52 protein-coding genes, 3 tRNA genes and 1 pseudogene (1 of these 56 only partly in view) are annotated in these 56,288 nt (G+C 61.5%); 30 read left to right on the plus strand and 26 right to left on the minus strand.

All coding sequences use genetic code 11. From position 1 onward, the window contains the following. The 3 genes in view from ispE to IEX16_RS07955 are tightly spaced (at most 25 nt apart) and all read right to left on the minus strand, a layout consistent with a single transcriptional unit that may run on beyond the window. Nucleotides 1–51, minus strand: the beginning of a protein-coding gene (gene ispE / locus IEX16_RS07945; protein WP_188707880.1) for a 4-(cytidine 5'-diphospho)-2-C-methyl-D-erythritol kinase. It extends 801 nt beyond the left edge of the window; only the first 51 of its 852 coding nucleotides appear in the window; it begins with the start codon at nt 49–51; its stop codon lies beyond the left edge, outside the window. 8 nt (nt 52–59) lie between these two features. Beyond that, on the minus strand, nt 60–569 hold the full coding sequence (locus IEX16_RS07950) for an outer membrane lipoprotein LolB (protein ID WP_188707808.1): 510 nt from the start codon (nt 567–569) through the stop codon (nt 60–62). A gap of 25 nt (nt 570–594) precedes the next feature. Then, nucleotides 595–2,382: a tetratricopeptide repeat protein gene (locus IEX16_RS07955; protein ID WP_188707809.1), complete on the minus strand. Its 1,788-nt coding sequence runs from the start codon at nt 2,380–2,382 to the stop codon at nt 595–597. Between the two features lie 61 nt (nt 2,383–2,443). On the opposite strand from IEX16_RS07955, the gene mutM reads away from it, so the two are divergent. From mutM to mutY, 3 genes are all read left to right on the plus strand, one after another. Next, nucleotides 2,444–3,259: a bifunctional DNA-formamidopyrimidine glycosylase/DNA-(apurinic or apyrimidinic site) lyase gene (gene mutM / locus IEX16_RS07960; RefSeq protein ID WP_188707810.1), complete on the plus strand. Its 816-nt coding sequence runs from the start codon at nt 2,444–2,446 to the stop codon at nt 3,257–3,259. A 74-nt stretch (nt 3,260–3,333) separates the two neighbouring features. Beyond that, entirely contained in the window at nt 3,334–5,304 is a 1,971-nt protein-coding gene (locus IEX16_RS07965) for a dynamin family protein (RefSeq protein WP_188707811.1), read from the plus strand. An 11-nt stretch (nt 5,305–5,315) separates the two neighbouring features. Further along, nucleotides 5,316–6,455, plus strand: a complete 1,140-nt coding sequence (gene mutY, locus IEX16_RS07970) for an A/G-specific adenine glycosylase (RefSeq protein ID WP_188707812.1) — start codon at nt 5,316–5,318, stop codon at nt 6,453–6,455. Nucleotides 6,456–6,529: 74 nt separating this feature from the next. Here mutY and rapZ read toward each other — a convergent pair whose 3' ends face one another. The 3 genes from rapZ to IEX16_RS07985 are packed head-to-tail and all read right to left on the minus strand — an operon-like array spanning nt 6,530 to nt 9,965. Further along, the gene (gene rapZ, locus IEX16_RS07975) at nt 6,530–7,453 is read right to left on the minus strand and encodes an RNase adapter RapZ (protein WP_229676245.1); all 924 of its coding nucleotides are present in this window, start codon (nt 7,451–7,453) and stop codon (nt 6,530–6,532) included. Then, nucleotides 7,450–9,093, minus strand: coding sequence for a DNA repair protein RecN (gene recN, locus IEX16_RS07980; RefSeq protein ID WP_188707813.1), 1,644 nt, complete (start codon nt 9,091–9,093; stop codon nt 7,450–7,452). Before recN ends, rapZ begins: the two co-directional genes overlap by 4 nt. Further along, entirely contained in the window at nt 9,090–9,965 is an 876-nt protein-coding gene (locus IEX16_RS07985; RefSeq protein ID WP_188707814.1) for an NAD kinase, read from the minus strand. Before IEX16_RS07985 ends, recN begins: the two co-directional genes overlap by 4 nt. A 48-nt stretch (nt 9,966–10,013) precedes the next feature. On the opposite strand from IEX16_RS07985, the gene hrcA reads away from it, so the two are divergent. From hrcA to greB, 6 genes are all read left to right on the plus strand, one after another. Then, nucleotides 10,014–11,033: a heat-inducible transcriptional repressor HrcA gene (gene hrcA, locus IEX16_RS07990; protein ID WP_188707815.1), complete on the plus strand. Its 1,020-nt coding sequence runs from the start codon at nt 10,014–10,016 to the stop codon at nt 11,031–11,033. Between the two features lie 29 nt (nt 11,034–11,062). Beyond that, a tRNA-Ile gene (locus IEX16_RS07995) sits at nt 11,063–11,139 on the plus strand. A 132-nt stretch (nt 11,140–11,271) separates the two neighbouring features. Then, nucleotides 11,272–11,481 (plus strand): hypothetical protein, encoded by a 210-nt coding sequence (locus tag IEX16_RS08000; RefSeq protein ID WP_188707816.1) that lies wholly within the window; start codon nt 11,272–11,274, stop codon nt 11,479–11,481. An 87-nt stretch (nt 11,482–11,568) separates the two neighbouring features. Further along, a complete protein-coding gene (locus IEX16_RS08005; RefSeq protein ID WP_188707817.1) occupies nt 11,569–11,790 on the plus strand; it encodes a hypothetical protein in 222 nt (73 codons plus the stop codon). Between the two features lie 34 nt (nt 11,791–11,824). Further along, a tRNA-Arg gene (locus IEX16_RS08010) sits at nt 11,825–11,901 on the plus strand. Between the two features lie 92 nt (nt 11,902–11,993). Beyond that, nucleotides 11,994–12,554: a transcription elongation factor GreB gene (gene greB, locus IEX16_RS08015; RefSeq protein WP_188707818.1), complete on the plus strand. Its 561-nt coding sequence runs from the start codon at nt 11,994–11,996 to the stop codon at nt 12,552–12,554. Between the two features lie 7 nt (nt 12,555–12,561). Here the strand turns inward: greB and IEX16_RS08020 are convergent, their stop codons facing one another. The 4 genes from IEX16_RS08020 to IEX16_RS08035 all read right to left on the minus strand — a co-directional run bounded on the left by IEX16_RS08020 (nt 12,562) and on the right by IEX16_RS08035 (nt 16,751). Further along, on the minus strand, nt 12,562–14,802 hold the full coding sequence (locus tag IEX16_RS08020) for a RelA/SpoT family protein (RefSeq protein ID WP_188707819.1): 2,241 nt from the start codon (nt 14,800–14,802) through the stop codon (nt 12,562–12,564). A 110-nt stretch (nt 14,803–14,912) separates the two neighbouring features. After that, nucleotides 14,913–15,116, minus strand: a complete 204-nt coding sequence (rpoZ, locus tag IEX16_RS08025; RefSeq protein WP_077592946.1) for a DNA-directed RNA polymerase subunit omega — start codon at nt 15,114–15,116, stop codon at nt 14,913–14,915. A gap of 51 nt (nt 15,117–15,167) precedes the next feature. Beyond that, entirely contained in the window at nt 15,168–15,788 is a 621-nt protein-coding gene (gmk, locus tag IEX16_RS08030) for a guanylate kinase (RefSeq protein ID WP_188707820.1), read from the minus strand. Nucleotides 15,789–15,833: 45 nt separating this feature from the next. Continuing rightward, nucleotides 15,834–16,751: a YicC/YloC family endoribonuclease gene (locus tag IEX16_RS08035; RefSeq protein ID WP_229676246.1), complete on the minus strand. Its 918-nt coding sequence runs from the start codon at nt 16,749–16,751 to the stop codon at nt 15,834–15,836. Nucleotides 16,752–16,817: 66 nt separating this feature from the next. On the opposite strand from IEX16_RS08035, the gene IEX16_RS08040 reads away from it, so the two are divergent. From IEX16_RS08040 to IEX16_RS08070, 7 genes are all read left to right on the plus strand, one after another. Continuing rightward, entirely contained in the window at nt 16,818–17,825 is a 1,008-nt protein-coding gene (locus IEX16_RS08040) for a serine/threonine protein kinase (protein ID WP_188707821.1), read from the plus strand. Then, complete coding sequence (locus tag IEX16_RS08045) at nt 17,822–18,724, plus strand: PP2C family protein-serine/threonine phosphatase (RefSeq protein WP_188707822.1); 903 nt, start codon at nt 17,822–17,824, stop codon at nt 18,722–18,724. Before IEX16_RS08040 ends, IEX16_RS08045 begins: the two co-directional genes overlap by 4 nt. A 105-nt stretch (nt 18,725–18,829) precedes the next feature. Beyond that, nucleotides 18,830–19,558, plus strand: a complete 729-nt coding sequence (gene rph / locus IEX16_RS08050) for a ribonuclease PH (RefSeq protein WP_188707823.1) — start codon at nt 18,830–18,832, stop codon at nt 19,556–19,558. Between the two features lie 46 nt (nt 19,559–19,604). Continuing rightward, on the plus strand, nt 19,605–20,204 hold the full coding sequence (gene rdgB / locus IEX16_RS08055) for an RdgB/HAM1 family non-canonical purine NTP pyrophosphatase (protein ID WP_188707824.1): 600 nt from the start codon (nt 19,605–19,607) through the stop codon (nt 20,202–20,204). Between the two features lie 16 nt (nt 20,205–20,220). Continuing rightward, complete coding sequence (hemW, locus tag IEX16_RS08060) at nt 20,221–21,537, plus strand: radical SAM family heme chaperone HemW (RefSeq protein ID WP_188707825.1); 1,317 nt, start codon at nt 20,221–20,223, stop codon at nt 21,535–21,537. Between the two features lie 311 nt (nt 21,538–21,848). Beyond that, the gene (locus tag IEX16_RS08065; protein WP_188707826.1) at nt 21,849–22,691 is read left to right on the plus strand and encodes an outer membrane beta-barrel protein; all 843 of its coding nucleotides are present in this window, start codon (nt 21,849–21,851) and stop codon (nt 22,689–22,691) included. A gap of 328 nt (nt 22,692–23,019) precedes the next feature. Then, nucleotides 23,020–23,838, plus strand: a complete 819-nt coding sequence (locus tag IEX16_RS08070; RefSeq protein ID WP_188707827.1) for a hypothetical protein — start codon at nt 23,020–23,022, stop codon at nt 23,836–23,838. Nucleotides 23,839–23,917: 79 nt separating this feature from the next. Here the strand turns inward: IEX16_RS08070 and IEX16_RS08075 are convergent, their stop codons facing one another. The 9 genes from IEX16_RS08075 to IEX16_RS08115 all read right to left on the minus strand — a co-directional run bounded on the left by IEX16_RS08075 (nt 23,918) and on the right by IEX16_RS08115 (nt 29,805). Further along, nucleotides 23,918–24,394: a tetratricopeptide repeat protein gene (locus IEX16_RS08075; RefSeq protein ID WP_188707828.1), complete on the minus strand. Its 477-nt coding sequence runs from the start codon at nt 24,392–24,394 to the stop codon at nt 23,918–23,920. Between the two features lie 151 nt (nt 24,395–24,545). Next, nucleotides 24,546–24,633, minus strand: a tRNA-Ser gene (locus IEX16_RS08080). Between the two features lie 48 nt (nt 24,634–24,681). Beyond that, nucleotides 24,682–25,338 carry an urease accessory protein UreG gene (gene ureG / locus IEX16_RS08085; RefSeq protein ID WP_188707829.1) on the minus strand — a complete coding sequence of 219 codons (657 nt, stop codon included), beginning with the start codon at nt 25,336–25,338 and terminating at the stop codon, nt 24,682–24,684. A gap of 142 nt (nt 25,339–25,480) precedes the next feature. Then, nucleotides 25,481–26,179 carry an urease accessory protein UreF gene (locus IEX16_RS08090; protein ID WP_188707830.1) on the minus strand — a complete coding sequence of 233 codons (699 nt, stop codon included), beginning with the start codon at nt 26,177–26,179 and terminating at the stop codon, nt 25,481–25,483. Then, nucleotides 26,176–26,814 carry an urease accessory protein UreE gene (gene ureE, locus IEX16_RS08095; RefSeq protein WP_188707831.1) on the minus strand — a complete coding sequence of 213 codons (639 nt, stop codon included), beginning with the start codon at nt 26,812–26,814 and terminating at the stop codon, nt 26,176–26,178. The genes IEX16_RS08090 and ureE overlap by 4 nt, the downstream gene beginning before the upstream one ends. 15 nt (nt 26,815–26,829) lie before the next feature. Further along, entirely contained in the window at nt 26,830–28,548 is a 1,719-nt protein-coding gene (ureC, locus tag IEX16_RS08100) for an urease subunit alpha (protein WP_188707832.1), read from the minus strand. Further along, nucleotides 28,548–28,853, minus strand: coding sequence for an urease subunit beta (locus tag IEX16_RS08105; RefSeq protein ID WP_188707833.1), 306 nt, complete (start codon nt 28,851–28,853; stop codon nt 28,548–28,550). The genes ureC and IEX16_RS08105 overlap by 1 nt, the downstream gene beginning before the upstream one ends. A 15-nt stretch (nt 28,854–28,868) precedes the next feature. After that, nucleotides 28,869–29,483 carry a HupE/UreJ family protein gene (locus IEX16_RS08110; protein WP_188707834.1) on the minus strand — a complete coding sequence of 205 codons (615 nt, stop codon included), beginning with the start codon at nt 29,481–29,483 and terminating at the stop codon, nt 28,869–28,871. Nucleotides 29,484–29,502: 19 nt separating this feature from the next. Beyond that, entirely contained in the window at nt 29,503–29,805 is a 303-nt protein-coding gene (locus IEX16_RS08115; protein ID WP_188707835.1) for an urease subunit gamma, read from the minus strand. A gap of 161 nt (nt 29,806–29,966) precedes the next feature. On the opposite strand from IEX16_RS08115, the gene IEX16_RS08120 reads away from it, so the two are divergent. Both IEX16_RS08120 and IEX16_RS08125 read left to right on the plus strand, forming a co-directional pair. Further along, nucleotides 29,967–33,464, plus strand: coding sequence for a hybrid sensor histidine kinase/response regulator (locus IEX16_RS08120; RefSeq protein WP_188707836.1), 3,498 nt, complete (start codon nt 29,967–29,969; stop codon nt 33,462–33,464). Continuing rightward, on the plus strand, nt 33,461–34,432 hold the full coding sequence (locus IEX16_RS08125) for a response regulator transcription factor (RefSeq protein ID WP_188707837.1): 972 nt from the start codon (nt 33,461–33,463) through the stop codon (nt 34,430–34,432). Before IEX16_RS08120 ends, IEX16_RS08125 begins: the two co-directional genes overlap by 4 nt. Nucleotides 34,433–34,578: 146 nt before the next feature. Here the strand turns inward: IEX16_RS08125 and IEX16_RS08130 are convergent, their stop codons facing one another. Further along, nucleotides 34,579–34,944, minus strand: a complete 366-nt coding sequence (locus tag IEX16_RS08130; protein ID WP_188707838.1) for an HPF/RaiA family ribosome-associated protein — start codon at nt 34,942–34,944, stop codon at nt 34,579–34,581. A 438-nt stretch (nt 34,945–35,382) separates the two neighbouring features. Here IEX16_RS08130 and IEX16_RS08135 point away from each other — a divergent pair, with 438 nt between their 5' ends. Both IEX16_RS08135 and infA read left to right on the plus strand, forming a co-directional pair. Then, nucleotides 35,383–35,622 (plus strand): hypothetical protein, encoded by a 240-nt coding sequence (locus tag IEX16_RS08135; protein ID WP_188707839.1) that lies wholly within the window; start codon nt 35,383–35,385, stop codon nt 35,620–35,622. 52 nt (nt 35,623–35,674) lie between these two features. Continuing rightward, nucleotides 35,675–35,929, plus strand: coding sequence for a translation initiation factor IF-1 (infA, locus tag IEX16_RS08140; protein WP_188707840.1), 255 nt, complete (start codon nt 35,675–35,677; stop codon nt 35,927–35,929). A gap of 48 nt (nt 35,930–35,977) precedes the next feature. Here the strand turns inward: infA and IEX16_RS08145 are convergent, their stop codons facing one another. Continuing rightward, entirely contained in the window at nt 35,978–36,592 is a 615-nt protein-coding gene (locus IEX16_RS08145) for a DUF502 domain-containing protein (RefSeq protein ID WP_188707841.1), read from the minus strand. A 320-nt stretch (nt 36,593–36,912) separates the two neighbouring features. Between IEX16_RS08145 and IEX16_RS08150 the strand changes: the two genes are divergently transcribed. Beyond that, a complete protein-coding gene (locus IEX16_RS08150; protein ID WP_188707842.1) occupies nt 36,913–37,068 on the plus strand; it encodes a hypothetical protein in 156 nt (51 codons plus the stop codon). An 18-nt stretch (nt 37,069–37,086) separates the two neighbouring features. On the opposite strand, the gene IEX16_RS08155 is transcribed toward IEX16_RS08150, so the two are convergent. Continuing rightward, entirely contained in the window at nt 37,087–37,287 is a 201-nt protein-coding gene (locus IEX16_RS08155; RefSeq protein ID WP_188707843.1) for a hypothetical protein, read from the minus strand. Nucleotides 37,288–37,367: 80 nt separating this feature from the next. Then, nucleotides 37,368–37,562, minus strand: coding sequence for a hypothetical protein (locus IEX16_RS08160; RefSeq protein WP_188707844.1), 195 nt, complete (start codon nt 37,560–37,562; stop codon nt 37,368–37,370). A 707-nt stretch (nt 37,563–38,269) separates the two neighbouring features. On the opposite strand from IEX16_RS08160, the gene IEX16_RS08165 reads away from it, so the two are divergent. Both IEX16_RS08165 and IEX16_RS19965 read left to right on the plus strand, forming a co-directional pair. Beyond that, complete coding sequence (locus tag IEX16_RS08165) at nt 38,270–38,743, plus strand: CreA family protein (protein WP_188707845.1); 474 nt, start codon at nt 38,270–38,272, stop codon at nt 38,741–38,743. A 250-nt stretch (nt 38,744–38,993) separates the two neighbouring features. Continuing rightward, nucleotides 38,994–44,150 (plus strand): PAS domain S-box protein, encoded by a 5,157-nt coding sequence (locus tag IEX16_RS19965; RefSeq protein ID WP_229676247.1) that lies wholly within the window; start codon nt 38,994–38,996, stop codon nt 44,148–44,150. A 107-nt stretch (nt 44,151–44,257) separates the two neighbouring features. Here the strand turns inward: IEX16_RS19965 and IEX16_RS08195 are convergent. The 3 genes and pseudogenes from IEX16_RS08195 to IEX16_RS08205 form a co-directional block, all read right to left on the minus strand. After that, nucleotides 44,258–44,695 (minus strand): annotated as a pseudogene (locus IEX16_RS08195) (VOC family protein). Nucleotides 44,696–45,136: 441 nt separating this feature from the next. Beyond that, the gene (locus tag IEX16_RS08200; RefSeq protein WP_229676248.1) at nt 45,137–45,658 is read right to left on the minus strand and encodes an RcnB family protein; all 522 of its coding nucleotides are present in this window, start codon (nt 45,656–45,658) and stop codon (nt 45,137–45,139) included. Between the two features lie 248 nt (nt 45,659–45,906). Further along, a complete protein-coding gene (locus tag IEX16_RS08205) occupies nt 45,907–46,338 on the minus strand; it encodes an EF-hand domain-containing protein (protein ID WP_188707846.1) in 432 nt (143 codons plus the stop codon). A gap of 329 nt (nt 46,339–46,667) precedes the next feature. Here IEX16_RS08205 and IEX16_RS08210 point away from each other — a divergent pair, with 329 nt between their 5' ends. The 7 genes from IEX16_RS08210 to urtD all read left to right on the plus strand — a co-directional run bounded on the left by IEX16_RS08210 (nt 46,668) and on the right by urtD (nt 56,201). Next, nucleotides 46,668–47,804: an AI-2E family transporter gene (locus IEX16_RS08210; protein WP_188707847.1), complete on the plus strand. Its 1,137-nt coding sequence runs from the start codon at nt 46,668–46,670 to the stop codon at nt 47,802–47,804. Between the two features lie 248 nt (nt 47,805–48,052). Next, on the plus strand, nt 48,053–49,381 hold the full coding sequence (locus tag IEX16_RS08215) for a phosphoribosylglycinamide synthetase C domain-containing protein (protein ID WP_188707848.1): 1,329 nt from the start codon (nt 48,053–48,055) through the stop codon (nt 49,379–49,381). A 108-nt stretch (nt 49,382–49,489) separates the two neighbouring features. After that, nucleotides 49,490–50,965 (plus strand): iron-containing redox enzyme family protein, encoded by a 1,476-nt coding sequence (locus IEX16_RS08220; protein ID WP_188707849.1) that lies wholly within the window; start codon nt 49,490–49,492, stop codon nt 50,963–50,965. A gap of 183 nt (nt 50,966–51,148) precedes the next feature. Then, nucleotides 51,149–52,426, plus strand: coding sequence for an urea ABC transporter substrate-binding protein (gene urtA, locus IEX16_RS08225; protein WP_188707850.1), 1,278 nt, complete (start codon nt 51,149–51,151; stop codon nt 52,424–52,426). Between the two features lie 202 nt (nt 52,427–52,628). After that, entirely contained in the window at nt 52,629–54,203 is a 1,575-nt protein-coding gene (gene urtB, locus IEX16_RS08230) for an urea ABC transporter permease subunit UrtB (protein ID WP_188707851.1), read from the plus strand. A 1-nt stretch (nt 54,204) separates the two neighbouring features. Next, nucleotides 54,205–55,323 (plus strand): urea ABC transporter permease subunit UrtC, encoded by a 1,119-nt coding sequence (gene urtC / locus IEX16_RS08235; protein ID WP_188707852.1) that lies wholly within the window; start codon nt 54,205–54,207, stop codon nt 55,321–55,323. Further along, nucleotides 55,320–56,201 (plus strand): urea ABC transporter ATP-binding protein UrtD, encoded by an 882-nt coding sequence (gene urtD / locus IEX16_RS08240; protein WP_188707853.1) that lies wholly within the window; start codon nt 55,320–55,322, stop codon nt 56,199–56,201. The genes urtC and urtD overlap by 4 nt, the downstream gene beginning before the upstream one ends. Nucleotides 56,202–56,288: the final 87 nt, after the last annotated feature.

Below are 56,288 nucleotides of genomic sequence, written 5' to 3' on the forward strand. Positions count from 1 at the left end.
CAGAAACAGGTTGAGCTTGGCCGGCGCCGCGACGTCGTAGATCGCCTTCAGGGCGGAGCTCATTGCGCCAGCACGATGCGCAGGTCGGTGCGCGGTTGTGGCGTGGTCCGGCTGGCCGAAATGCGGCCCTCGGCCTGTTGTGACAGGTCGGCGCTCCAGCCGGCCAGCGCGATGTTTTTGCCAGCCAGCCAGTCAAACAGGGCCGCCAGGGGAAGTGCCGCGCCGGTGACTTTTTCAATCAGTGCGTCGACCGAATCAAACCGCTGGACCTGGCCGCCGGAGTCGAGCACAGCTTCCCCCGGCGACCAGCGCAGGACGGCCAGGCTGGTGCCCAGCGGACTGTTCAGCACCAGTTCACCTTGCGCCGGGGTGCCGCGCAACTCAAAACCGGCGAAAAACGCCTGTACAGGATCACTCTGCACCTGCAGGCTGATGCGCCCTGACCAGACCGAATTTTTAGCTTCATTTTGGCCTTCAGCCCTTGGCTGATGGGCGCAGCCAGCTATAAAAATAGTAGCAAACAGCAGGGAGGAAGCGAGGGCCTGGCGCAGGCACGGCAAAGTGGGCAAATCAGGAACTCCAGCCAACGATGGCTTACAGCTTGACCCGAAGGCGTTTCAGCGTTTCGAGCAGGGTTTCGTTCTCCGGGTTGAGCAGCATGCCTTCTTTCCAGACGGCGATCGCCTTGTCGCGTTGGCCCAGGCTCCACATGACCTCGCCATAATGCGCAGCGATTTCAGCATCGGGCTTGGCCTTGTAAGCGACTTCAAAAATCCTGACGGCTTCAGCCTTGTTGCCTAGGCGGAATTCGACCCAGCCCAAGCTGTCCTGGATGAAGGGGTCGGCCGGCGCAAATTCCAGCGCTTTCTGGATCAACTGCCGGGCCTCGGGCAGGCGCACATTGCGCTCGGCCAGCGAGTAACCAAGCGCGTTGTAGGCGTGGTGGTAATCGGGCTTGAGCTGGACCAATTGACGCAGCAGCCGTTCCATTTCAGCCAGGGAGCCAAGTTTTTCGGCCATCATGGCCTGGTCGTAAAGCAGCTCGGGTTCGGTCGGGAACTTCATGACCGCCTGCGCCAGCAAGTCGTACGCGCTTTTGTATTCCTTCTGATCGCGAAGCAGGGAGATTTCTGCCATCAGTTTGATGCGCGCATCCTCGGGCTTGCGCTCAGGCAAAGCCCGGATCAACTGGCGGGCTTCCGCCAGCTTGCCCTGCCTGGCCAGCAGTGAGGCGCGCCGGCTCTGGGCCTGCACCAGCTCCTGCGAGTTGGAAATTTTCGCCAGCCAGCTTTCGGCGCCGGCAAAATCCTTGCGCTTTTCGGCTAACTGGGCCAGCGAGAGGTAAGCCTGGGACAGGCCACGCGTGGCCTGCTCGTTTTGTTCGCCCTGCTGGGCCAACTCGACGTAACGCAGAAGTGAGGTCTGCGACGCTGCGAGCTGGTTGTCCTGCAACTGCAGGGAGCCCAGCACCAGCCAACCTTCCGGATACTCGGGTTTTTCACGGGTAACCACCTGCAACTGCGCGCTGGCCTCGGCATACCGCTGTGTATCAAGCAAGTTGCGTGCATAGGCCATGCGGATGTCTGGCAAAGCTCGGGCATTGCCTTCGAGGTATTTTTTGACCAAGGTTTCGGCGCGCGGGAGTTTGGGGTCCATCAACTCCAGTGCCAGCAGGGCAGGACCTTCGGCGGTCGCTTCCGCTATCTGCGCGCGTTCGCTGGCGTCCAGCGCGCCCATTGGCTCACCGGCCGCCAGCCGCATGCGGCCGACGGCGGTCCAGGCTGCGGCGCTGGTGGCCGGTGCGGCCAAGGGGTCGGTCAGCGCCTGCTCAAGCACACCTGCAGCCAGTTTTTTATCAGCCGCCCTGGCATACAGCCGCGGTAGTGTGGCGATGACCTGCGACTGCTCCATCAGGGGAGTCAGCTTCAGTTCAGTACGCAGGGGTTCCACGGTTTCGGTGATGCGGTTCAGCGCGATCAGAATTTGCAGCACATAACGGTTGGCCTCGCGCGAAGCCGGCAGCGCCTGGCGCCAGGCTTGCGCCGCCTGCAGGGCGGCATCTCCGGAGCGCGATTGCAGTGCAATGTCGGCAGCGCGCTGGTAGAGCTGAGGGTCTTTGGTCTTGCGTGCGGCGTCCAGGATCAGCGCAAAACCCGCCGACGGTTCGCCAGCCCGGGTGTTGATCTCACCGATCAGCAACTGGTAGAACAACTCGCCGTCCAGACTGGAGGGTGCTGGCGGCGCCAGAGCTGCCGCGGGGGCTTCCGGGCGGGCAGCTTCCGGCAGTGCTGGCGGCACCGTCTGGGCGGGTTGGGCCACGGCTGGCGGCAGGGCCAAGCAAAGCGCAGAAAGCGCGGTCAGGGCGCAGATCAGTTGTTTCATCGAACCATGATAATTCAAGCTCCTTGCCCCTGCCGGGCATGTCAATGATTGCTGTAAGCCCATGCCTGAACTGCCCGAAGTCGAAGTTACCCGTCTAAGCTTTGCTGACCGCATCGCCGGCGCAAAAATCATCAGCCTGCAGATGGGCAAGCCGCTGCGCTGGCCACTGGGCTGTGATCCCTCGAAGCTGGTCGGGCACACCGTGCTGCAGGTGCGCCGGCGCGGCAAATACCTGCTGCTCGACACCAGCGGTGGCCTGCTCCTGATTCACCTGGGCATGTCCGGCAGCCTGGGGTTTGCTCTGGACCTGCCCCCACCGGGCAAACATGATCACTTTGAGATGCGAACCACCGCTGGCAGCCTGCGACTGCATGATCCGCGCCGTTTCGGCGCTGTCGTCTATGCATCTTCCGAGGACGATACCGGTGCGCGCAAGCTGCTCGGACGGCTCGGCGTGGAGCCGCTGGGCGAGGACTTTGATGCGTTGGCTTTCCACGCGGCCCTGCAGTTGCGTCAAACCGCGATCAAGCAGGTGCTGCTGGGCGGCGAAATCGTAGTCGGAGTGGGCAATATCTATGCCTCCGAAGCCTTGTTCATGGCGGGGATTCGGCCGACGGTGCGGGCCGCGCGGCTCAGCAAACCACGCGCCGCCCGGCTGCATGCAGCGATCCGAGAGGTGCTGGCGCAAGCCGTGGCCAAAGGCGGCAGCACCTTGAAGGATTTTTCAAACGCGCAAGGCGACAGCGGTTATTTTCAGCTTGAAGCCCGGGTTTATGACCGTACAGGCCTGCCGTGCAAGGTCTGCTTGGCGCCCATACGCAGCATGCGGCAGGGTCAGCGCTCTACTTTTTTCTGTGTCAACTGTCAGAAACCCTGAAAACCACACACAGTCGCTGATGGCCGATTCGGGTGAGCGATGCTATATTGTTTGACCTATGTCCACAGCCCACCATGTCCTTTAACGAACAATTCGACCAGCACGGCGCATGGCGGCGCGAATTTGCGCTGAGACTCAAGCTGTTGTCCGAATGGCTGAAAGACCACGACCTGATCAATGCCGCCGTGGAGGAGCGCCTGCTCCGGCTGGAAACGCAGGTGCGCTCCGACAAGGTCATGGTGGCTTTTGTCGCCGAGTTTTCGCGCGGCAAGTCCGAGTTGATCAATGCGATCTTTTTTGCCGGTTACGGTCGTCGCATCATGCCGGCCAGTGCCGGCCGAACCACCATGTGCCCGACCGAGCTGGGCTACGACGCGGACATCCCGCCCTGCCTGCGGCTGCTGCCTATCGAAACCCGGCTCAAGCCCCAGGCGCTGATGGAGTGGCGCGCGGTTCCCGAAAAATGGACGCGCGTGGACCTCGATGTGAACGACCCCGTGCAGCTTGCGCAGGCACTGGAGAAAGTTGCCGAGGTTCGCCACGTGACCCGTGACGAGGCCCGCGCGCTGGGCTTCTGGCATGACGACGCTCCCGAGGACAATCCGCGGATCGATGCGCAAGGCATGGTCGAGGTGCCCAAGTGGCGCCATGCATTGATCAACATTGCCCATCCGCTGCTCAAGCAGGGCCTGGTCATTCTCGATACCCCTGGCCTCAATGCGATAGGCGCGGAGCCGGAACTGACGGTCAGCCTGATTCCGCAGGCGCACGCTGTGGTGTTTATTCTCGCGGCCGACACCGGTGTCACGAAGTCAGACCTGGCGATCTGGCGCGAACACCTCGTCACTGACAGCGACGACAACGACGCCCGCCTGGTGGTGCTCAATAAAATTGACACCTTGTGGGATGCGCTGAGCACACCCGCGCAGATTCAGGCTCAGATAGACCGGCAGCGGGCCACCTCGGCCGAAATCCTCGGTTTGCCGGTGTCTCAGGTGATTCCCGTCTCCGCGCAGAAAGGACTCGTGGCGAAAGTCACCGCCGACGACAAGTTGCTGCAGGCAAGCTGCCTGCCGGAGCTGGAGTTGGCGCTGGCGCAAGGTGTGATGGGGCAGCGGCAAAAAATTCTGCGTTCCGCAGTCACCGGTGGTATCACAGAGCTTCGTGCCGAGGCAGGCCGCGTCATCCATATTCGCCGGCGCGATCTGGCCGAGCAGATGATCGAGTTGCGTGGCCTGCGCGGCAAAAATACACAGGTCATCAAACACATGCGCTCGCGCATCGAGCAAGAGCAGCTCGAATTCAATACCAGCGGCGCCAAGATCCATGCGGTGCGCTCGATTCACCTGAAGTTGCTTCGGGAAGTGTTTACCCTGCTGGGTACGCCCACGCTGAAATCCGAGCTGGCACAACTGACCGAAGTGCTCAAGCAGCCTGGCATCAAGCTGGGCGTCAAAAAGGCCTATGGGCAGACCTTTGGACGGCTGCACGAGAGCTTGAAAAATGCCCAGCGCACCAGTGCCGAGATCCAGAGCATGCTGGCTGGCACGTTCAAGCAGCTCAATGCCGAGTTCGGGTTTTCACTGCAAGCACCCAAAGAGCCCGAGATGTCCCAATTCATCGTTGATCTGGAGCAGATCGAACGCAGCCATTTGCAGTACCTGGGCGTTGCCAACATCCTCAAGCTGGCTCAGCCGGAGTTTTCCGAACGCCTGGTGCGTGCGCTGGCAACGCGCTTGCGGGTGGTGTACGAAACCGCGCTTGGCGAGGTCGAACTCTGGAACAAGTCGGCGGCTTCGCAGCTTGATGCCCAGTTGAAAGAGCGCCGTAAAAATTTCGGCCGCCGCATTGAGGCGATAGAGCGCATCCAACAGGCGGCCACTGGCCTTGATGAACGCATCGACGAAATTGAGCGTCACGAGCGCGAGGTCAACGAACTGGACGGCAAGCTCAATGATTTGACGGCGCAACTGACCAGCGCACCCGTCAGTCGGCAGAACCCTTCGCTGCACACCGAAGCTGCACCCTTGACCCAAGCCGCCTGAATGAACGTGCGATGGCGCTGACCCGCACGCGCCGCCTCGGCTCGTCCTCGCTTTCTTCCCGGAAAACCTCATTTGCCGACAGGTCTGAACCAGCGGGCGTAACTGCTGCGCTCACGCCTGCTTTTTCGACCCAGCTCGTGCGCTGGCAAAAAAGTCATGGCCGCCACAGCCTGCCCTGGCAGAACACGCGTGACCCCTACCGCGTCTGGTTGTCCGAGATCATGCTGCAGCAAACCCAGGTGGCGACGGTGCTGGACTACTACACGCGCTTTCTGCAGTGCTTTCCCGCAGTGGCCGACCTGGCCGCAGCAAAGTCGGACGAGGTGTTGGGCCTGTGGAGCGGCCTCGGTTATTACAGCCGGGCCCGCAACCTTCACCGCTGCGCGCAGGACGTGGTGCGGCTGCATGGCGGGCAGTTTCCGCAGACGGCGGAGCTACTGCAAACCCTGCCGGGCATCGGGCCTTCAACGGCCGCAGCGATTGCCTCCTTTTGTTTTTCCGAACGTGTGGCCATCCTCGACGGCAACGTCAAACGCGTGCTGACGCGGTTGACCGCTTTTTCCGGCGACCTCGCATCGAGCGCGCAGGAGCGCGCCTTGTTAGGCATCGCGACCGAACTGCTGCCGCGTCGCAAACTGCTGGAGGACATGCCGCGCTACACCCAGGGCATCATGGACCTGGGGGCATCCATCTGCACCAGCCGCCAGCCATCCTGCCTGTTGTGTCCTGTGCAGGGCCTTTGTCTGGGGTTGGCCGGCGGCGCGCCGGAGACTTATCCGGTCAAGACCCGCAAGCTCAAGCGCAGTGCCATGTCACTGAGCCTGCTGTGGGCCGAACGTAGCGACGGCGCGGTCTGGCTGGAGCGCCGACCCACAACCGGCATCTGGGGCGGGCTGTACTGTTTTCCGGTGTTCGCCAGTGAGGATGAACTGTTGGGCGCTTTGCCGGCAGCGCAGCAGAACAATCTGCAGGCTACTCCACCCTTTGTGCATGTGTTGACACACAAGGATTTGCGTTTGTCGCCGATGCGGCTGGCGCTGCCGGCCAGGCAGGCCGACACCCTGCGTCTCCCCGGCGACGGCGCCTGGTTGGCGCGGGACGCCTGGACGGCGCTGGGCCTGCCGGCGCCGATTCGCAAGCTGCTGGGGTAAACGCTGCGATTTATCAGAAAAATCGGCTTTCAGCCCATGTCCAGTATTCACGGATAGCTATCAAATCAGGAGCATCAGGACTTGCTTTGCGTCAAACTGGCGGCTGAGGAGGATGCCGCATCGAGCTCCCGGTGGCGCTTGAGCGTGACCCAGTTCGTACTGAAGGCTTTTGCCAACCGCTCGACCAGGTAAACCGAGCGATGCTGGCCGCCGGTGCAGCCGATGGCCACCGTTACATAGCTGCGGTGGTCGCGCACCAAGGCCTGCAACCAGTGTCCGATGAACTGCTGGATGTGTTTAAACATGTCGTCTACCTCGGCATGCGCCTGCAGATAGGCCACGACCTCGCTATCCTTGCCGGTCAGGTGACGCAGGCCGGCTTCATAGTGCGGATTGGGCAACATGCGCACATCGAACACGTAGTCGGCATCGACCGGCACGCCGCGCTTGAAGGCAAAGGACTGGAACACCAGGGTCAACTGGGCCGCCGGCGACGAGATCAGCGCTTTCACGTAGCCCTGCAACTGCGATGAACGGATCATGCTGGTGTCGATGACATGTGCGTGTTCGCGCAGTTCGCCCAGCAGTTCGCGTTCCTCGTTGATAGCGTCCACCAGCGCGCGCTGCTGGTCTGACGCATCGCGGCGCGACAGCGGGTGCATACGCCGGGTCTCCGAAAAACGTCGCACCAGCGTGTCGGTGCTGGCGTCAAGAAACACCGATTGCACCGCCACACCTTGCTCGCGCATCTGCCGGAGTTGCTGCGGCACCAGCGGCAGCGAGACGGCGCTGCGTACGTCCATGGCAATGGCCACCTTGCTCGCGCCGTGCTGTTTTTCAAGTGCGACGAAAGACAGCAGCAGTTCTGGTGGAAGGTTGTCCACGCAGTAGTAACCGGCGTCTTCAAGCGCGTGCAGCGCGACCGACTTGCCCGAGCCCGACATGCCGGTGATCAGCACCATATCGAGCATCGTGGAAGCAAAGTCGGCTGTGTTCATTGGCCCAGCATTTCCTTGGCGTGGGCCAGCGTGGTGCCCGAGAGTTTTTCACCGCTCAGCATGCGCGCGACCTCGGCGACGCGCTGTTCGCCATGGACCGCTTCCACCGTGCTGGCGGTCTGGCCCTTGTCAGTGCGTTTGGCCACCATCAGGTGTTGGTCGGCGCAGGCCGCAACTTGCGGCAGGTGGGTGACGGCCATGACCTGGCGATCCTTGCCGAGTTGCTTCATCAGGCGGCCCACGGTTTCCGCGACGGCGCCACCGACGCCGGAATCGACCTCGTCAAAAATCAGGGTTTGCGCCTGGCCGAGCTGGCTGGTGGTTACGGCGATTGCCAGCGCGATGCGCGAGAGCTCGCCACCGGACGCCACCTTGCCAACCGCACGCGGTGTGCTGCCGCTGTGACCGGCGACGAGAAATTCCGCCTGCTCCAGCCCATACTGAGCCGGTTGCTCGAGTTTGGCCATCGCCACCTCGAACTTGCCGCCCTGCATGCCCAGGCCTTGCATGGCCTGGGTGATGGCCTTGGCCAGCAGCGGCGCCGCCTTGGTACGCGCTTTCGAGACGCTGCGCGCTTCTTCCATATAGGCGGTCTTGGCCAGTTGCTCGACTTTTTCGAGGCTGGCCAGGTCGGCCGCCGCTTCGAGTTTTTGCAGCTCCGTGCGCCAGGACGCCAGCAGCTCGGGCAGCTCGGCTGGCGTGCGTTTGTAACGCCGAGCCAAACTGACCCAGAGCGCCAGCCGCTCGTCAAGTTCGACCAGGCGCTGCGGCTCCAGCTCGGCATGGCGGGCATAGCCGTGCAGCGAATGCACGGCATCTTCGACCTGTGCCAGTGCACTGCCCAAAACCTCAGTCAGCCCTTTGAATTCAGGCTCAATGCGCTCCTGATTTTGTAGCGCGGTGAGGGCGCGACCGAGTAGCGCCGCGGCATTGTCGTCGGCCTCCTGCAGTGCATCGACCGCGATCCGCACCGCATCCCGCAGCGACTGCACGTTGGACAGTCGGCTGTGCTGGGTGTTGAGTTCGTCCCATTCCTGGTCGCCGGGCGCCAGCTTGTCGAGTTCGCTGATCTGCCAGGCCAGCCGTTCGCGCTCGCGCTGCAGGCTGTCCTGCGCGTCGCGCGCATCGAGCAGCGCCTTGTGCGCGCTGCGCCAGCCCTGCCAGGCCAACAGCAGCGCCTGGGTGGACAGCCCGGCATAGGCGTCGAGCAGGCCGCGCACCGCTTCGGGCCGGGTCAGGCTTTGCCAGGCGTGCTGGCCGTGGATATCGACCAGCAGGTCGGCAATCTCGCGCAACTGCGTGGCCGTGGCCGGACTGCCGTTGATCCAGGCGCGGCTTTTGCCCTGGGCGTCCACCGTGCGGCGCAGCAGCAACTCGTCGTCACTGGAAAAGCCAGCTTCATCGAGCCAGCCGGCCAGAGATGCGGGTGCCTCAAAAGTGGCGCTGATCTCACAGCGCTGGGCGCCCTCGCGCACCACGCCAACGTCGGCGCGTGCACCGAGCGCCAGTTGCAGCGCATCGATCAATATCGATTTGCCAGCGCCAGTTTCGCCGGTCAGCACGGTGAAGCCGCTCTCCAGGTCCAGCGTCAGTTCGCGGACGATCACAAAGTCGCGCAGGGAAATGTTCTTCAGGCTCATGCCACGCCCTCGTTCCAGTGAAGTTTTTTGCGCAGGGTATCGAAATAACTCCAGCCCTTGGGGTGCAGAAAACACATCTGGAACTCCGAACGCCGCACCGTGATGCGGTCGCCGTGCAGCAGGCTGGCCAGTGATTGCATGTCGAAATTGGCGCTGGCGTCCCGCCCCGCGACGATTTCAACGGTGATTTCACCTGCATCGGACAGCACAATGGGCCGGTTCGACAGCGTGTGCGGCGCAATCGGCACCAGCACCCAGCCGGAAATCGAGGGATGGATCAGCGGGCCACCGGCCGAAAGCGCATAGGCGGTGGAGCCTGTCGGCGACGCGATGATCAGGCCGTCGGCACGCTGGTTGGCGACAAAACGGCCATCGACCTCGACACGCAGCTCCACCATGCCCGCGGTAGCACCGCGGTTGACCACCACATCGTTCATGGCGGTGGCATCAAACACGCAGCGGCCGTCGCGCACCACCTTGGCCTGCATCATCCAGCGCCGGTCTTCCTCAAATTCTCCGCGCAGCATGGGTTCAAGCGCGGTCTGGAAATCGTCGAAGGCGATGTCGGTGATGAAGCCCAGCCGGCCCTGGTTGATGCCGACCAGGGGCACGCCGAACTGCGCCAGTTGCCGGCCTATGCCCAGCATGGTGCCGTCGCCGCCGACCACCAGAGCCAGGTCGCAATGGGCGCCCACACCGGCCACGTCGAGCACGGGGTACTGTGTCAGGCCGGTATTGCTGGCCGTCTCTGCTTCCAGGGTGACTTCGCAGCCCTGGGTGTGCAGGAAGTTTGCAATTTCCTCCAGTGCGAAGCGTGAACCCTGGGCGTGGTACTTCCCGATCAGGGCGACGTGACGGAATTGCGACTTCATCGCCAAATTACATCACAACATCCATGACAAGCTTCGTAGAATGCCTTCATGCTTGATGAACGTGCCCGACACTTGCTCAAAGCGCTGGTTGAGCGCTATATTGCCGACGGCCAGCCGGTGGGGTCACGCACGCTGTCCAAGGCCTCCGGCATGGACCTGTCGCCGGCGACGATACGCAACGTCATGAGTGACTTGGAGGAACTTGGTCTGATTGTCAGTCCGCACACCTCGGCCGGCCGCATTCCCACAGCACGGGGCTACCGCCTGTTTGTCGACACCATGCTGACCATGCAGCGCGACCAGTTTCCAGCTGCCGGTGCGCTGGCGCCGCCCCGGCTGGCACCGGACCAGCCGCAAAAGGTGTTCAGCAACGCCGCGAATATCCTGTCCAGCCTGTCGCAATTTGTCGGCGTGGTGATGGCGCCGCGTCGCACCTCGGTGTTCCGACACATCGAATTTTTGCGCCTGTCCGAGAAGCGGTTTTTGGTCATCATCGTTTCGCCCGACGGCGATGTGCAGAATCGCGTGATCTTCACCGAGACCGACTACACCCAGACGCAGCTGATCGAAGCTTCCAACTTTCTCAATTCGCATTACGCCGGCATGGCCATCGAGGAAGTCGGTGAGCGGCTGCAGCGCGAGGTGGAAGTCCTGCGCGGCGAGATCGCCAGCCTGATGCAGGCGGCGGTAAAGGTCAGCTCCGAGGCCATCGAGTCGCGCGACGAGGTGGTGATTTCCGGAGAGCGCAACCTGCTGGCTGTCAGCGACTTCTCCGGCGACATGGGCAACCTGCGCAAACTGTTTGACCTGTTTGAGCAGAAAGCCCAGCTGATGCGCCTGCTTGACGTCTCTAGCCGCGCCGAGGGCGTGCGCATCTATATCGGCGGCGAGAGCCAGGTCGTGCCTTACCACGAGCTGTCGGTGGTGACCGCGCCCTACGAGGTCGACGGCAAAGTCGTTGGCACCCTGGGCGTGATCGGTCCCATGCGTATGCCCTACGAAAAAATGATTCAGATCGTTGACATCACCGCCAAGATGGTCAGCAGCGCGCTGAGCCACAGCAAGTAGCGAGACCTTACAATCCTCCTTGGCGACGTGGGGCGTTAGCTCAGTTGGTTAGAGCAGAGGACTCATAATCCTTTGGTCCACAGTTCAAGTCTGTGACGCCCTACCACCCACTTTTCTCCAGGTATGCGCCTCAGCGTCCGGTCCGGGCCCTGGGGCGTTGTTGTTTTGGTGGTGACTGGGAAGCTGAAATTCCCAGAAAAAGAGGCGAAAAAATGGCGCTTTAGTTAGGAATGTTGCTATGAATCAACCCGTTGCCCATGCCGAACTCATCGCTACATACAAGAGGGCGGAGGCAGATGCTGCTCACAAGGCCGGATTGATCAAGGCTGTTGCCACCAAGGGGCCCAAGGCGATCCAGGCGGCAGTCGAAACAGCAGCAAAGGCAGCAAAACGCAGGGATTCTTATGCGAGAAGGCTTGCCAAATCAGGGGTGAACTTCAAGGACTGAAGGTGCTCAGCGTCTGCAAGGAAAACTGGAAGTCCGCCAAGCGGCGCGGGGAGGGCGCGGATAATTGGGGTTTGGAAAGAAAACCTCATGGACCTGGAAGAACCAGAACCGATTGAAGAATACGTCCCCGGCGCCGCGAGTGGCCGGCACTACATGTCCAGGCTGTGCCACTTGCCTGACGGTCCCTGGTCCATAGACGTCATTCACGTTGAGTCGCTGCCGCCTTTGCACGGCAGCGACAGGACCTGGCCCACGCGTGAGGAGGCGATTCAGGCGGCGGACAAGCTGGTGGCAGACCTGGGTCACTGACCGGCGTACCAAATACGCTATAATTCGAGGCTTAGCGGCTGTAGCTCAGTTGGATAGAGTACTTGGCTACGAACCAAGGGGTCGTGGGTTCAATTCCTGCCAGCCGCACCAGACGTCAAGCCCTGGAACCGCAAGGTTCCAGGGCTTTTTCGTTACGATGTCTTCTCCGGACACGTTCCCCCAAGCCCCAGTCCCAAGCTCTCATGAGCAAAGCCTTTACCAAAGAAACCGACGACGACGACGAGGACCTGTCCTTGCCGCCCCTGCCTGCGGGCGGAAAAAACTACATCACGCCCGAGGGTTACGCCCGGCTCAAGGATGAGCTGCTGGACCTGATTGACAACGAGCGGCCAAAGATTGTTGAAGTGGTGCACTGGGCGGCCAGCAACGGTGACCGGTCGGAAAATGGCGATTACCACTATGGCAAGAAACGCCTGCGCGAAATCGACAGGCGCATCCGGTTTTTGACCAAACGCCTGGAGATTGCCGAAATTTCAGACCCTGCCGTGCACCATGGCAACGACCAGGTGTTTTTTGGTGCCACGGTCACCTATGCCGATGCCAGCGGCGCCCTGCAGACGGTGACCATTCTCGGCATTGATGAGGCGGACAGTGCCCTGAGGCAGGTGAGCTGGATTTCGCCGATTGCACGAGCATTGCTCAAGGCACGGGTTGGCGATGAAGTGAAGCTCGCGACGCCTGCAGGCATCCGGGACATCGAGGTGCTGGAGGTACAGTACCCGGCGCCGCCCACTGTTCTATGAAGACTCTTCAAAGGCCGGGTTTGGCGCGCTGGACGCGCAAGACCGACGGCGTGCGTTTGACGCTGCGCATGACCGACGCCAGATGCACCCGATCACGCACCGCCACGCCAAAACGCAGATCGGTCGCGTCCTGCGCCGCCTCCTGGGCCATGTCCACATGGGTGATGTCGGCTTCGGCGCTGGCCAGGGCCGAGGCAACCCGTGCCAGCACTCCCTTGCCGTTGGTCACGGTCACAAGCAGACCGGTTTCAAATGCGCGCGTCGGCTCGTCCGACCAGTCCACCGCGATGAAACGCTCGTTGTCTCGGTGCTGGAGTTTTTTGGCCACCGAGCAATCGTCGGTGTGCACCACAAGGCCTTCGCCGCGGCCCAGATAACCGACGATGTCGTCGCCAGGAATGGGACGGCAACAGGTGGCGAACTTCACTGAGGCCCCCTCACTGCCATCGAGCACCAAGGCGCCCTGCGAGATTGATTCGTGGGCTGTGTAACGCTCGCGGCTCATCAGCAGCGGATCGGGCTTTTCGCCGGTTTCGGCCAGCAAGGTGACGATGCGTTTGGCCACCATGCTGGCGATGCGTTTGCCCAGGCCGACGTCGGTGAGCAGGTCCGCCCGCGAACGGTTGCCGGAAAAGCGCAGAATTTTTTCCCAGGTGGCGTGATTGAGTTCGTCATCGTCCGGCAAGCGCTCAATGCCCTCGGCGCGCAGCGCCTGCGCCAGCATTTTTTCGCCCAGATCCTGCGATTCGGTCAGCGCCATGGTCTTGAGGTGGTGGCGGATTTTTGAGCGAGCCTTGCCGGTGCGCACAAAACCCAGCCAGGCGGGATTGGGGCTGGAGATGGCGGCCGTGATGATTTCGATCACATCGCCGTTGCGCAGCTCCGAGCGCAGCGGCACCTGCTCGCCGTTGACTTTGGCGGCCACGGCGCGGTGGCCCACGTCGCTGTGGATGGCGTAGGCAAAATCGACAATGGTGGCGCCGCGCGGCATCGCCATGATCTGGCTTTTCGGTGTGAACACGTAGACGGCATCAGGGAACAGGTCGATCTTGACGTGGTCCCAGAACTCTGCGGCATCGCGTGTTTCATGCTGGATGTCCAGCAAGGACTGCAGCCACTGCGTGCCCAGCCGCTGCGACGCGTCGCTTTCGGGATCCGTGGCCTTGTACAGCCAGTGCGCGGCAACACCGGACTCGGCGACGATGTGCATGGCGTCAGTGCGCATCTGGAATTCGATGCTGGTGCCGAACGGTCCAACCAGCGTGGTGTGCAGTGACTGGTAGCCATTGACCTTGGGAATCGCGATGTAGTCCTTGAACTTGCCGGGCAGCGGCTTGTAGAGCTGGTGCAACACGCCCAGCGCCGTGTAGCAGCCGGTGACGCCCCCAACAATGATGCGAAACCCGTAGATATCGGTCACCTGTGCAAAAGACAGGTGTTTTTCGTCCATCTTGCGGTAGATGGAATACAGGGCTTTTTCACGCCCGTAGATATTGACCTGAATGTCGGCGTTTGCAAATGCCGCATCGACCTCGGTCTGCACGCGCTTGATCACGTCGCGCCTGCGGCCACGTGCACGCGTCAGCGCCTTGGTCAGCGTGGCGTAGCGCCAGGGGTACAAATGCTGAAAGGCCAGGTCCTGCAGTTCACGGTAGGTGGTGTTCAGGCCCAGGCGGTGCGCAATGGGCGCATAAATGTCCAGGGTTTCGCGGGAAATACGGCTCCACTTGCTACGCGGCACGTCGCTGAGTGTGCGCATATTGTGGCTGCGGTCCGCCAGCTTGATCAGGATTACGCGCACATCGCGCGCCATGGCCAGCAGCATCTTCCGAAAGGATTCCGCCTGGTTTTCCTCGCGGGTATTGAATTCCAGCTTTTCCAGCTTGGTCAGGCCGTCGACCAGTTCGGCCACGGGCGCGCCAAAACGCTCGATCAATTCCGGTTTGGTGACCCCGCAATCCTCGATGGCATCGTGTAGCAGCGCTGCCATGAGCGCCTGCGCATCGAGTTTCCACTCAGCGCATTGCTGGGCCACGGCAATCGGATGCGTGATGTAGGGCAGGCCACCGTTGCGGATCTGGCCCAGGTGCGCCTCGTCGGCAAAACGGTAGGCGCGCCGGACGTTGTCCACATCCGTAGCGCTCATGTAATCTAGTTTGGCGGTGAGCGCGGCAAAACTCGCCGCGGCCGCATTGGCGGCAGCCGGGGTCGACTTGGTGTTTGCAGAGGGAAAAACCAGAGCGCTCATTCCTTAAATGTATCGCGGCGCCAATAAAACATGCAAAAAGCGGTCTTTAGGGAAACACCCGCAAACAAAAAAGCACCGCATCGCGGTGCTTTTTCTGTGAGCGGAGGCACTCAGCCGGGGACTTTTTTCAGCATTTCCAGGCCAATTTTGCCTTCAGCGATTTCACGCAAGGCAGTCACGCCTGGCTTGTTTTTGCTTTCAATCTTGGGTGCATGGCCCTGGCTCAGCATGCGGGCGCGGTAAGTGGCTGCGAGCACCAGTTGAAAGCGATTGGGGATTTTTTCCAGGCAATCTTCGACAGTAATGCGGGCCATGAGAATCTCCGGGTTAAGTGGGAATAGCGGATAGCAATTCGGGGCAACAAGTCAGGCGATGTGCAGGGCCTTGAAGGTCTCGGCACGGGCACGGCGTTGTGCCGCAAACTTGAGCCGTTGGGCGTGAACAATGGTTTTCAGGTCAAAAACCGCTCGTTCAAATAACTCGTTGATTATAACGAAGTCGAATTCCCTGGCCTGAGCCATCTCGATGGCGGCGTTTTTCAGGCGCAATTCAATCACCTCGGCCGAGTCTTCGCCGCGCCGTTCCAGCCGCGATCGCAACTCTTCCCAACTCGGCGGCAGGATGAAGATCAACACTGCGTTGCTGAAAATGCGCTTGATGTTGATTGCACCCTGGAAGTCGATCTCCAGGATGACATCGGCGCCATGCGTAACCCGCTCCTCGATGGTTTGCCGCGAGGTGCCATAACGCTGACCGTGCACATGCGCCCATTCGAGAAAGGAGTCGCGCAACACCATGCCGTCGAACTCTTCGGCCGAAATAAAGAAATACTCACGGCCGTGTTTTTCCTGTCCACGTGGCGCCCGCGTGGTGTGCGATACCGCTGGTTGCACCCGCGCATCCAGCTCCATCAGCGCCTTGACCAGGCTGGATTTTCCAGCGCCACTGGGCGCTGCGACTACAAACAGGTTTCCGGGGTAATCCATATCAGTTGATTTTTTGGGATTTTGAAGGGCCGATTCCGGAAGGATTCACTCAATATTCTGAACCTGCTCGCGGATCTGCTCGATCAGCACTTTCATGTCCACCGAGACATGGGTCAGTTCCAGCGAGCCCGATTTGGAGCCCAGGGTGTTGGCTTCGCGGTGCAGCTCCTGGATCAGGAAGTCCAGGCGTTTGCCGACTTCGCCGCCCGCTGTCAGCAGGCGGTCTATCTCTTCAAGATGCGACGTGAGGCGCATGATTTCTTCGGCCACATCGATGCGTATCGCAAAAGAGGTGGCTTCCAGCAGGGCCCGGTCTTGCGCCGCTTCGGGCAGGGTACTGCCGTCAGTCAGGGCCATGGCCTCCGTCCAGCGATCCATGAAACGGGCCTTTTGTTGTTCGACCAGTTTGGGGACCATCGGTGTGGCCGAGGCGGCCAGCGCCCGCAACTGGGCGGTGCGTTCCAGCAGCATCTGCGCAAGGCGGGTGCCTTCGCGCTCGCGGGCAGTCAACAGATCTTTCAAGGCCTTTTTGGCAAGTTTGAGCAGGTCGTCGCTGTAGTCGTGGGTGCTCTTGTCTTCTCCCGCTGCCATGCGCAGGATGTCTGCGACGCTGAGCGCCGCCGCACCCGGCAGCCAGGAACGCACGGTGTCTTCCATGGAGCCCAGGCGCTGCAGCGTGCTGCTGGCCGGTGCCTTCAGGCTTCCACCTGAATTGCTTTCCAGCGAAACACGTATTTCCACCTTGCCGCGTTTGAGTTTGCCCGTCAGCAGCTCGCGCAAGGCGGGTTCGGCCTGCCGCAGTTCATCGGGAAGGCGGAAGGCCAGGTCCAGAAACCGGCTGTTGACCGAGCGTATTTCCACGCCAAGACGCGCATGGCTACCGTTGCCGGCATCGGATTCCGGGGCTGTGCGTGCGGGGGTGGACTGGACGGCTGCATAGCCCGTCATGCTGTAAACTGCCATTAGTAGTACGCTTTTCTTAGAGTCAACAGGAGGGGTGATCCCGTCACCTTGCTTTAATCCCGAATTATGTCAAAGGTCAAGCCAGCGCCACTCCCACCCGATACCGTCATTGGTGGCTATCGCGTTGTGCGCAAGCTGTCGGCCGGCGGGTTTGGAGTAGTTTACTTGGCCGTCGACAACGAAGGCCAGCAGGTCGCGATCAAGGAGTACCTGCCATCCTCGCTGGCCAGCCGCCCCCCCGGTGAGTTGCTGCCACAGGTGCAGCCAGAAAAACTTTCGCTGTACCGGCTGGGCTTGAAAAGCTTTTTCGAGGAAGGGCGCTCGCTGGCCCAGATCTCCCACGCTTCCGTGGTGAGCGTGCTCAATTTCTTCCGCGAAAACGAAACCGTCTACATGGTGATGAACTACCTGGAGGGGGGCACCCTGCAGGATTTCATCATCACGGCGCGCGAACTCAAAAAGCAGAAGGTCTTCCGCGAATCGACCATCCGCTCGCTGTTTGACGAAATCCTGCGCGGGCTGCGTATCGTGCACCAGCACAAGATGCTGCACCTGGATATCAAGCCGGCCAACATCTTCATCACCGACGACAACAAGGCGGTGATGATCGACTTTGGCGCCGCACGCGAGGTGCTGAGCAAGGAGGGCAACTTCATCCGGCCCATGTACACGCCCGGTTTCGCCGCGCCCGAGATGTATCGCCGCGACTCCTCCATGGGTCCCTGGACCGACATCTACGCGATCGGCGCCTGCATTTACGCGACCATGCAAGGCTACCCGCCCAACGACGCACCGCAGCGGCTGGAAAAAGACCGGCTCTCGCTGGCGCTTTCGCGGCTGCGCGGCGTGTATTCCGACAATCTGATCGAGGTTGTCGAATGGTGTATGTCGCTGGATCCGCTGTCGCGGCCGCAATCGGTGTTTGCGTTGCAAAAAGAACTCAGCCGTGAAGGCGAGCGACGCTACACCAAGCTGACGGTCGGCGAAAAAATGCGCCTGCAGTTCGACAACATGGTGTCGGATACCAAGAAAAGCGCGCGCAAAGCTACCGGCTTTGCGACAAGATTCAAATGAAATTTTCCGTCTTCCAGGTCAGTCGCAAGGGCGGCCGCGAAAAAAACGAAGACCGCATGGGCTATTGCTACACCCGTGAGTCCGGCCTGTTTGTATTGGCCGACGGTATGGGCGGCCACCCGGAAGGCGAGGTGGCCGCGCAACTGGCGCTGCAAACCATCTCGGCCTTGTACCAGAAGGAAGCCCGTCCACTGGTCAGGGACACGACCGAGTTCCTGTCCGCCGCCTTGATGGCGGCGCACCACCAGATCATCCGTTATGCCAGTGAAAAAGGCATGCTCGACACGCCCCGTACCACCGTGGTCGCCGCCATCCTGCAGGGCACGGGCGCGACCTGGGTCCATTGCGGCGATTCGCGTTTGTATGTGGTGCGCGACGGCGAGTTGCTGACCCGCACGCGCGACCACTCCTACCTGGAGCAGCAAAACGCCGGCGTCATCAAGCTTGAGCGCATCAACCGCAACATCCTGTTCACTTGTTTGGGATCGCCGTCGAAACCTGTGTTCGACATTGCCGGCCCGGTCGTGCTGCAACAGGGCGACAAGCTGATGCTGTGTTCCGATGGCCTCTGGGGCAGCTTGACCGACGCTGAAATCGTGCGGCACATGTCCGCCAACAGTGTGTCCGACGCGGTGCCCGACATGGTCGAGCATGCACTTCGCAATGGTGGCGAACATGGCGACAATGTGACCGTGCTGGCCATGGAGTGGGAAACGCCCGACGCCTTTGAATCGACACGCGGCGTATCGACCGACAGCATCATGGATGGCGTGTTTGCCTCGACCATTCAGGCCGGTGTGCTTGATACCGGCGTGGAAGACCTCGACGACGCGGCGATTGAGCGCTCGATTGCCGAGATCAACGAGGCGATACGCCGTTCAGCCGCGAAGAAGGTCTGAGCCTCGCCGAACATCCCGCCTTGCCTTGCCCTGCCGGCGCGGTCCGTTTCTGATATTTGCCAACTTTTCTTCCCCCGGCGCGTCTCGCCAGAAAGCTTTTCCGTCATGAGTTCATTTGAAAGAAGCAGCGCCCGTGCTGCCGACCAGCTCCGTCCCGTGCGCATCACCCGCGCCTATACCGCCTACGCCGAAGGTTCGGTGCTGATCGAGTTCGGCAATACCAAGGTGCTGTGCACCGCCTCGGTCGAAGAAAAAGTCCCCGGTCATAAAAAAGGCAGCGGTGAAGGCTGGGTCACGGCCGAATACGGCATGTTGCCGCGCGCCACCCATACCCGCAGCGACCGTGAAGCTGCGCGCGGCAAACAAAGCGGCCGCACGCAGGAAATTCAGCGCCTGATCGGCCGCTCCCTGCGCGCGGTGTTCGACCTGAAAAAACTCGGCGAACGCACCATCCACCTTGACTGCGACGTGATCCAGGCCGACGGCGGCACCCGCACCGCCAGCATCACCGGTGCGTTCGTGGCGGCGCAGGACGCCGTCAACAAGCTGCTGGCCGATGGCAAGCTCAAGGAAACGCCGATCCTGGGCCACGTCGCAGCCATTTCTGTCGGCATCGTCCAGGGCACGCCGCTGCTGGACCTGGAGTACATCGAGGATGTCGGTTGCGACACCGACATGAATGTGGTGATGACCGGCGCCGGCCACTACGTCGAGGTGCAGGGCACGGCCGAAGGCGCTGCGTTTTCGCGTAAGGAAATGGACGCGTTGCTGCTGCTGGCGGAAAAAGGCATCAGCGAGCTGGTCACCCTGCAGCAACACTCGCTCCTGAATTGATAGCTGCTTGCGCTTGCGCGACGTGGGCTAGAGGCTATTTTTGCTTATGAAAATCGTATTGGCATCGAACAATGCCGGAAAGCTGGCTGAATTGCAAGCCATGCTGGTGCCGCTGGGCGTGACGCTGGTCAAACAGACCGAACTCGGCATCGGCGGGGCGGAGGAGCCTTTCCGCACTTTTGTTGAAAACGCGCTGGCCAAGGCACGTCATGCGTCGCGGGCCAGCGGCTTGCCGGCGCTGGCCGACGATGCCGGCCTGTGTGTGGATGCCTTCGGCGGACTGCCTGGCGTGGACACTGCGTTTTATGCGACGCAGTTCGGCTACGCCAAAAGCGATGACAACAATGTTCGCGCCCTGCTCGAACAGATGGCGGGCATCACGGCACGGCGTGCGGCAATGGTCAGCACGCTGGTGGCGGTGCGTTCTGCCGAAGATCCGGAACCACTGATCGCGGTCGGCCGCGTAAGTGGCGAGATCGCCACCGAGCCGCGCGGCAGCAACGGCTTCGGTTTTGATCCGGTGATCTTCCTTCCATCGTTCGGCAAAACCTTTGCCGAACTGCCGGTCGAGGTAAAAAATGCCAACAGCCACCGCGGCATGGCGGCGCAGCAAATGATGGGCCTGATGCGAGAGCGCTGGCTGTAACCCGCATCTATCGGCCATGACATTCCCGATTCCGGTCGTCAGTGCAGTGCCTACTGAGGAAAGCGGCGGCGCACTGAAGGACATCCAGCACTACATGCGCGATGGCACCTTGCGGCTCAGCGCCTTGCCGCCGTTGTCGCTCTACGTACACTTGCCCTGGTGCCTGAAGAAGTGCCCCTACTGCGACTTCAACTCGCATGAACTGATGGCCCCCAGGACGCCTGCGGCGTCGGCCCCCCGAGGGGGCGTATCCGGCTTGGGGCGGCCCGGCGCCGGATCGCCGGGCGAATTGCCCGAGCAGCGTTACATTGACGCGCTGATGGCTGACCTGGAAGCCTCGCTGCCGCTGGTCTGGGGCCGCACGGTGCACAGCATCTTTATCGGCGGCGGCACGCCCAGCCTGTTTTCACCGCAAGCCATCGACCGCCTGATCGGCGACATTCGCGCACGCTTGCGGCTGGAGCCTGATTGCGAAATCACGCTGGAGGCCAATCCCGGCACCTTCGAGAAGGACCGCTTCAGGGCTTTCCGAAGCGCCGGTGTGACGCGGCTGTCGATCGGCGTGCAGAGTTTTGACGACCAGCACCTGAAAGCGCTTGGGCGTGTGCACGACCGCGCCCAGGCCATCTCGGCGGTTGAGGAAGCTGCGCAGGCCTTTGACACCTTCAACCTGGACATCATGTACGCCTTGCCTGATCAGACGCTGGGCAATCTGGAGGCCGACATGCGGCAGGCGCTGGCGTTTGCACCGCCGCATATCTCGATTTACCACCTGACGGTCGAGCCCAATACCTTCTTCGCCAAACACCCGCCGGTGCTGCCGGAAGAGGACGACGCCTATGCCATGCTGGACCGCATCACCGAGATGACGGCGGCCGCGGGTATGGACCGCTACGAGGTCTCGGCCTATGCCAAGCCCGGCCACCGCTGCGCGCACAACCTCAACTATTGGCAGTTCGGCGACTACCTCGGCATAGGCGCGGGTGCCCACAGCAAGCTCAGCTTTGCCCACCGCGTGGTGCGCCAGGTGCGTTTTCGTGACCCGAAGCTGTACATGGACAAGGCCTTGGCTGGTACGCCGGTGGCGCAGGACACCGAGGTGGCGCGCGCCGAACTGCCGTTTGAATTCATGCTCAATGCGCTGCGCCTGCGCGAAGGCTTCAAGCTGCAGGACTTTTCAGAAAAAACCGGTTTGCCCTTGACCGCCATTCAGGCGGGGCTGGACGAAGCGGAACGCAAAGGCCTGATCACGCGCGACTTTGTGCAGGTCAAACCCACCGAGCGCGGCTTCGATTTCCTCAATGATTTGCAGCTGCTATTTCTCGAGTCCTAACAGTAAAGAACCGCTATCGCTTTTAGCGCCGCGCCGCGCCGCGCCGCGCCCCGCCCCGCTTGGCGAGGCGGTTTTCCTGACGGTGGCGCACCGGGAATGCGCGACGCAGGCATTTCCTGCGAATGCCATACTGTTGTTTTATTGGGATCTGACGATGCCAGTAGTCATCTTCCTACAAACAGGCGCTGTAGTCCTACCGAGACTGGGCGTTGATTTCACCCTATGTCTGATTTCGCTTTTATTTACGCGATCAGGATGGCAATGAATCATCGCTCTCCTCTTTAACCTGTCTCTCACCTTAGGACTACATCATGACGGCATCAAAATTTCCAGCAGCCAGGCGCGGGTTGGGTCTTATCGCTCTGGCGGTACTGGGAACTGTTTCCAGCTCCTGGGCCATCGCTCAGGACGAGACCACCGGACCGTACATCGGCGGCAACGTGGGCCGCACCCGCGCCGACTTCGACAACGGGTCCATCAACCGAACTCTCGCCGGCCAGGGCCTGGCTGTCCGCTCCTCGACCGAGGACAACAGTGGCACCGGCTACAAGCTGTTCGGCGGCTACCAGCTCAACCGCAATTTTGCGGTGGAAGGTGGTTATTTTGATCTGGGCAAGTCGAGCTATACGTACAGCACCTTCCCGGTTGGCACTTTCAACGGCGAAACCCGCGTCCGCGGCCTGAACCTCGATCTGGTCGGCATGTTGCCTGTGTCCGATCGCTTCTCCGTTTTCGGTCGCATTGGTGCCGCGTATGCGCAGAGCCGCGCAAACCTTACCAGCACCGGCGCCGTGCCTGTCAACACCAATTCGCGTCGCAACGACACCAACGTGAAAGTGGGCTTGGGCATGCAGTACGCCCTCACTGAAGCGCTGGCTTTGCGCGCCGAACTGGAACGCTATCGCATCAATGACCCTGTCAGAAACCGTGGCCACATCGACATGGCATCCGTTGGCCTGGTCTACCGGTTTGGCCCCAAAGCCCAGACGCCTGTGGCGCAGGTCTACGTCCCGCCGGCCCCCGCGCCCGTCCTCGCCCCTGCCCCGGTTTATGTCGCGCCACCGCCTCCTCCCCCTGTCGTCGTGGCGCCTGCTCCGGCCCCGCAGCCCGCTTACGAGCCGCCAGTCCGTCCTGCTCGTCAAGGCCGCAACTAAAGTCAGCTGTCCGGAAAGTGGGGGTGTCCGGGGGTGAAAGCTTCCGGCCCCCTTCTTGACTGACAGAGCGAGTGGTCTGCCCATTTCGCAATGCAGAGGGGCAGAACCTACGCGGATCCCGCGGTGGTTCTGCCCCTCTTTTTATTTGTTCATAGCGAGGTAAGGGTTGACCATGGAGAAAGCCCCTGGACTGTCAGGGTCCAGCTTGCACAATCCGCTGGTTCAGCCTGCCTTGCCGGGTTACCATCTGGCACACAGGAACACTACGATGCCAACTCAGATACAAAGAGATGAACGCAGGTTCGGGGCCGGGCGACTGCTAGCACGCTTGAACCGCCCGGTTGCCGTCTTGCTGGCGCGAGGCGTCTTTCTCGGTGCCGTTGCGGTCAACGCCCTCGTACTTCCAGTGGCCGCCGCACAGAACGCGCCCCCGTTGAGCGCCTCTGATCCTGCCGCAGGCTCGCGTGACATTCCTGCCGCCGCGGCACCCGCCGGACCGCAGGCCGCGCCCGCTCAACCCGTCAGGCTGGCCAACTTTGGGCTGGAAGTGCCTTCGCCCGAATCCAGGAAGTTGGCCGACTGGATCGTGGACTCAGCCAACAATGGCAATTTGCCCTTCATGATTATCGACAAGGTGCAGGCCCGTGTGTTCATGTTCGATGCTCAGGGGCAGCTTCGAGGCGCTGATGCGGCGTTGCTGGGGCTGGCCATCGGTGACCACTCTGTTCCGGGGATTGGTGAGCGCAAGCTGTCGAGCATTCTTCCGGCGGAGCGCACCACGCCTGCTGGTCGTTTCGTGGCTTCACTGGACCGGGATATCCACGGTCATGAGGTTCTCTGGGTGGACTACGACACGGCCCTGTCGCTGCATCGTGTCGTCAAGGGGCAACCCAAGGAGCGGCGGGCGGAGCGCCTGGCCTCATCGAGTCCACTGGACAACCGCATTTCCTTTGGCTGCATCAATGTACCGGTGAAGTTTTATGAGACTGTGGTGAGCCCGTCGTTTACCGGGACAAATGGCATCGTCTATATCCTGCCGGAAACCCGTTCAGCCCGGGAAGTTTTCGGCTCCTACGATGTGCAGGACGCTTCGCGCAATCAGGCTTCAGCCGGTGTTGCTCCGGTGGCTGGCTCCAGCGTCAGATAAGCGTCCGCCAGGTGGCGCCCCTTCCTGAGCCAGTTTTTTCAGGCTCACAGGCTGTTAAAGCGACCGTCGCGACGCGCGCTTATGGTTTGCGTTTGGCCTCGTAGGCCGCAATCGCTTTTTTCAGATCCGTGTGTTCTTCGCAGGGCATGAAACACAGCTTGTCGAGTGCAGCCAGGTGCTGCTTTGCTTTGGGCACGTCGTTGACCATCAGGTAGGCCTCGCCCACGTACTCATGCGCGCCCCGATGTTTGGGGTTGATCCGCAGCGCTTCGCCATAGTGCTTGAATACCAGGTCCATGTTGGGGTTCGCGCCCTTCCGAATCGAATAGGCGTAGAGGTTGTGGTAATCGGCGTTCTGCGGTGAACTGCGCAGCGCGTTCTGCAACTCAACCTGCGCGCCGGTCCAGTCCTTGCGCCCAAATGCAGCCTGGGTGGACGACAGTACCGGATCGGCAGAGGGGCGCGGATCCGCCGAATAGCTCGTGTCGCCAGCCGCAAACGCTGCGGCAGACGCTGACAGGCAGGTGATGACCAATAGGTGTGAGAAGTGATTCATGGCCGGAGCTCCTTCAAAACAGGACAAGGGGAAAGTTCCAAATCCTACTGCGTTTCAGTGAAACAGGTAAATGAGCGGTTTCCACCCTAGGGCAACTGCAGGCGGGCATAAAAAAGCCACCGAGAGCACGGGCTCTCGGTGGCTGGTGGTTTGGCGGAAGCGGTGAGATTCGAACTCACGGATAGTTTCCCATCGCCGGTTTTCAAGACCGGTGCAATCGACCACTCTGCCACGCTTCCAAGCTGACTATTTTACCTGCAGACAGCGTCGCCCCGGCTGCAAAGCGTTCAGGCGCTTTGCAGCATGCCTTTGCTCTCAATAAACGCCACCACCTCTGCCAGCCCCGTGTTGGTCTTCAGATTGGTCATGACAAAGGGCTTGAGGCCTTTGGCCGTCGTCCGCATGCGGATGGTGTCGGCTTCCATCACGGCGAGGTCGGCGCCCACGTAGGGGGCGAGGTCGGTCTTGTTGATCACGAATAAATCGCTTTTGGTGATGCCGGGTCCGCCCTTGCGCGGGATTTTTTCGCCGGCGGCGACGTCTATCACGTAAATCGTCAAGTCGCTGAGTTCGGGGCTGAAGGTCGCGGCCAGGTTGTCGCCACCGGACTCGACAAACACCACGTCGGCATCCGGAAAATCTTCCAGCATCCGGTCGATGGCTTCGAGGTTGATCGAGGCGTCTTCGCGAATCGCGGTGTGCGGGCAGCCGCCGGTTTCAACACCCATGATGCGTTCAGCGTCCAACGCGCCGCTGACAGTCAGGATGCGCTGGTCTTCCTTGGTATAGATGTCGTTGGTGATCGCTACCAGGTCGTACTTGTCCTTCATGGCCTTGCACAACATTTCGAGCAAGGTGGTTTTGCCGGAGCCGACGGGCCCGCCTATGCCGACGCGCAGCGGAGGGAGTTTTTTGGTGCGATTGGCGATGTGGTGCATGCTCATCAGAAGTGCCTTGCGAGTGCTGTACGGTCTTGTTTGTCTGTCATCCCGGACTTGATCCGGGATCCAGGGCGTTTGGTCTGTGCGGAAGTCGGGGGCATGGATTGCAGGTCGAGCCCGCAATGACAATTGTTAGTGCTGTCACTCATGACCGGAACAATCTGGAGTATTGGGTTTCATGTTGCGATGAAAGAATCGCCAGCATGGGTGAGAAGGCCTGGCGTTCGTGATCCTTAAGCGCCATGGCTGCAGCGATGGCGGCGGGGATTTCTGCAGCCAGCCGTGCCAGTATGCGCTGGCCCGCGCTCTGGCCCAGCGGCACCGACTTGAGCGCGGCCTGCATCATGTTTTCGGCCCAGCCGAAGGTATAGGCGCTCAGGCAATCGGGCACACCGGCTGCCAGCGGCGAGGCGGCGAGTGCAAAAGCGACAGGGTAGGTCGGGGGCAGTAGCGCGCAGGCTTGCAGATGTGCATCGCTGACGCTGTGGTGGTTGCGCAGCCATTCGAGCAGCGAGCGGCCCATCTGTTCGGCCTGCAGCCGCAGCTCGCTGGTTTCGCGGGTCTGCAGCACCCAGTCATTGAGGACTTTCACCCTGCCGAGCTGGTTGTCGCGCCAGGCCGGGATCGCCTGCGCAATCACTGCCAGGTCGCCACGCGCCAGGCTCAGGTGCAACTGGTCGCTGAGCCAGTCGGCCGCCAGGCTTTCCGTCGTGACGCCAGCCCGGTCCACAGCGGCTTCCAGACCTTCGGAATAGGAAAAACCGCCGACGGGCAGAGCCGGGGAGGCCAGCCAGATCAGTTGCAGCAGGCTCGCTGCCGGCAGGGGCTGGGTAGTCGCGCTCAATGGCTGTGCGGCTTGTGTTTGTGAATCTGGATCGCGAGCGGCTGCACCTCATGCGCGTGTGCATGACCGTGATCGTGATCATGCTTGCAGTTGGGGCCGTGCACGTGGGGCGCGGGCGCCGCAGCAGGTGCGTGGGCGTGGTCATGTCCACCTTCCTGCGCATGACCATGGCTGTGGCCGCCCGCGCTGTACGCGCCGCCTTCGGGCTCGAAGGATTCGCTAACCTCGTTGACGATCAGATGCATGGACCGCAACATCGCCGCCAGCACATGGTCGGGTTCAATCTTCAGGTGGTCGGGCTTTAGTTCGATGGGTACATGCCGATTGCCCAGGTGGTAGGCCGCGCGGGTCAGGTCAAACTGGCTGCCGTGGGAGGTGCAAGCCGTGATGCGCAACACGGTTTGCGGCGCCGCGATGACTTTCACCAGGGAGCCGTCTTCGGCAACCAGTACATCACCGCCGCGCACCAGGGTGCCGCGCGGCAAGAAGATGCCGAGCTGGCGGCCCAGCGAGTCGGTGGCCTCGAAGCGGCTTTTCTGGCGGATGTCCCAGTCGAGTTCGGCCGTGGCAGCGCGCTTGAGCAGCACGGGTGCGAGGCCGGCGCCCTGCGGCATGAGTTTGGAAACCTGGAGCATGAAAAAAGAGTTGGTTCAGAAAAGAAAATAACGCTGGGTCATCGGCAGGCTGGTCGCCGGCTCGCAGGTCAGCAACTGGCCATCGGCGCGCACCGAGTAGGTCTGGGCATCGACCTCCATCTTCGGCGCGTAGTTATTGTGGATCATGTGGCGCTTTTGTACGCCGCGTATGTTTTTCACGGCGGAGAGGTTTTTGGCCAGACCGAACCTCTCCTTGATGCCGCCAGCCAGGCCGGCCTGCGACACAAAGGTCAGCGAGCCCTTGGCAATCGCGCCGCCGAAGCCGCCGAACATGGGGCGGTAATGAACCGGCTGCGGTGTCGGGATCGAGGCATTCGGGTCGCCCATCGCCGCCATGGCGATGAAGCCACCCTTGAGGATCAGCGCTGGCTTGATGCCGAAGAAGGCCGGCTTCCAGACCACCAGGTCGGCCCATTTGCCCAACTCAATGGATCCAACCTCATGCGCGATGCCGTGGGCAATCGCCGGGTTGATGGTGTATTTGCTGATGTAGCGTTTGACGCGGAAGTTGTCGTTGCGCTCGGTGTCGCCCGGCAGCTTGCCGCGCTGTACCTTCATCTTGTGCGCGGTCTGCCAGGTGCGGATGATGACTTCGCCGACGCGGCCCATAGCCTGGCTGTCGCTGCTCATCATGCTGATGGCGCCCAGGTCGTGCAGCACGTCTTCGGCGGCAATGGTTTCCTTGCGGATGCGGCTCTCGGCAAAAGCCAGGTCCTCGGCAATCGCCGGGTCCAGGTGATGGCAGACCATCAGCATGTCCACATGTTCGTCCAGCGTGTTGACGGTGTAGGGCATGGTCGGGTTGGTCGACGAGGGCAAAAAGTTCAGCTCGCCGACCACCTTCAGGATGTCGGGCGCATGGCCGCCGCCCGCACCTTCCGTGTGGAAGGCACACAGGGTGCGTCCCTTGGTAGCGGCAATCGTGTTCTCGACAAAACCCGACTCATTGAGCGTGTCGCTGTGGATGGCCACCTGCGTGTCGGTCTCGTCGGCCACATCCAGGCAGTTGCTGATGGCGGCCGGCGTGGTGCCCCAGTCCTCGTGCAGCTTCAGGCCGATCACGCCAGCATCGATTTGTTCATGCAGGGCGGCCGGCAGGCTGGCATTGCCCTTGCCGAGAAAACCCAGGTTCATCGGGAAGGCGTCGGCGGCCTGCAGCATACGCTCGATGTTCCAGGGGCCGGGGGTGCAGGTGGTGGCAAAGGTGCCGGTGGCCGGACCGGTGCCGCCGCCCAGCATGGTGGTGACGCCCGAGGTCAGCGCCTCCTCGATCTGCTGTGGGCAGATGAAGTGGATGTGCGAGTCGATGCCGCCGGCGGTGACGATCAAACCTTCGCAGCTGATGATCTCGGTGCCGGGGCCGATGATCATTTCAACGCCGGGCTGGGTGTCGGGGTTGCCGGCCTTGCCGATGACCGCGATGCGCCCGCCCTTGAGGCCGATGTCCGCCTTGACGATGCCCCAGTGGTCGATGATCAGCGCATTGGTCATCACGCAGTCCATCGCACCTTCGGCACGCGTCTTCTGCGACTGCGCCATGCCATCGCGAATCGTTTTGCCGCCGCCGAACTTCACTTCCTCGCCATAACTTCCAGCGCGCAAGGTGTAGTCGGCCTCAACCTCGACCATCAGCTCGGTGTCGGACAGGCGCAGGCGGTCGCCCACGGTGGGGCCGAACATTTCGGCGTAAGCGCGTCTGCCTATGGTTGCCATCAGATTTGTCCTTGCACCAGGCCGCGAAAGCCGTAAATTTTTCGTTCACCGGCGAAGTCCACCAGTTCGACCGTGCGCTGCTGGCCCGGCTCGAAGCGCACAGCCGTGCCCGAGGCGATGTTGAGGCGCATGCCCTGCGCAGCGGTGCGGTCGAAGGCGAGTGCGCCGTTGGTTTCGGCGAAGTGGTAGTGCGAGCCGACCTGGATGGGCCGGTCGGCGCTGTTCTGCACGACCACCGTCAGGGTGCGGCGCCCGGTGTTGAGTGGGTGGTCGGGGCCGTCGGTCAGCAGTTCGCCGGGAATCATGACAACTCCTGGATTTCAGGCCAGGCGGCCAAGCAGGGCCAGACCGAAAATCGCGACGCTGGCGCCCGCCAGGCGCGGTATCCAGACGATGGCGTGGCGCAAGGCCCAGCCCAGCGCAACACCCGCGGTGTGCAGGAGCAAGGTGGCAGTCAGCATGCCGGCGACGACCGGCAGTGCGTTCGCATCACCGGCCAGTTCGTAACCATGGGCCAGGCCGTGAAAAACGGCAAACACACCGACCAGCGCTGCGGCCGCGATGCCCGGAACGCGCCAGCGCGTCAGCACCAGCAGGCCGATCACCAGCAGCGAGCTCGCAATCATCGGTTCGACCGCCTGCAAAGCCACACCCTGCAAGCCGAGAAAGGCGCCGGCCAGCAGCATGGCGGCAAACCCGAGCGGCGCCCACAACAGGTCGGGCCAGGCGCGGCGCGCGGCCAGGGCGCTCCACAGGCCCACCGCGACCATGGCCGCCAGATGATCCAGGCCAGTCAGCGGATGGATGAAGCCGCTCAGGAAGGTATGGGTATGGCTGTGGCCGACGATCTCGACATGGCCAATATGGGCGCTAGCCCCCGCCGATATTGCGCAGATAGCTATCAAAAACAGAGCGGATTTAAGTTTGTGTTGCATGGTGCGATCTCTGTGGTGCTCAAACAATCGGCTGGTGCACGGTGACCAGCTTGGTGCCGTCGGGAAAAGTGGCTTCGACCTGAATGTCGGGGATCAGCTCGGGGATGCCGTCCATCACGTCGGCGCGGCTCAAGATGGTCCGGCCTTCGCTCATGAGCTGGGCCACTGTTTTGCCATCGCGCGCACCTTCCATCACGGCGGCGCTGATCAGCGCGACGGCTTCGGGATAGTTCAGTTTCAGGCCCCTGGCCTGGCGCCGTTCGGCCAGCAGCGCGGCCGTGAAAATCAGCAGCTTGTCTTTTTCTCTGGGGGTCAATTCCATGGGTTCTCCGGGGGCGGCTGCGGCAGGGGTGCATGTGCCGGGGTGCAAGAATGGTGCCACAGGAATCGCCCGCTGCGCCAGCGTCAGCGCTGGTTTTCCCTCTGTGGCATGGAATCTGCACTTCAGCAGGCTTCGCCTTATGACGTATTGACTCTCCACCCATGGACACCCCTGCCGCACCGTTGCCCCTGCCTGCGCAGGTCGTGCCTCCGTGGGCGCCTGCGCCGCTGCCTGCCGGCGAGGCCGAAGCGCCGGTGCAGCGCATCATCAAGGTCAGGCGTGACTACAACAGCTGGGTCGCCAGCGAAACCATGGAAGACTACGCGCTGCGTTTCACGCCGCAGCGTTTTCGCAAATGGTCCGAGTGGCGCGTGGCCAACACCGCCTTCGGCGCCGCCTCATTCCTGATCCTGGAAGCGGTCGGTGCGACCCTGCTGGTGCAGTACGGCTTTACCAATGCCTTCTGGGCCATTGTCGCTACCGGGCTGATCATCTTCATGGCCGGCCTGCCGATCAGCATTTATGCCGCGCGTTACGGCGTCGACATGGATCTGCTGACGCGCGGCGCCGGCTTCGGCTACATCGGCTCGACCCTGACCTCGCTGATCTACGCGTCCTTCACCTTCATCTTTTTTGCGCTCGAGGCGGCCGTCATGGCTTATGCGCTGGAGCTGGCGCTGGGCATCCCGCCGAGCTGGGGTTATTTGATCTGCGCGCTGGTGGTGATTCCGCTGGTGACCTACGGCGTGTCCGTTATCAGCCGCCTGCAGATCTGGACGCAACCTCTCTGGCTGATCATGCTGGTTGTGCCATTTATTTATGTTCTGGTGCGCGACCCCGCCGCTTTTACCGGAATTACGCACTATAAAGGTGAAAAAGGCGCCAACTCAGGGTTTGATTTGCACTTGTTTGGTGCTGCATTGACGGTGGGTATCGCGCTGATCACCCAAATGGGTGAGCAGGCTGACTACCTTCGCTTCATGCCGGCACGCACGGCGGCCAGCCGCCGCCGTTGGTGGGCCGGCGTACTGGCCGGCGGGCCGGGCTGGGTGTTGCTGGGGGTGGTCAAGATGCTGGGCGGCGCTTTTCTGGCCTACCTGGCGATCCAGCACATGGTGCCGCTGGACCGCGCGGTGGACCCGAACCAGATGTACCTGGCGGCCTACGAATACGTGTTTCCGCATTACGGCTGGGCGGTCGCCGCCACCGCGCTGTTTGTCGTGATCTCGCAGCTCAAGATCAATGTCACCAATGCCTACGCCGGCTCGCTGGCCTGGTCCAACTTCTTCTCGCGCCTGACGCACAGCCATCCGGGGCGTGTCGTCTGGGTGGTGTTCAACACCCTGATCGCTTTCATGCTGATGGAGATGGACGTGTTCCAGGCACTGGGTGATGTGCTGGGCCTGTACTCCAACATCGCGATTGCCTGGATGATGGCGGTGGTGGCCGACCTGGTGATCAACAAGCCGCTGGGCCTGTCGCCCAAGGGCATCGAGTTCAAGCGCGCCCACCTCTACGACATCAACCCGGTCGGTGTCGGCGCGATGGCGCTGGCCTCGGTGCTGTCGGTGACCGCACACCTGGGCCTGTTCGGGCCGCTGGCTCAGGCTTTTTCGGCGTTGATTGCGCTGGGTACGGCCTTCATCACTTCGCCGCTGATTGCCTGGGCGACGAAAGGGCGCTACTACATTGCACGCCAGGGTGAGGCGCCGGAGACCGATGAACAGGGCAACTACAAACCTTATGCGCTCAAGCGCTGCGTCATCTGCGAGCGTGACTACGAAGGCCCGGACATGGCGCATTGCCCGGCCTACCAGGGCGCTATCTGCTCGCTCTGCTGCACGCTGGACGCACGCTGCGGTGATCTGTGCAAGCCGCAGGCGAGCCTGTCGGCGCAATGGTCGGCCACCCTGCGCTGGCTGCTGCCGCGCCGCATCTGGCCCTACCTTGACACGGGCCTGGGCCACTTCCTGCTGCTGATGCTGGTGATCGTGCCGCTGCTGGCCAGCGTGTTCGGCCTGCTGTACCACCAGGAGATGCGGGCGCTGCTGGATCTGGAAGTCGCGTCCGAGTCCGCCTTGCGTTCAGGTTTCCTGAAAGCCTACATGGCGCTGCTGGTAATTGCCGGACTGGTGGCTTGGTGGCTGGTGCTGGCGCACAAGAGCCGGCAGGTGGCTCAGGAGGAGTCGAACCGCCAGACCCATTTGCTGATGAAAGAGATCGAGTCGCATCGCCAGACCGATGAGGCGCTGCAGCAGGCCAAACGCGTGGCCGATCTGGCGAATCAAGCCAAGAGCCGCTATATCAGCGCCATCAGCCATGAGCTGCGCACGCCGCTCAACAGCATTCTCGGTTATGCGCAACTGATGGGCGAAGACACGTCGATCCCGCCGCACCGTCAGCAGGCGGTCGGCGTGATCAAACGCGGCGGTGAACACCTGCTGTCGCTGATCGAGGGCACGCTGGACATCGCCCGCATCGAAAGCGGCAAGCTCACGCTCAATGTCAAGCCCATGCACTTCACCGACTTTGTGCAGGAGCTGACCGGCATGTTTGAACTTGAGGCGCAGGCCAAAGGCCTGGACTTTCACTTCGAGTCTGAAGGCACGCTGCCGGTGGTGGTGCGCGCTGACAAAAAACGCGTGCGGCAAATTTTGATCAACCTGCTGGGCAACGCCATCAAGTTCACGGCCAGAGGCCGCATCAGCTTGCGCCTGAAGTACGCGCGCGAGATGGCCAGCATCGAGATTGAGGACACCGGGCCGGGCCTGTCGGCGCAGGAGATCGAGCGCATTTTCGAGCCTTTCACGCGTGCGGCCACGCCCGGCCCCGCGGCGCCCGGCGCTGGCCTGGGCCTGACAATTGCCAAGATGCTGACCGATCTGATGGGCGGTGAGCTGACGGTGGCCAGCACGCCCGATGTCGGCTCGGTGTTTCGCGTCAAACTGTTTTTACCCGAAGTCCGGCTGGCAGCCGGTGCCGCGCTGCCGGTGCCATCTTCCCGTGCGCACAAGGCGCGTTACGGTTATGCCGGCGCGCGCCGGCGTGTGCTGGTGGTGGACAACGAGGAGGCCGACCGCGAGTTGCTGGTCAATGTGCTGGAGCCGCTGGGCTTCGAGTTGCGTACGGCCGCCAGCGGCCACGACTGCCTGGACCTGCTGGCCGCCGGTTACCGGCCCGAGGTGATCCTGATGGACCTGGCCATGCCCGGCATCGACGGCTGGGAAACCCTGCGCCGCATACGTGCGGCGGGCCATGCCGACATTCATCTGGCGATCGTTTCCGCAAACGCTTTCGACAAGGGCCTGGACAACGACGCCGGTGTCCGGCTGGAAGACTTCATTTTGAAGCCGGTGCGTCACAGTGAACTGCTGGATTGGTTGGAGCGGCGTTTGCAACTGGTCTGGCTGGAAGCGCCGGTGCAAGCCCCGGCCGCAGCGGCGCCATTGGCGCACCCGCGCATTTACCCGCCGGCCGCACAGCTCAATGCTCTGCGCGAGGTGGTCAACCTCGGTTATTTTCGCGGCATCATGAATACCCTCGACGAGATAGAAAAGTCGCAGCCTCAAAGCGCCGGTTTTGCCGCCGAGATGCGCGGCCTGGCGCGCCAGTTCCAGTTCGAGACCATGAGCCAGCAGCTTGGCGAGGTGCCGACATGAATGATCGCGTGCTCGCGCAGACGCTGGACCGCGCGAACAGCGACGTGGTGCTGATTGTCGATGACGTGCCGGACAACCTGTCGGTGCTGCACGATGCGCTCGACGAATCCGGCTTCACCGTGCTGGTCGCCACGCATGGCGAAGCCGCGCTGCAGCGCGCGGCGCAGGCCCTGCCTGACATCGTGCTGCTCGACGCGATGATGCCGGGCATGGACGGCTTTGAAGTTGCCAAGCGGTTGAAGGCCGACGCCCGCACCGCGCACATTCCCATCATCTTCATGACCGGTCTGACCGAGACCGAGTATCTGGTTGCCGCGCTCGATTCGGGCGGCGTGGACTATGTGACCAAACCGATCAAGCCCAAGGAAGTGCTGGCGCGCATCGGTGTGCATCTGCAGAGTGCGCGCGAAAAGCGCCAGGCGCGTAATGCACTCGATGCCTTCGGTTACGCCACCATCACGGTGCGCGTCAGCGACGGCAAGCTGATGTGGCAGACACCGCTGGCGCGCGCGCTGCTGCTGCAGTACTACTCTACCTCCGCGCCGCAGACGCCGGAAGCGGTGCTGACCTGGTTGCGCCGCAATCTGGCCGATGCGGAACGGCAGATCGAGCCGCCGCGCCTGGTGTGCGAAAGTGCTGACTCGGTGGCGCGGCGCCTGACCTTTCGCCTGCACCAGCAAACCGGCGATGACGACTGGCTGATCATCATGCGTGAGGAGTCCGACGACACCGTGATCCAGGCGATGAGCCTGAGCTTCAAACTCACGGCGCGTGAAGCCGAGGTGTTGTACTGGGTGGTCAAGGGCAAGATCAACCGGGACATCGGCGACATCCTGGGCACCAGCCCCATGACGGTCAAAAAACACCTGGAGCGGGTGTTCGCCAAGCTTGGCGTGGAGACGCGTACGGCGGCGGCCGGCATGGCGATGGGCCGGATCCGGCAGCTTCATCCCCAGTTTGAACAGTAGGCCCCCACGTTCGCTTGCTGCGCCTGCGGCCCGGCAAAGGCGGTTCCGCGGCTTGGATGAAAGGGAGGATGCCCATTTTGTGGCGCCAGCCCATGAGCAGCAAGCGTTAAAAGCTATCGATTTGATAGCGTTTGAGGCCTCGGTTGCTATTCGGGCTGGATCAGCGCGGCCGCGTCCTTGCGGATGGAATCGCGGTCGCGGTGGTCTTTCAGGCGGTCCAGCGTGCTGTCCAGCGCGCGTTTGAGCTTGCCCTCGGCTCCGCGGAAGGCTTCGTCGATGCCCGGGGCATGATGTGTCACCGCGACCGGCGCGTGGTTGGCCAGACGAGCTTCCATTAGGCAGCGTTTGTCGGCGGCGCCGGCCTTGCCGCTGTTTTCATCGCTCAGGTGCACTTCCACACGCGTGATTTCATGGCTGAAACGCTCCAGCGTCTGGCTGACTTCAGCCTGGGCCCAGCGCTCCAGCGCCTCGCGGCCTTCGATGCTGTGGTTGGTGTTAACTTGAACTTGCATGCTGTGAATCCTCTTGTTGGGCCGTCCGCGACGGCGATGAACCCAGTGTGGGCGTTCTGGCGGCGCGGCCTTGTAGGGGTTTTTCCACAATCGGCAGGGGTGGCGGTCAAGCAAAGCGCGTTGCGGCCAGAGCGGTTACAATAATCGCTTCGGTAACGCATCAGCCTTTTTCAACGAAGTCCTCTCCCTCTGGCTTCCTTCTCAAATGCGGCGCTTCTCAGAGCCCGGATTCACAGTGTCTTCAGTGCCCCCACAGCACTGAACCCTCTCAACACTGTTCCATTTCCTAGCGAGCACTTTTCCCAACGGTGCCCACTCAAGGCTCACCCACCCGGCCCTTCCAGGCCGGGCAGGCAGAACCGGATACCCGTTGGCTTGCTCGCAAGCCGTTTACTTCTCCATTTATCAAGCCGGGAAACATACCCGGCGCAGACTTTTATGACGATTGATCACAACCACATCGCGGTGGGCAAGTACCTTGTCTCACCGCTGGCCAAGCCCCAAGGCGAAGGCCAATATGCCGCCTCCGTGTCCATCCGGTCCGGGCGTGGCAGCGCCACGCACGACCGAGTGATGCGTTTCAGCGGACTTTTTGACAGTGCGGCTGCCGCCTTGCATTACGCTACCGAACACGCGATGCGCTGGATTCACGAACGCTCGGCACCGGCTTGCGCCTGACGCGCCGGCTGACCTGTACAGACATTTTTTCAAATTTCCAAGGAGTTACATCATGGCCAAAGAAGAACTGATTGAAATGCACGGGCTGGTCAATGAGGTGCTGCCCGACTCGCGTTTTCGCGTAACGCTGGACAACGGCCACAAGCTGGTGGCTTACACCTCCGGCAAGATGCGCAAGAACCATATTCGTATCCTCGCCGGCGATCAGGTGTCGCTGGAGCTGTCGCCTTACGACCTCAGCAAGGGTCGCATCACTTTCCGGCACATTGCTGGTCGTGGTCCAGGTCCTTCGCGTCAGGCAAGCTGAGCGGCTTGACGGTTAAAACAAAGTTTTACCGGATACCCCGCAAAGAACTCAAGACGCCTGCCCGCCGCTGGACGTGCCGGCGGGTGGCCGAGCCATCCAGGCGATCAGCGAGGAACGCATCGCCTCCTCAACCGACATATTGATCGGTTGCACCCATTCGAGCGGTACAAACACGGTGTAGCCACCAATCATGTAGCCCATGGGCAGGTACACCGCCACCCGTTCGCCGGGCAAGAATCCCCCGGGCAAGTCCGTAAAATCACGGCGAGTGATCAGCCCGACGATCTCCAGCGCGTGGCCGGGCATGCGCAGGATCACCACGCTTTGCTCCCCCTGTTTTCCAGTGGGTGAAAAATAGTCAGCAAAACTTTTCAGTGAGCTGTAAATGCTTTTGACCACCGGCAGGTTGGTAAACGGCAATTCGGCAAACGCCAGCAATTGGCGTACCTTCGGTTTGGACACCAGGTAGCCAATCAGCAGGATGATCAGCACGCCCGATACCAGCCCCATGCCGGGCAGATAGAAGCTACCGATCAGAGGGCTCAGTATCCACAGGGTCAACTTTTCCGTCCAGGCCAGAAATATGTACAGCAGGTACAAGGTCATCGCGACAGGCAGAACGGTGATCAGCCCGCGAAAAAAATATTTGTAGAGTTTTTTCATGATGATTGGAGAGGGGTCGTCGCAGCGGCTCGAACAAGTTTTGCGGGGGAACAATCTGTAAGAGAGTAGACCTCAATATAGCGAGTCTGCGTGGCAGCGTCATTGCCTGCAAGCGTAGTAGATGCCGCGCCTATGTAGGCCTGCCCCTACCTGCGCTTTGGTTCACATCCGTCAGCCCGTGGAGGACACCGCATTTATCTTTGAGCTTCTCAAACCACTCATGGAGAAAACAAATGCCCATCATTGCCTGGCTACTCGGTGTCCCCGTCACCGTGATCATTCTTCTCATGTTGTTCGGCGTCTTTTAAGGAGCGCCACCCATGTTACGTAAATTGATTGTTATTGCCATCACCTCAGGGCTTGCCGCCAAGCTGTACCGCAGCTATGTTAGCAAGCGCAACGAGACCGATGTCTCGGCTAATCCACCGGCCCCGGCGCGCCGCCATCGTGCCGGCACCCCGGCCAACCAGGCTTAAGCCGGCCAGCCGCCCGGATCAGGGACGCGGAGGCGTCCGTCCGGCGCGGCGGCAAACATATACCAGTGCCAGACCCGCCGCCCAGCACAGGCCGCCGTAAATAGCCCATTGCGTCTGGCCTGTCATGAAACTTCCCGGCAACAGGTTGATGCCCTGTAAAAACCAGATGGTACCCATCAGCATCATCAGTATGCCAATCAATCGTCCCGCAATTCTCATCATGTCTCCTTCAAGGTTCAAGGCACGCGCTTGAGCGGGCCAAAACAGGCCGCGAGCGCCGCAGTTTCGTAGACCAACAGCTAGTCGTCTTGCGGGCTGAACTGGATGAAGCGTGTGTGCTGCTCGCCGGGCCCGTCCAGCACGGCGCTCGAGCAATCCCTTTTGTCATTTTGGCGCACCACGGTTTCCACCAGTCTGTAAAAGCCCGCGGTATCCGCTGCCGCAGCACTCTCGTATTTTTTCTCAGTCACTTTCTGCCCACTGGTGCTCAGCATCGTCCGGTCCTGCCTGTCCTGCCGGAACTGCCATGTTTCGGTGCAGGAGCCGCCAAAGGTGACCCAGATCCAGGTGCCTACGATAGGGGGGCCAAACGCAGTGGCAGGTGGGCGGCGGCTTGCAGCAGCGGGGTGCCGGCCAGCAGGCCGGCCACAAGAAACAGGTTTCGCAGGCAGCTCATTCAGATCCGTGGTGAAGGTTTCAGGTGAATGCTACTCCCCCAGTGCACTGCCCGCAGGTCTGTTCAGCCAGTAATTTCCCAATTTACGAAGAATTCGGGCATCAGCCCATAGCCGCTGGGCATGAATAGCTGTAAATTTGATAGCAATCAGGGCCTGCACCTACCTCTCGCACATCTGGTAACCAGCTTCACACCGCATGTCCCCGCACATATCGTGGGGCACTCGCAAAAAGCCTGCAATGCACCTGCAGCTTTTAGTCACAGCACCACCGGGAGAATCTCATGAAAAAAGGTCGCCCTTTTACTCGCTGCCGCCAGTCTTGCCGGTTTCGTCGTCGTGTCTTATGACAACGGGCCGCCGCACCGCATACACTGCGGCGTGTATCACGGCGACGGTGTGCGCAACCGCAACGACCGGCGGCCCAACGATTCGCGGCGGTATTGATCCGTGCGGCCTGCGGGCCTTTTTGTCTGCCTTGAGGCGTGGCGTCGTTATAGTTAGGCGTTGATCTTCGAGAAAATACCATGACGACCCACTCTCTCCTGATACTTGCCCTGTTGTGCGGCGCGCTCGCGCCTCTGCATGCCCAGACCATCGGTGAAGTGGACACGGTATTCAAGTTCATCGGACCGGACCACAAAATCGTGGTCGATGCGCATGACGACCCCAAGGTCAAGGGTGTCACCTGTTATGTCTCGCGTGCCAAAACCGGCGGCATCAAAGGCGCGGTGGGTCTGGCTGAGGACAAGGCGGAAGCCTCTATTGACTGCCGCCAGATCGGGCCGGTGTCCTTTGTCAAACCGCTGTCATTGCAGGAAGAAGTCTTCAGTGAGCGGATTTCGCTGATCTTCAAAAAAATTCGTATCGTGCGCATGGTTGATGTCCCTCGAAACACGCTGGTGTACCTGACCTATTCAGACCGGGTGATCGAAGGCTCACCGCAAAACAGCGTGGCATCTGTCCCGATTGACCGCGCGCTGAAGATTCCCCTGCAATAAATCTGCTGGCCTCATTTTTGAAGCGCCGCCCCACAGCAATCAAGGACTTATCCCTATAACAATTTCAAAGGCGATCCCGGACACTTGAGGAGAGTTCATGCGCCGGAGTTTTCTGCCAGGCGCAACTCCCTCCATATAAGGACAGGCAGGGCATGAAACCACGATTTGTTGCAGTTCGCCGTTTCCGCACCTGGGCGAGCGCTGGTGGGGCCTGCCGTGGGTGGGATATTCGCCGACATGAGGGCCGGTAATGACGCCTGAACAAGTCCTGCGCGAAGCGCATGAGCGCCTTAAAGCCGAAGCGCTCGAACTGGCCCGCGCTAATGAAGCACTGAGGCGCGAATTGGCGGAACAAAAATTCGCCCTCAGCACGCTCAAGGGCAATGCCTTGCGCAGCCTGGCTGAAATTTCCGGCGACTGGTACTGGGAGCAGGATGCCGAACACCGCTTCGTCGAGTTTGCAGTGGACTTGGGCCAAAGCAAATTCAACGAGGAACTGATCGCCGGCGCCATCGGCAAGTGCCGATGGGAGCTCCCTGGCATTGTGCCGCTGAGCAGCTCCTGGGAGGCGCACCGCGCGGTGCTGGATGCGCGCCAGCCGTTTCGCGGGTTGGAGTATCTGCGCACGCTGCCCGACGGAATAACTACCTGGCTTTCAGTCAGCGGCGTGCCTCTGTTCGACGGCCAGGGCCGATTCACCGGCTACCGGGGCACGGCCCGCGACATCAGCGCGACCCGACGTGCCGATGCGGCCCTGCACCAGGCCTTCGCCTTCCTGAATGAAATAGTCGACAACGTCCCGGTCGCCCTTCACCTGAAATCGACCGAAGGCAGGCATCCGATCCTGGTGTGGAACAAGGCCGCGCAAGACCTTTATGGCGTGGCGCGCGAGGAGGCCATGGGCCGCACCGTGCACGACTTGTGGCCTGCGGAAGACGCCGACCGCATGTATGCCGCTGATCGGGCGCTGATCAGCAGCGGCATCGCCGAGGATTTTCCCGACCGCGTTGCCGTCACCCGACACCGCGGCACCATCCATGTGCACATGCGCAAGGTCGCGCTCAGGGACGCCAGCGGGAAGGTAAACCACCTGCTGATCACCGCCGAGGACATCACCGAACGCCGTGCCGCCGAAGCCCGGCTGCGCCAGAGCGAACTTCAGTTCCGCAGCCTGACCCAGCTGTCGTCGGATTGGTATTGGGAGACCGATGACCAGTTCCGCCTTAGCTCACTGTCGGGGGGCGACAGCGAGGAAGCCAGACAAAAAATCGCTGAGTACATTGGCAAAACCCGCTGGGACATTGATCAAGGGCTGGCCAACAAGGCACTCTGGCAAAACCACCGCGCGCTGCTTGAGCGGCACGAGACTTTTCACGATTTTGAGTACGAACGGGAAGGCGTCGACGGGAAAGTGGAGGTTTTGTGTATCAGCGGTGAGCCTTTTTTTGACGCCAGCGGCAAGTTTGCCGGTTACCGGGGTGTAGGTTCGGACATTACCGCCCGCAAGCGGATCGAAACCGCGCTGCGGGCCAGTGAGACGCGTTTTCGGGCGGTGGTGGCCGCGCTGGCCGAAGGTGTGGTGATGCGCGACGCCGTCGGTCGTATTGTCGATTGCAATGCCAGTGCCGAGCGTATTCTCGGCAAGACCCTGGCGGAAATGCGGGGCCTGGCTGCAGTCAGGATGGACTGGCAGCGTTTGCGCGAAGACGGCTCCCTGCTGCCGGACGAGGAAATGCCCAGTGTTGCCGCCAGCCGCACGGGTTTGCCACAGTCCAATGTGGTGATTTGTTACCGCAAGCCCGAGGGGGCTCCCCTGTGGGCGCTGATCAATGTCCAGCCCCTGTTTGAAGGAGGCACCACGGTCCCCACCGGCTTTGTCACCACCATCACCGACATCAGCAAGCGTAAACAGGCCGAGATGGAAATCGTCAGGCTCAACGTGGATCTGGAAAACCGGGTGTTGCGCCGCACCGCCCAGCTGGAGGCCGCCAATCAGGAACTGGAGGCGTTTTCCTATTCGGTGGCGCACGACCTGCGCTCGCCGCTGAGCTCGATCAACGGCTTCTGCGCACTGTTGCAAAAGGCGCTGCCGGTCGACACCAGCGAAAAGGCCAATCACTACCTGCTGCGCATACGCGCGGGCGTGCAGCGCATGGGCGAATTGACCGACGGCTTGCTGTCGCTGGCCCAGCTGTCGCGTACCAGTCTGCGCTGGGAGACGGTGGATATCAGCGCGGAGGCGGCGCAACTGGTCCGCCAGTATGCGGAGCGCGATGCGGGCCGCGTCGTCAAGGTGACGGTCGAGCCCGGCCTGCTGGTTCGAGCCGATCCCGCGCTGCTGCGGCAGGTGCTTGAGAACCTGATCGCCAATGCCTGGAAGTTCAGCTCCAAAACCCCGCTTGCCAGCATAACGATTGGCAAGGAAACCGGCGCCGACAAGCAAGCGGTTTATTTTGTTCGCGACAATGGCGCGGGATTCGACATGGCTTACGTGGACAAGCTGTTCGGTACCTTCCAGCGCCTGCATTCTCCCGATGAGTTTTCTGGCAGTGGTATTGGCTTGGCCACCGTCAAGCGCATCATCATTCGCCATGGCGGACGTATTTGGGCAGAGTCCGTTGTGGGCGAGGGCAGCACGTTTTACTTCACACTGGGCAGTGAACAGGTCAAGGTCACCCCCAGCGACGACGCCGGCATAGCGCTGGCTGGGTTGCCGCGTTCCAGCCGCTTGTTCACCTATAACGGGGAACTCTCCGGTACTGCTGTGCAGAGCGGTATGGTCAGCAGCGACAACGATGCCTTCGCGCTCAGTGACCGACAATTCAGCAACGCCTTCGAACATTCGGCAATTGGCATGGCGCTGGTTGCGATTGATTCCCGCCGCCTGCGCGTCAACAGCGCGTTTTGCCAGATGTTGGGCTATTCCGAGGCCGAGATGTTGTCGCGCACTGTTTACGACGTGACCCATCCCGATGATCTGGAGTTTGATCTGCAGCAGCGCAAAAGAGCGCTGGCGGGAGAAATTGAAACCTACCAATGGGAAAAGCGCTACTTCCACAAATCCGGCCGCATCGTCTGGGCTCACCTGAGTTGTTCACTGGTGCGGGACGCTGACCGCCGGCCCCTGTTGTTCATCTCGCAGGTGCAGGATATCACCGAGCGCAAGAATGCCGAGGTTGTACTGCGCGAAAGCGAGGAACGTTTCCGCGCACTCACCGAGCTGTCGTCCGACTGGTTCTGGGAGCAGGACGAGAATTTTCGTTTCGTCCAGATTTCCGGCGAGTTGCGTCATGCGCACACGGCGGCGTTCAGCGGCAACGCCGCCATCGGCCAGACGCGCTGGGAACTGCCCCATGTAAACATGAGCGACGAGGTCTGGGCGGCGCACAAGGCGCAGCTCGAACGGCATGAGATTTTCCGCGATTTTGAAGTCACCCGGCTCGACCACAACGGCGGGATTCGTTATGTGACCCTCAGCGGTGTGCCGATTTTCGATGCGTCCGGCCGCTTCACCGGCTACCGCGGGACGGGCCGTGACAACACCGAAATGCGCCGGGTCAGCGAAGCACTGCGTAGCAGCGAAGCACAGTTGCGGGAGATCACCGACACCGTGCCGGCGCTGATTGCCTACATCGATGCTGGGCATCACTTCCGCTTCCACAACCGCGCCTATGAAGAGGCCTTCGGGCGGGCCTATGAGGAAATTGACGGAAAACACATGCGCGAGGTCATGGGCGCGCAGTTTTATGAAAGCCTGCGCGCCCGGGTCGATGAAGTCCTGTCCGGCTACCCGGTGGTCTACGAACGAACACAGGTGACGGCGCGCGGCGGCCACCGCGATTACGTCGTCAATTATTTTCCGCGTTACAGCGACGAAGATGGCCGCGTCATCGGGTTTTATTCACTGGCCAGCGATGTCACCGAGCTCAAGCGCATCGACCGCATGAAGAGCGAGTTTGTCTCGACGGTCAGCCACGAACTGCGCACACCGCTGACTTCCATCCGTGGATCGCTGGGGCTGATTTCCGGCGGGGTCGCCGGCCAGTTGCCCGAGGCCGTCAAAACATTGGTGGGTATCGCCAAAAACAACTGCGAACGCCTGATCCGCCTGATCAACGACATTCTGGACATCGAAAAGATCGAGTCTGGCAAGATGCGCCTGGATTTGCAGGTGGTCGCACTCAAGCCGCTGATGGTGCAGGCGCTGGCTGCCAACGAAGGTTTCGGCGCCGCGCAGAACGTTGGCCTGAATCTGCATTTCCCTGACGATGAACTGCAGGTTCATGCAGACAGCGACCGACTGATCCAGGTCGTGACCAACCTGCTGTCCAACGCCATGAAATTTTCACCATCGGGCAATCCGGTGGAGGTGCACGTGACGCGGGACGGCATCGGCGTTCGGGTTGAGGTGCGCGACCGCGGCCCCGGCATTCCTGAAGAATTCCACAAGCGTATCTTCCAGAAGTTCTCCCAGGCTGATTCGTCCGATACGCGGCAAAAGGGCGGCACCGGTTTGGGTCTGAACATCTCGCGGGCCATCGTCGAGCGCATGGGAGGCCACATCGGTTTTCACACGAAAGTCGATGTGGGCACCATCTTCTTCTTCGAGCTGCCTGAATGGAAGGACCTGCCCGAGCCGGTGCCCTCGCCGACACTGCCTTCCGGCCGACCGCGGGTTCTTGTCTGTGAGGACGACCGTGACATTGCCCGCCTGATCTGCATGATGCTGGAAAAAGGCGGCTTCGAAGCCGACAAGGTCTATAACGCGGCTCAGGCGCAGGCCTGCCTGGCGCTCAACAGTTATGCCGCGATGACGGTGGACCTCAAGCTTCCCGACCAGGACGGCATCACGCTGATCCGCACCCTGCGCAGCCAGGAAAACACGCGCAACCTGCCGATTGTGGTGGTCTCCGCCATGGCTGGCGAAGGGCAGATCCAGTTCAATAACCAATTGTTGTCGGTGTCGAACTGGCTGGACAAGCCGATCGACGAAAACCTGCTGATTCTGGGTTTGCGCCGCGCCATCGACGGCATGGCCGAGGGCAAGCCGCGCATCCTGCATGTCGAGGACGACCTCGACATCCAGCGCATCACGGCAGCCATCATGCAGGACTTCGCTACTTTCGAGTTCGCTGCCACGCTCGACGAAGCGCGTGTGCGGCTGCTCAACCAGCGCTTTGACCTTGTCCTGCTCGACCTGACCTTGCCCGGTGGTTCGGGCTGGGATTTGCTCGCCGACATCGAAGCATTGGACCGGCCGCCTCCTGTGGTGGTGTTTTCTGCCACCGAGGTGGACCGCGACGAGAGTAGCCGAGCTGCCGCCGTGCTGGTGAAGGCGCAAACCTCCAACGACGAATTGTTGCAGACCCTGCAGCGTGTGTTGACTCAGGGCTTGGCCTCAAGCTGAGCACCGCCCCGAGTCGCAGGTTTCTCCCGGGGTCTGCATGAATACGGCTGAAACCCTTTTTGCACGCTCGCAAGCAGCTTTTTATTCGATAGCATATCGAGCAGAATTCAACCCATCATGGCGGTATAGCGACGCTGCATTTCCTCGGGCGCCACCACTTCAATGCTGTGCCCCACGTTCCAGCGATGGCCGAAGGGGTCAATGAATCAGCCCGAGCGTTCGCCGTAGAACTGGTCCTGGGCGGGAATTTCCAGCATCGCGCCAGCTTCCATCGCGCGCGTGATCACATCGACGCAGTTGTTGACATGCAGATGCAGGCTCATGGCCTGCGAAGCGCCAGCCTGCGGTGCCAGGATGTCGTATTCCGGAAATTCGTCCGACAGCATCAGCGTCGCGCCCTTGAAGGCCAGCTCCGCATGGCCGACACGGCCGCTGGGCTCCACCAGCCGGAATTTCTCGGTGACGCCGAAGACGGGGGTGTAGAAGTCAATCGCTGCGCTGGTGTTTTTGACACGCATGCAGACAAACAATTCGTGAACCGCCATGGCGGTCTCCCGGAAAATGGGCAGGTGCGCTTGTGCACCTTCGATCCCGCAGCTTAGGCGGCTTGTCTTCGCCTGTCTTGAACAAAAATGGACATCGCCAGGCGCGGCCAAATAAAACCGGCACATGGTTGGCGACGACCGGGCGGGCCACGCGGTATTGCCCGGGCGTCAGGCCTGAGAAGTCGCGGAAGTCGCGGTTGAAATTCGGTTGGGCACTGCAACCCGCAGTCAGAGGGCGACCTCGGACAGGCCCGCCTGCCGTCGCCCCTGGCCCTGCATCAGGCGCCACAGAGTGACGGCCAGGCGCAGCACAAGGTGAATTTCGCCAGCAGCAATAATCTACGGGGGTGCAGGCAGCGCGTGCGGCGTGGCCGGCGCGTTGAACCACATCGACCGTACCAGGGCGGCCGGCGCTGGGCGGGGTGCGCGCTCCATCCGCTCCTAGATGCGGCCCAGATCCTGGATCGCGTCGACGATCATGCCGGAGCCCACGGCAATCAACAAAATGTCTGCCGCGACACGCACATATTTGTGACCCGCTGGCGGAGCGCCGAGTTGCACCACTACCGACTGCGGCACCGGGTAGTAGCGCACATCGCTGGGCAGCGACTGGCCGACAGCCCATTTTTTGGCCTGACCGGGGGGCAGGCAACCATTGTTCTTTTTGGCCAGGCCGGGCGGGCAACGGCCGGCGCGGTATTGCTGGCCGTAGTATTCCTGCACCACCACACGTTGCGGCGCACCGAAGTAGCCACCGACGCTGACCTGGGCTGGTGCTACGCCGACCGCGGAGTCCTTTTTTCCGTCGATGCGGTTTTCACTGCGATTTTCTTTCTGCTCGTGTTTGCCGCCTTTTCCCTGGCCGGCCCATTCGGGTTTTTCGGCCCAGGCAGAACCGGCAATCAGAGCACCGATCAGTACCAGGGGAAGCATGGAAATGCGAAAAGAAGAGTGGGTAGTCATCGTGTCACCTTGTGGGTATTGAATTTTGTAGTGGTGCAGCGGACGAGGTCCGGTCGGCTCGTCCACCACTTCATAACGCGACAGCCTGGATGTCGTTGGCCGCTTGCTTGCCAGAGCGTCCCTGACGCGGTCTTGTCCTACAACAAGTTTGCGCCAGCCTGTCTCTTCATCATCCCGGACGCACTTAAACCGCTATCGATCTGCAGTCCGCCAGCGCCGGTGGGAGACCCTGCGTGTCAGTCTCAGTCTCAGCGATTTTTATCGGTGGCCAGGGCGCTTTCAAACTCCTGGCGCGACAACACGCCATCCTTGTTGGCGTCGGCCTCGTCAAAGTGGCGTGCCACGCCGCGAAAACCAGCGGCTTCATCGCGGCTGATTTTGCTGTCTTTGTTGCCGTCGATGAAGCGGAAGGCCTGCGCGATCTGCGCGACCGTGTATTTGCGCTCGGTGGACGCAGCGGCTGCTGCCGCAATTTGTGCGGTTGCGGAAGCTGGTTGGGGCGTTTGCGCCTGTGCGCTTGCGCCGAACAGCACCACCGCCGTCCCCAACGCAAACAAGTTGCCGAGCACGAAGAGGGTGGGCGCGACGATTTTGCCGCTGTGTGGATTCACCAGGCCAACCAGAGGCGCGGAGCCCGCACGGGCGGAGGAGGGTGGTTGGCAATCGGTGAGAAAAGTCATGGGAGTTTTAACCGGTGGTAAGACACCATGCTATTGGAGGCCAGGAATCGCCTTGAAGCCAGGGCCTTTGCAAGGTGTTTCCCCGAGTTACATCCGGCACGCTGTGCGACACATTTCTTTGCACACACATCGCGACTTACCGTCTGACAGCGATCCTACGCGGTAGTCAAGGCCAGCCGGAAATTTAAGGAAAAGAGCCCTCGAGCCCATAGCTGGCGGGTGCAAGCAGCTACGAATTCAGTAGCAAATGGCAAGGCGACCTGGGCGTGGGTGTTTTGTCGCTACCATCGCTGCAAACCCCGGCCCTTTTTTTGCACAGGCACCGCATCATGAAACTATCCAGCATCGCCCGATCGACCTCTTTGGAGAACCGGTTTTTCCTGCTCCTGCTGCTGCTGGTGTCGCTGGCCTTTGCCTGGGTGCTCTGGCCGTTTTATGGCGCGGTGTTCTGGGGCGCCATCTTCGCGCTGATGTTCACGCCGCTATTTGCGCGCCTGCTCAAGGCCATGCCGGGCCGGCGCACGCTGGCCGCGCTGGCTGCACTGACCATCATCCTGGTGGCCGTGATCCTTCCCTTGGGTCTGATCGTTGCCTCACTGGTGCAGGAGGCCTCCGCGCTGTACCAGCGCATGCAGTCGGGCGAGTTCAGCGTCGGCATGTACTTCCAGCAGGTGTACGGCGCGCTGCCGGCCTGGGTCACTGGCCTGTTGGACCGCTTCGGGCTGAGCAACACCGGCGTGATCCTGGAGCGGGTGTCGGCCAGTCTGTCCAAGGGCAGCCAGTTTCTGGCCACGCAGGCGCTCAACATCGGCCAGAACGCCTTTGATTTTGTGGTCACCTTTTTCGTGATGCTTTACATCCTGTTTTTCCTGCTGCGTGACGGCGGCGCGCTGGCGCAGCGAATCCGCGATGCGGTGCCGCTGGAATCCGGCATCAAGCGCGAGCTGTCCAGCAAGTTTGTCACCGTGATTCGCGCCACCGTCAAGGGCAATGTGGTGGTTGCCATGCTGCAGGGCGCGCTCGGCGGCCTGATCTTCTGGATGCTGGGCATCCACGCGCCGGTGCTGTGGGGCACGCTGATGGCGTTTCTCTCACTCTTGCCGGCCGTGGGCGCGGCGCTGGTCTGGGGGCCGGTGGCGATTTATTTTCTGATCACCGGTGACCTGACGAAGGGCCTGATCCTGATGGCTTTCGGCGTGTTGGTGATCGGCCTGGTGGACAACATCCTGCGTCCGCTGCTGGTAGGCAAGGACACCAAGATGCCCGACTTCGTGGTGCTGGTTTCGACCATAGGCGGCATGGCGATCTTCGGCCTGAACGGCTTTGTGATCGGTCCGGTGGTGGCAGCGATGTTCATGGCGGCCTGGGACCTGTTCGCCAAGGCGCGTGAGGAAGCGGCGCAGCCGGTGGTGCTGTCACCCGCACCGGTTGCTGCGCCGCAGGGCGAGGACGCGAAAGAGCGCTAGTCACCGGGCGAAAAGCCGCTCGTTCTCAGGGAAACTGGCCCTGGCCCCCGTTCGTTAAACGTAGATAGCTATGAATTTCATAGCATTCTGGTCGTTCTGATGCGCTCCGCGCCTACATGATCAGGCACCGAATGGCTGCGCCGGTCACGGCGCACGGCCCCTAGGCTTGGGAACCTCATCCCCTCAAAACCATCCACCGCCATGCCTGACTTACGCCTTTGCTTGCCTGCGGGCCACCCCAGCCGGTCATGAGATTTCTCGGCGTCGGCGAACACAACGACCTCGCAGCCATGTACCACGGGCTGGCGGCACGCGGCCACGAGGTCCGGGTGTTTGTCGCGGACCCGGCCTGCCACGATGTGTTCGGCGGCATGCTCGAACGTGTTAGCGACTGGCGCGCCGAACTGGACTGGCTTCGCGCGGCAGGTGAGGGCGGTTTGGCCCTGTTCGAATCGGCCGTTGACGGAGAGGCCCAGGATGAACTGCGCCGCGACGGCTTTCGGGTCATAGGCGGCAGCGCGCTTGGTGACCGGCTCGAAGCGGACCGCGAGTTCGGCCAGCAGGTGCTGCGCGCAAGCGGCCTGCAAACCGCACGCAGCCACAGTTTCAGCGCCTATGCCGACGCCATCGGGTTTCTCGAACGCACAGGCGGGCGCTACGTCCTGAAGTTCAACGGGGCCGACAGCCCGCGCACCCGCAATTACATCGGCGAGCTCGACGACGGCGCCGACATGCTGGCGCTGCTGGCGATGTACCGCGACCATGCGCTGCCGGGCGCCCGGCCCGACTTTGTGCTGATGGAGCATTTGCAGGGCGTGGAGGTCGGTGTCGGCGCCTATTTCAATGGTGAGGAATTTCTCGACACCGCCTGCATCGACTTTGAGCACAAGCGCTTTTTCCCCGGCGAACTCGGTGAGCTGACCGGCGAGATGGGCACCATCGTAAGTTACCGCGGCGCGGAGCGCCTGTTCGACGCGGCGCTGGCGCCGCTGGCCGCCCTGTTGCGCGAAGGCGGCTACTGCGGCTACATCAATGTCAATCTGATTGCCAACGAAGCCGGGCTCTGGCCGCTGGAGTTCACCAGCCGTTTCGGTTACCCGGGCTTTGCCATTTGCGAGGCCCTGCATGCCGAACCCTGGGAAGACATTTTTGTGCGCATGTTGCGGCGCGACAGCCTGCGCCTGCACACGCGTGAAGGTTTTGCCGCAGGTGTGGTGCTGACGGTGCCGCCTTTTCCCTATCGCCAGGGTTATGAAGAACTGTCCAAAGGCGAGCCAATCTGCTTTCGCCCGCAGATGAGCGCGGCCGACCACGAGGCTCTGCACTTCGCGGAAGTTGCCAGGGTGGGTGGCCAGCTGGTCACCAGCGGCGCCAGTGGTTATATCGGGGTCGCCACTGGAACCGGCGGCAGCGTGCGCCAGGCGCGCGACCAGGCTTACCGGGTGGCGCGGCAGGTGGTGATTCCGAACCTGCGCTACCGCTCCGACATCGGGGACCGCGTGATCTCGCGTGACCTGCTCACGCTGATGGTGCTGGGCTGGCTGGACGCTGATGCGGCGGTGCAGGGCGGCGGCTAGCCCGGCGCTGTGGAGGTAGGAGGTTTCCCACCTGCGCTGAGGCGGCTCACCGATACGACAGATGCCCGGCCGCACGCATCCTGAATTGCTCTTACTACCTGACTGACCATGTATATCTCTGCGAATGAATGGTTTTCCCGTCCGCCGGTTGCGCCTTCCGGCCCTGCCGCGCTGGCCGTGCCCGGCGGATCGCTGGCACATTTCTACAGCCGGCTGCTGGCAGCCGATACCCCAGACGCCCTGAAAAGCGAGGCAGGCTCTTTCCTCGATGGGCAGATTGCTGCAACCGCCGGCCTGCCCTGCGACCTGCCGGAGACCCCGCAGGAGCTTGAGGTCTGGATGCACGCCGGCGCGCAGCGCACTACCGCGGCCTACGGCCGGTATCTGGAAGAACGCCACGCCGGGGTGCCGCGCCGCTATTTCAGCAACCGGGCGCATGCGCTGTACTTTCTTCGTGCCGTGGCGCCGACCAAGCTGGTAGACGGCGCCTGGTTGTACGGCCTGCTCAAGCACTGGCGCAATCCGCGCTTCGCCGACCTGCTGCGCACCTATGTCGAGGAACTGGGCGACGGCGCTGCCGACAAAAATCATGTCGTGATCTACCGTGCACTGATGACGCGGTACGGCCTGGATTCTCTCGACAAGCTCGACGACGGCCTGTACACGCAGGGCGTGATCCAGCTCGCGTTGGCCTGCACTGCCGAAGATTATTTGCCGGAAGTGATTGGTTTCAATCTCGGTTATGAACAGCTGCCGCTGCACTTGCTGATTACCGCCTATGAACTCAACGAGCTGGGGCTGGATCCCTATTACTTCACACTTCATGTGACGGTGGACAACCCGGACGCCGGGCACGCTAGGCGCGCGGTGCAGGCGGTGCTGGACAACCTGCCGCGCCTGGACGATGCCGATGATTTCTGGCGCCGCGTGCGGCAGGGCTACCAGCTCAGCAACGCGGGCGTGGGCAGCACCGATGTGATATCGGGCTTCGACATCGAGCAGCAAGTGGTGCGTATCTTCTCGCACAAAAGCGCCGCCGGTCACGGCGCGCACTCCGACTACTGCCGCGTTGCCGGGCGCAACATCAACGACTGGTTGGCACGCAAGGAGGACGTCCCCGAATTCCTGGCTGCATTGCAAAAAGCCGGCTGGATCAAGCGCGGCGCGCCCGTGGAAGAAAGCCGCTTCTGGAGCTTGTTGCAAGGCGCGCGCGCCGAGATGTTCGGTGTGTTCAGTCCGTATGAGCTGCAGCTGATCCACGACTGGATACGTGGCGAGGCCAGTCAGGACGGCCGGCCTTTTACCGAGGCCGACGGTGGTGCTGATACGGCGCGCCGCCCCAGTTTCCGCGTTGCGGCCCGGCTCGCTGCCACCCGTGGCGTGTCTGCTTTTGATGCTGGTTCTGCCGCCGACACAGAGGACTTGCTCGATGCAGACCTGCAGGCACTCACGCAGCAACTCGCCAGGCTCGATGCCGCCGGCCAAGGACGGCTGCTGGTGCAGGCCATGGCGCCCAGCCAGCACTGGACGCCGGCTGGTCTGCAGGCGACGCGGTTGTTCATGCGGCGCATGGGCAGTTTTTGATTCGTACTGGCGACATGGGCGTCGGTCACTCAAAGGTCCTGTAGGCCCCTTCCTACATACGCCACCCGGCGTATAGCCCGTTCGCCCTCCGGTCTCCAGAATCACTGCATCGCTTCGTAAAGGCCGCCTCCCGCGGCTTTTGCGGAGCGACAAGTGATTGACCCCCTACCGGAGAAGCTACACATGCAACGTCGTTTTACCCTCAAGGCGCTGAGCGCCGCCGTCGCCCTGGCGGGCCTCTCTGTCCTGCCAGCCCATGCCCAGTCGGGCGGCACCATCAAGGTGGGCATTCTGCACAGCCTGTCGGGCACCATGGCCATCTCGGAAACCGTGTTGAAAGACACCGTGCTGATGGCGATTGACGAAATCAATGCCAAGGGTGGCGTGATGGGCAAGAAGCTCGAGCCCGTGATCGTGGACCCGGCTTCCAACTGGCCGCTGTTTGCCGAAAAAACCAAGCAGTTGCTTGGCCAGGACAAGGTCTCGGTGATTTTTGGCTGCTGGACCTCGGTGTCGCGCAAGTCCGTGCTGCCTGTGGTTGAAGAAATGAACGGCCTGCTGTTCTACCCCGTGCAATACGAAGGTGAAGAGCTGTCCAAGAATGTGTTTTACACCGGTGCGGCGCCCAACCAGCAGGCCATTCCTGCGGTTGATTACCTGATGAGCAAGGCCGGCGGTGGCGCCAAGCGCTGGGTTCTGCTGGGCACCGACTATGTGTACCCGCGCACCACCAACAAAATTCTGCGTGCCTACCTGAAGAGCAAAGGTGTGGCCGACAAGGACATCGACGAGAAATACACACCGTTTGGTCACTCCGACTACCAGACCATCGTGGCTGACGTGAAAAAATTCTCTGCCGGCGGCAAAACCGCTGTGGTCTCGACCATCAATGGCGACTCCAATGTTCCTTTCTACAAGGAACTGGGCAACGCCGGCCTGAAGGCCAAGGACGTGCCGGTTGTCGCCTTCTCTGTGGGTGAAGAAGAGCTGCGCGGGGTGGACACCAAGCCGCTGGTCGGCCACCTGGCTGCCTGGAACTATTTCCAGTCGATCAAGAACCCGGCCAACACCGAGTTCATCAAGAAGTGGGGCGACTACGCCAAGGCCAAGGGCATCGCCGGTCACAAGGACAAGCCTTTGACCAACGATCCGATGGAGGCGACCTACATCGGCATCAACATGTGGAAGCAGGCTGTCGAGAAAGCCAAGTCCACCGACACCGACAAGGTGATCGCCGCCATGGCCGGCCAGACCTTCAAGGCACCGTCCGGCATCGTCTCCAAGATGGACGAGAAAAACCATCACCTGCACAAGTCGGTGTTCATTGGCGAGATCAAGGCCGACGGCCAGTTCAACGTGGTGTGGAAAACACCCGGCCCGGTGAAAGCAAAGCCATGGAGCCCGTACATCGAAGGCAACGACAAGAAGCCCGACGAGCCGGCAAAAATGGCCTCCAAATAAGGCCGCTGCCGCAGGTTTTTCGGACCTGCGGTGCAAACCGCACCTGGGTTGCAGAAACAGGTGCGGTTTTTTTTGGTCTGGCCCAGTTCTTGCACTACTCCGGTGCATGAACCGGGTCACGTTTTTCCAAGGAAGTTGCAGTCTGGGCATGACAGCAAGCCGTACCGGCGCGCTGCGGTGCCCACCCTACAGGTTCATTACCATGATGATGCGCACACTTCTTTTATTCGCCGCTTTTTTACTGTCCGCCGGCGTCCACGCCCTGAGCCCGGAAGAGGTCAAGGGCATGGCGCTTGGTGAGACCGAGACACGGGTCGAGGCGCTGATCAAGGCCTCTGCCGTACCCGACGAGAAAACCGCCGCCTTCATCCAGGCCCTGGCCGATGATGCCGTGAAGACAGCCGGTGACAAGGTGTTTGTCATCAAGAACGACAAAGCCTACGACCCCGTCACCGGCGCCGAATTGACGGTGCCCGCAGATGCCGAGGACGTGATCAACAACAACCTGATGCGCGGCGAACTGGATAACGCTTTGGCCGCGCTCAAGTTGTTCTCGAAGGAAGAAAAGCTTCGCGCCGAGGCCATCAAGACCCTGTCAGGCGGGGCCGACGAATCGCGCCTGCCGCTGATTGAAAAAGCGTATGCCGCCGAGACAGTGCCCGCACTGAAAAGCCAGCTGGAAATGGTGCGCGCCACGATCCTGCTGAGCAGCAGCGACAAGGCCAAACGCCTGGAAGCCGCCGCCCGCCTGTCGGGCAGCAACAACCCGATCAGCAAGACGGTGCTGATCGCGCGCCTGTCCGAAGAAGACGACCCCGAGGTCAAAAGTGCGCTGCAGGCATCGCTGCGCAAGGTCGAGTCCGCGCTGGCCTGGGGTGACAAGCTGGGCGCGGTCTTCAGCGGCATCAGCCTGGGCAGCATCTTGCTGCTGGTCGCGCTGGGTCTGGCCATCACCTACGGCTTGATGGGCGTCATCAACATGGCGCATGGCGAACTCATGATGATTGGCGCCTACGCCACCTACGTGGTGCAGGGCTTGTTCCAAAAATATTTGCCCGGTCTGTTCGACTGGTATTTGCTGGCGGCGGTGCCGGTGGCCTTCATGGCATCGGCCCTGATGGGTGCGGCGCTGGAGCGCGGCGTGATTCGTTTCCTTTACGGCCGGCCTTTGGAGACTTTGCTGGCGACCTGGGGCATCAGCCTGATGCTGCAGCAACTGGTGCGCTCCATCTTCGGTGCGCAAAACGTCGGCGTCGAAAACCCGGTCTGGATGAGCGGCGGCGTGCAGGTGCTGGGCAATTTGTCGCTGCCCTACAACCGTTTGGTCATCATCGGATTTGCAATTGCGGTGTTGCTGGGCATGGCCTGGCTGATCAGCAAGACGCGGCTGGGCCTGTTTGTGCGCGGCGTGACGCAAAACCGGCCGATTGCCTCGTGTATGGGCGTGAACACGGCGCGCGTGGACACCTATGCGTTTGCACTCGGTTCGGGTATCGCGGGTCTGGCCGGTTGCGCGTTGAGCCAGGTCGGCAACGTCGGACCGGACCTGGGCCAGGGCTACATCGTGGATGCCTTCATGGTGGTGGTACTCGGCGGCGTGGGTCAACTCGCAGGCACTGTATACGCGGCCATGGGGCTGGGCATTTTGAACAAATTCCTTGAAGGCTGGACCGGTGCGGTGCTGGCCAAGATTGCGGTGCTGGTGCTCATCATCATCTTCATCCAGAAGCGGCCCCAGGGCATCTTCGCGATGAAGGGCCGTTCAGCGGAAGCGTGACATGACCCTATCCACACATTCGATTACTCTTCCGGCCAAGGGCCCTTTGCTTACCGGCGCGGGCTGGAGCACTTTTCTGGTGGCGCTGCTGGTGGTCTGCGCGCTGGCGCCGGCGCTTAACCTGCTGGTGCCCGAAACCAGTGTGTTCCACATGAGCACCTACGCGGTCGCGCTGCTCGGCAAGATCATGTGTTACGCCATCGTGGCATTGGCCATGGATCTGATCTGGGGCTACACCGGAATTTTGTCTCTTGGGCACGGCTTGTTTTTCGCGCTCGGTGGTTACGCTATGGGTATGTATTTGATGCGCCAGATCGGTCGTGACGGAAACTACAAAAGCGACTTGCCCGATTTCATGGTGTTTCTCGACTGGAAAGAGTTGCCCTGGCACTGGACCTTCAGCGACAGCTTTGTCGCCACGTTGTTCCTGATCGTGCTGGTGCCGGGCGTGGTGGCCTTTGTGTTCGGCTACTTCGCTTTCCGTTCGCGCATCAAGGGTGTGTACTTTTCCATCATCACCCAGGCCATGACATTTGCGGCAATGCTGCTGTTTTTTCGCAATGAGACGGGTTTTGGCGGCAACAACGGTTTCACCGATTTCAAGCGCATCCTGGACATGCCGATTGCCACACCCAACATGCGAATGCTGCTGTTCGTGATCACCGGGCTGACCCTGCTGGGTTTCTTCCTGTTTGGCAAGTGGCTGGTGCGCAGTAAGTTTGGCCGGGTGCTCCAGGCGATTCGTGATGCTGAAACCCGCGTCATGTTTTCGGGCTACAACCCGATTGGCTACAAGCTCACGATCTGGACGATCTCGGCTGTGATGTGCGGCATTGCCGGCGCCCTGTATGTGCCGCAAGTGGGCATCATCAACCCCAGCGAGATGAGCCCGGCCAATTCAATAGAGATGGCGATCTGGGCTGCTGTGGGCGGGCGCGCCACTTTGGTGGGGCCCATCGTCGGCGCTTTCATCGTCAATGGCGCCAAGAGCTGGCTGACGGTGGCTTATCCCGAGTACTGGCTGTATTTCCTGGGGCTGCTGTTCATCGCAGTCACGCTGTTTTTGCCGAATGGCGTGGTGGGACTGGTCAAGAAACTCAGGAAGGGAGATGCCAAATGACACCTGACCTTCTTGAGCAGGGGGCGCAGCGTATCGAGCGACGCCGCGTGGCGCTTGAGGCCAACAAGTCCAATACCGCGTCCGGTGGCCGCAACGCCAGTGCAGGCCGCATCGCCACGCCTGGCGAAGTCGATGTGACACACGGCCGCATTTTGTATCTGGAAGACGTCAGCGTGAGTTTCGACGGCTTCAAGGCCATCAACAAGCTGTCACTCGACATCGCGCCGGGCGAGTTGCGTTGCATCATTGGGCCCAACGGCGCCGGCAAGACGACGATGATGGACATCATCACGGGCAAGACCCGACCGGATGAAGGCACGGTTTTTTTCGGCAGCACGATTGATTTGCTGCGCCACACCGAGCCGCAGATTGCACAACTCGGCATAGGCCGAAAGTTCCAGAAGCCCACGGTGTTCGAGCAGCTCACGGTATTTGAAAACCTCGAGCTCGCGCTCAAGACCAACAAGGGGGTCAAGTCCTCGATGTTCTTCCGTCTGGACTCGGCGCAAAGCGACCGGCTTGCGGAAATTCTGGTGACGATTCACCTGGCCGACGGTGTGCACCGCATGGCCGGCAACCTGAGCCACGGGCAAAAGCAGTGGCTGGAGATTGGCATGCTGTTGATGCAGGACCCCAAGCTGCTGCTGCTCGACGAGCCGGTGGCAGGCATGACCGATGAGGAAACCGCCCGCACGGCCGAACTGTTTCTCACGCTCAAGGGCAAACATTCGCTGATGGTGGTGGAGCACGACATGAGTTTCATCAAGACGATTTCGGAAATCGTCACGGTGCTGTGTGATGGTGCCGTGTTGGCGCAGGGAACGCTGGACCAGGTGCAGGCGGATGAAAGGGTTATTGAGGTGTACCTTGGACGTTGAACTCCTCGCCGTTTGGGCGGGGCTTGCTGAAGCCTGTGCATGCTTGGGCGGCTCTGGGTCTTCGGGCAAGCCGGGTCTCGCCCCGGC

This window comes from Polaromonas eurypsychrophila (assembly GCF_014641715.1).
In the GTDB taxonomy this organism is placed as follows: Bacteria; Pseudomonadota; Gammaproteobacteria; order Burkholderiales; family Burkholderiaceae_C; genus Polaromonas; species Polaromonas eurypsychrophila.

Excerpts from the sequence above, each read along its gene's own strand:
- recN (WP_188707813.1), bottom strand. The coding sequence starts at position 9,093 with ATGAGCCTGAAGAACATTTCCCTGCGCGACTTTGTGATCGTCCGCGAA.
- ureE (WP_188707831.1), bottom strand. The coding sequence starts at position 26,814 with ATGCTCCAGGTTTCCAAACTCATGCCGCAGGGCGCCGGCCTCGCACCC.
- IEX16_RS08205 (WP_188707846.1), bottom strand. The coding sequence starts at position 46,338 with ATGACTTTTCTCACCGATTGCCAACCACCCTCCTCCGCCCGTGCGGGC.
- rpoZ (WP_077592946.1), bottom strand. The coding sequence starts at position 15,116 with ATGGCCCGCATTACTGTCGAAGATTGCCTGGAAAAAATCCCCAATCGC.
- IEX16_RS08005 (WP_188707817.1), top strand. The coding sequence starts at position 11,569 with ATGGACCTGGAAGAACCAGAACCGATTGAAGAATACGTCCCCGGCGCC.
- hrcA (WP_188707815.1), top strand. The coding sequence starts at position 10,014 with ATGCTTGATGAACGTGCCCGACACTTGCTCAAAGCGCTGGTTGAGCGC.
- IEX16_RS08220 (WP_188707849.1), top strand. The coding sequence starts at position 49,490 with ATGTATATCTCTGCGAATGAATGGTTTTCCCGTCCGCCGGTTGCGCCT.
- IEX16_RS08210 (WP_188707847.1), top strand. The coding sequence starts at position 46,668 with ATGAAACTATCCAGCATCGCCCGATCGACCTCTTTGGAGAACCGGTTT.
- IEX16_RS08020 (WP_188707819.1), bottom strand. The coding sequence starts at position 14,802 with ATGAGCGCTCTGGTTTTTCCCTCTGCAAACACCAAGTCGACCCCGGCT.
- urtD (WP_188707853.1), top strand. The coding sequence starts at position 55,320 with ATGACACCTGACCTTCTTGAGCAGGGGGCGCAGCGTATCGAGCGACGC.
- hemW (WP_188707825.1), top strand. The coding sequence starts at position 20,221 with ATGACATTCCCGATTCCGGTCGTCAGTGCAGTGCCTACTGAGGAAAGC.
- IEX16_RS08040 (WP_188707821.1), top strand. The coding sequence starts at position 16,818 with ATGTCAAAGGTCAAGCCAGCGCCACTCCCACCCGATACCGTCATTGGT.
- rph (WP_188707823.1), top strand. The coding sequence starts at position 18,830 with ATGAGTTCATTTGAAAGAAGCAGCGCCCGTGCTGCCGACCAGCTCCGT.
- urtA (WP_188707850.1), top strand. The coding sequence starts at position 51,149 with ATGCAACGTCGTTTTACCCTCAAGGCGCTGAGCGCCGCCGTCGCCCTG.
- IEX16_RS08125 (WP_188707837.1), top strand. The coding sequence starts at position 33,461 with ATGAATGATCGCGTGCTCGCGCAGACGCTGGACCGCGCGAACAGCGAC.
- IEX16_RS08000 (WP_188707816.1), top strand. The coding sequence starts at position 11,272 with ATGAATCAACCCGTTGCCCATGCCGAACTCATCGCTACATACAAGAGG.
- ureC (WP_188707832.1), bottom strand. The coding sequence starts at position 28,548 with ATGGCAACCATAGGCAGACGCGCTTACGCCGAAATGTTCGGCCCCACC.
- IEX16_RS08135 (WP_188707839.1), top strand. The coding sequence starts at position 35,383 with ATGACGATTGATCACAACCACATCGCGGTGGGCAAGTACCTTGTCTCA.
- IEX16_RS07955 (WP_188707809.1), bottom strand. The coding sequence starts at position 2,382 with ATGAAACAACTGATCTGCGCCCTGACCGCGCTTTCTGCGCTTTGCTTG.
- IEX16_RS19965 (WP_229676247.1), top strand. The coding sequence starts at position 38,994 with ATGACGCCTGAACAAGTCCTGCGCGAAGCGCATGAGCGCCTTAAAGCC.
- infA (WP_188707840.1), top strand. The coding sequence starts at position 35,675 with ATGGCCAAAGAAGAACTGATTGAAATGCACGGGCTGGTCAATGAGGTG.
- IEX16_RS08120 (WP_188707836.1), top strand. The coding sequence starts at position 29,967 with ATGGACACCCCTGCCGCACCGTTGCCCCTGCCTGCGCAGGTCGTGCCT.
- IEX16_RS08150 (WP_188707842.1), top strand. The coding sequence starts at position 36,913 with ATGTTACGTAAATTGATTGTTATTGCCATCACCTCAGGGCTTGCCGCC.
- IEX16_RS07965 (WP_188707811.1), top strand. The coding sequence starts at position 3,334 with ATGTCCTTTAACGAACAATTCGACCAGCACGGCGCATGGCGGCGCGAA.
- mutY (WP_188707812.1), top strand. The coding sequence starts at position 5,316 with ATGGCGCTGACCCGCACGCGCCGCCTCGGCTCGTCCTCGCTTTCTTCC.
- greB (WP_188707818.1), top strand. The coding sequence starts at position 11,994 with ATGAGCAAAGCCTTTACCAAAGAAACCGACGACGACGACGAGGACCTG.
- IEX16_RS08145 (WP_188707841.1), bottom strand. The coding sequence starts at position 36,592 with ATGAAAAAACTCTACAAATATTTTTTTCGCGGGCTGATCACCGTTCTG.
- IEX16_RS08045 (WP_188707822.1), top strand. The coding sequence starts at position 17,822 with ATGAAATTTTCCGTCTTCCAGGTCAGTCGCAAGGGCGGCCGCGAAAAA.
- rapZ (WP_229676245.1), bottom strand. The coding sequence starts at position 7,453 with ATGAACACAGCCGACTTTGCTTCCACGATGCTCGATATGGTGCTGATC.
- IEX16_RS08165 (WP_188707845.1), top strand. The coding sequence starts at position 38,270 with ATGACGACCCACTCTCTCCTGATACTTGCCCTGTTGTGCGGCGCGCTC.
- urtC (WP_188707852.1), top strand. The coding sequence starts at position 54,205 with ATGACCCTATCCACACATTCGATTACTCTTCCGGCCAAGGGCCCTTTG.
- IEX16_RS08215 (WP_188707848.1), top strand. The coding sequence starts at position 48,053 with ATGAGATTTCTCGGCGTCGGCGAACACAACGACCTCGCAGCCATGTAC.
- urtB (WP_188707851.1), top strand. The coding sequence starts at position 52,629 with ATGATGATGCGCACACTTCTTTTATTCGCCGCTTTTTTACTGTCCGCC.
- IEX16_RS08115 (WP_188707835.1), bottom strand. The coding sequence starts at position 29,805 with ATGGAATTGACCCCCAGAGAAAAAGACAAGCTGCTGATTTTCACGGCC.
- IEX16_RS08110 (WP_188707834.1), bottom strand. The coding sequence starts at position 29,483 with ATGCAACACAAACTTAAATCCGCTCTGTTTTTGATAGCTATCTGCGCA.
- IEX16_RS08075 (WP_188707828.1), bottom strand. The coding sequence starts at position 24,394 with ATGAATCACTTCTCACACCTATTGGTCATCACCTGCCTGTCAGCGTCT.
- IEX16_RS08105 (WP_188707833.1), bottom strand. The coding sequence starts at position 28,853 with ATGATTCCCGGCGAACTGCTGACCGACGGCCCCGACCACCCACTCAAC.
- IEX16_RS08200 (WP_229676248.1), bottom strand. The coding sequence starts at position 45,658 with ATGACTACCCACTCTTCTTTTCGCATTTCCATGCTTCCCCTGGTACTG.
- IEX16_RS08065 (WP_188707826.1), top strand. The coding sequence starts at position 21,849 with ATGACGGCATCAAAATTTCCAGCAGCCAGGCGCGGGTTGGGTCTTATC.
- IEX16_RS08160 (WP_188707844.1), bottom strand. The coding sequence starts at position 37,562 with ATGCTGAGCACCAGTGGGCAGAAAGTGACTGAGAAAAAATACGAGAGT.
- mutM (WP_188707810.1), top strand. The coding sequence starts at position 2,444 with ATGCCTGAACTGCCCGAAGTCGAAGTTACCCGTCTAAGCTTTGCTGAC.
- IEX16_RS08155 (WP_188707843.1), bottom strand. The coding sequence starts at position 37,287 with ATGAGAATTGCGGGACGATTGATTGGCATACTGATGATGCTGATGGGT.
- gmk (WP_188707820.1), bottom strand. The coding sequence starts at position 15,788 with ATGGATTACCCCGGAAACCTGTTTGTAGTCGCAGCGCCCAGTGGCGCT.
- IEX16_RS08035 (WP_229676246.1), bottom strand. The coding sequence starts at position 16,751 with ATGGCAGTTTACAGCATGACGGGCTATGCAGCCGTCCAGTCCACCCCC.
- rdgB (WP_188707824.1), top strand. The coding sequence starts at position 19,605 with ATGAAAATCGTATTGGCATCGAACAATGCCGGAAAGCTGGCTGAATTG.
- IEX16_RS08130 (WP_188707838.1), bottom strand. The coding sequence starts at position 34,944 with ATGCAAGTTCAAGTTAACACCAACCACAGCATCGAAGGCCGCGAGGCG.
- IEX16_RS07985 (WP_188707814.1), bottom strand. The coding sequence starts at position 9,965 with ATGAAGTCGCAATTCCGTCACGTCGCCCTGATCGGGAAGTACCACGCC.
- ureG (WP_188707829.1), bottom strand. The coding sequence starts at position 25,338 with ATGAGCATGCACCACATCGCCAATCGCACCAAAAAACTCCCTCCGCTG.